This window comes from Pelomonas lactea, from assembly GCF_043555885.1.
GTDB lineage: Bacteria > Pseudomonadota > Gammaproteobacteria > Burkholderiales > Burkholderiaceae_C > Pelomonas > Pelomonas lactea.
In genome coordinates, this window is sequence record NZ_JBIGHX010000001.1 from 896,740 (window position 1) to 949,382 (window position 52,643).

Annotated in this window: 63 protein-coding genes (2 of these 63 only partly in view); 24 read left to right on the top strand and 39 right to left on the bottom strand. The window is 71.8% G+C overall.

Annotated features, from left to right (window positions below; all coding sequences use genetic code 11):
- Window positions 1-557, bottom strand: the 5' end (the start) of a protein-coding gene (locus ACG04Q_RS04005; protein WP_394509536.1) for a Dyp-type peroxidase. Its footprint begins 2,974 nt before the window's first position; only the first 557 of its 3,531 coding nucleotides appear in the window; the start codon lies at window positions 555-557; its stop codon lies off the left edge, out of view.
- Between the two features lie 198 nt (window positions 558-755).
- Between ACG04Q_RS04005 and ACG04Q_RS04010 the strand changes: the two genes are divergently transcribed.
- Window positions 756-1,043 (top strand): hypothetical protein, encoded by a 288-nt coding sequence (locus ACG04Q_RS04010; protein ID WP_394509537.1) that lies wholly within the window; start codon window positions 756-758, stop codon window positions 1,041-1,043.
- Window positions 1,044-1,052: 9 nt separating this feature from the next.
- Here ACG04Q_RS04010 and ACG04Q_RS04015 read toward each other — a convergent pair whose 3' ends face one another.
- From ACG04Q_RS04015 to ACG04Q_RS04025, 3 genes are all read right to left on the bottom strand, one after another.
- On the bottom strand, window positions 1,053-1,829 hold the full coding sequence (locus tag ACG04Q_RS04015) for a DUF2306 domain-containing protein (RefSeq protein WP_268166510.1): 777 nt from the start codon (window positions 1,827-1,829) through the stop codon (window positions 1,053-1,055).
- Between the two features lie 142 nt (window positions 1,830-1,971).
- On the bottom strand, window positions 1,972-3,861 hold the full coding sequence (gene recQ / locus ACG04Q_RS04020; RefSeq protein WP_394509538.1) for a DNA helicase RecQ: 1,890 nt from the start codon (window positions 3,859-3,861) through the stop codon (window positions 1,972-1,974).
- The gene (locus tag ACG04Q_RS04025; protein ID WP_394509539.1) at window positions 3,858-4,034 is read right to left on the bottom strand and encodes a hypothetical protein; all 177 of its coding nucleotides are present in this window, start codon (window positions 4,032-4,034) and stop codon (window positions 3,858-3,860) included. Before ACG04Q_RS04025 ends, recQ begins: the two co-directional genes overlap by 4 nt.
- 91 nt (window positions 4,035-4,125) lie before the next feature.
- Between ACG04Q_RS04025 and ACG04Q_RS04030 the strand changes: the two genes are divergently transcribed.
- On the top strand, window positions 4,126-4,611 hold the full coding sequence (locus ACG04Q_RS04030) for a cupin domain-containing protein (protein ID WP_394509541.1): 486 nt from the start codon (window positions 4,126-4,128) through the stop codon (window positions 4,609-4,611).
- Window positions 4,612-4,630: 19 nt separating this feature from the next.
- Here ACG04Q_RS04030 and ACG04Q_RS04035 read toward each other — a convergent pair whose 3' ends face one another.
- The 6 genes from ACG04Q_RS04035 to ACG04Q_RS04060 all read right to left on the bottom strand — a co-directional run bounded on the left by ACG04Q_RS04035 (window position 4,631) and on the right by ACG04Q_RS04060 (window position 9,679).
- The gene (locus tag ACG04Q_RS04035) at window positions 4,631-5,050 is read right to left on the bottom strand and encodes a hypothetical protein (RefSeq protein ID WP_394509542.1); all 420 of its coding nucleotides are present in this window, start codon (window positions 5,048-5,050) and stop codon (window positions 4,631-4,633) included.
- Window positions 5,051-5,227: 177 nt separating this feature from the next.
- Complete coding sequence (locus ACG04Q_RS04040) at window positions 5,228-5,446, bottom strand: SlyX family protein (RefSeq protein WP_394509543.1); 219 nt, start codon at window positions 5,444-5,446, stop codon at window positions 5,228-5,230.
- Window positions 5,447-5,608: 162 nt separating this feature from the next.
- A complete protein-coding gene (locus ACG04Q_RS04045; RefSeq protein ID WP_394509544.1) occupies window positions 5,609-6,643 on the bottom strand; it encodes a hypothetical protein in 1,035 nt (344 codons plus the stop codon).
- Between the two features lie 293 nt (window positions 6,644-6,936).
- Entirely contained in the window at window positions 6,937-7,716 is a 780-nt protein-coding gene (locus ACG04Q_RS04050; RefSeq protein WP_394509545.1) for a head GIN domain-containing protein, read from the bottom strand.
- 134 nt (window positions 7,717-7,850) lie between these two features.
- Window positions 7,851-8,591, bottom strand: coding sequence for a LytR/AlgR family response regulator transcription factor (locus ACG04Q_RS04055; protein ID WP_394509546.1), 741 nt, complete (start codon window positions 8,589-8,591; stop codon window positions 7,851-7,853).
- Window positions 8,588-9,679, bottom strand: coding sequence for a sensor histidine kinase (locus ACG04Q_RS04060; RefSeq protein ID WP_394509547.1), 1,092 nt, complete (start codon window positions 9,677-9,679; stop codon window positions 8,588-8,590). Before ACG04Q_RS04060 ends, ACG04Q_RS04055 begins: the two co-directional genes overlap by 4 nt.
- Window positions 9,680-9,839: 160 nt before the next feature.
- Here ACG04Q_RS04060 and ssb point away from each other — a divergent pair, with 160 nt between their 5' ends.
- From ssb to ACG04Q_RS04075, 3 genes are all read left to right on the top strand, one after another.
- Window positions 9,840-10,397, top strand: coding sequence for a single-stranded DNA-binding protein (gene ssb, locus ACG04Q_RS04065; RefSeq protein WP_394509549.1), 558 nt, complete (start codon window positions 9,840-9,842; stop codon window positions 10,395-10,397).
- 295 nt (window positions 10,398-10,692) lie between these two features.
- Window positions 10,693-10,956 carry a PEP-CTERM sorting domain-containing protein gene (locus ACG04Q_RS04070; RefSeq protein WP_394509550.1) on the top strand — a complete coding sequence of 88 codons (264 nt, stop codon included), beginning with the start codon at window positions 10,693-10,695 and terminating at the stop codon, window positions 10,954-10,956.
- 136 nt (window positions 10,957-11,092) lie between these two features.
- Window positions 11,093-11,941: a PEP-CTERM sorting domain-containing protein gene (locus ACG04Q_RS04075; RefSeq protein WP_394509551.1), complete on the top strand. Its 849-nt coding sequence runs from the start codon at window positions 11,093-11,095 to the stop codon at window positions 11,939-11,941.
- A 66-nt stretch (window positions 11,942-12,007) separates the two neighbouring features.
- Here the strand turns inward: ACG04Q_RS04075 and ACG04Q_RS04080 are convergent, their stop codons facing one another.
- Complete coding sequence (locus ACG04Q_RS04080) at window positions 12,008-12,976, bottom strand: AraC family transcriptional regulator (protein WP_394509552.1); 969 nt, start codon at window positions 12,974-12,976, stop codon at window positions 12,008-12,010.
- A 74-nt stretch (window positions 12,977-13,050) separates the two neighbouring features.
- Between ACG04Q_RS04080 and ACG04Q_RS04085 the strand changes: the two genes are divergently transcribed.
- A complete protein-coding gene (locus ACG04Q_RS04085; protein ID WP_394509554.1) occupies window positions 13,051-14,292 on the top strand; it encodes an MFS transporter in 1,242 nt (413 codons plus the stop codon).
- Window positions 14,293-14,308: 16 nt separating this feature from the next.
- On the opposite strand, the gene ACG04Q_RS04090 is transcribed toward ACG04Q_RS04085, so the two are convergent.
- Window positions 14,309-14,821 (bottom strand): hypothetical protein, encoded by a 513-nt coding sequence (locus ACG04Q_RS04090; protein ID WP_394509555.1) that lies wholly within the window; start codon window positions 14,819-14,821, stop codon window positions 14,309-14,311.
- 252 nt (window positions 14,822-15,073) lie between these two features.
- Here ACG04Q_RS04090 and ACG04Q_RS04095 point away from each other — a divergent pair, with 252 nt between their 5' ends.
- The 3 genes from ACG04Q_RS04095 to ACG04Q_RS04105 all read left to right on the top strand — a co-directional run bounded on the left by ACG04Q_RS04095 (window position 15,074) and on the right by ACG04Q_RS04105 (window position 16,950).
- Window positions 15,074-15,838: a SapC family protein gene (locus tag ACG04Q_RS04095; RefSeq protein WP_394509556.1), complete on the top strand. Its 765-nt coding sequence runs from the start codon at window positions 15,074-15,076 to the stop codon at window positions 15,836-15,838.
- A 217-nt stretch (window positions 15,839-16,055) separates the two neighbouring features.
- Complete coding sequence (locus tag ACG04Q_RS04100; protein WP_394509557.1) at window positions 16,056-16,736, top strand: sensor histidine kinase; 681 nt, start codon at window positions 16,056-16,058, stop codon at window positions 16,734-16,736.
- Window positions 16,737-16,770: 34 nt separating this feature from the next.
- Window positions 16,771-16,950 carry a helix-turn-helix domain-containing protein gene (locus tag ACG04Q_RS04105; RefSeq protein ID WP_394509558.1) on the top strand — a complete coding sequence of 60 codons (180 nt, stop codon included), beginning with the start codon at window positions 16,771-16,773 and terminating at the stop codon, window positions 16,948-16,950.
- A gap of 57 nt (window positions 16,951-17,007) precedes the next feature.
- Here the strand turns inward: ACG04Q_RS04105 and ACG04Q_RS04110 are convergent, their stop codons facing one another.
- The 25 genes from ACG04Q_RS04110 to ACG04Q_RS04230 form a co-directional block, all read right to left on the bottom strand.
- Window positions 17,008-17,538 (bottom strand): hypothetical protein, encoded by a 531-nt coding sequence (locus ACG04Q_RS04110; protein WP_394509559.1) that lies wholly within the window; start codon window positions 17,536-17,538, stop codon window positions 17,008-17,010.
- 57 nt (window positions 17,539-17,595) lie between these two features.
- Window positions 17,596-18,009 (bottom strand): SMI1/KNR4 family protein, encoded by a 414-nt coding sequence (locus tag ACG04Q_RS04115; protein WP_394509560.1) that lies wholly within the window; start codon window positions 18,007-18,009, stop codon window positions 17,596-17,598.
- A 542-nt stretch (window positions 18,010-18,551) separates the two neighbouring features.
- On the bottom strand, window positions 18,552-19,154 hold the full coding sequence (locus ACG04Q_RS04120; protein ID WP_394509561.1) for a hypothetical protein: 603 nt from the start codon (window positions 19,152-19,154) through the stop codon (window positions 18,552-18,554).
- Window positions 19,147-19,368 carry a hypothetical protein gene (locus tag ACG04Q_RS04125; RefSeq protein WP_394509562.1) on the bottom strand — a complete coding sequence of 74 codons (222 nt, stop codon included), beginning with the start codon at window positions 19,366-19,368 and terminating at the stop codon, window positions 19,147-19,149. The genes ACG04Q_RS04120 and ACG04Q_RS04125 overlap by 8 nt, the downstream gene beginning before the upstream one ends.
- A gap of 79 nt (window positions 19,369-19,447) precedes the next feature.
- Window positions 19,448-19,849: a hypothetical protein gene (locus ACG04Q_RS04130; RefSeq protein WP_394509564.1), complete on the bottom strand. Its 402-nt coding sequence runs from the start codon at window positions 19,847-19,849 to the stop codon at window positions 19,448-19,450.
- Window positions 19,830-21,038, bottom strand: coding sequence for a LysM peptidoglycan-binding domain-containing protein (locus tag ACG04Q_RS04135; RefSeq protein ID WP_394509566.1), 1,209 nt, complete (start codon window positions 21,036-21,038; stop codon window positions 19,830-19,832). Before ACG04Q_RS04135 ends, ACG04Q_RS04130 begins: the two co-directional genes overlap by 20 nt.
- A gap of 119 nt (window positions 21,039-21,157) precedes the next feature.
- Window positions 21,158-21,943 carry a type III secretion system export apparatus subunit SctT gene (gene sctT, locus ACG04Q_RS04140; RefSeq protein ID WP_394509568.1) on the bottom strand — a complete coding sequence of 262 codons (786 nt, stop codon included), beginning with the start codon at window positions 21,941-21,943 and terminating at the stop codon, window positions 21,158-21,160.
- Complete coding sequence (gene sctS / locus ACG04Q_RS04145) at window positions 21,943-22,218, bottom strand: type III secretion system export apparatus subunit SctS (RefSeq protein WP_394509569.1); 276 nt, start codon at window positions 22,216-22,218, stop codon at window positions 21,943-21,945. Before sctS ends, sctT begins: the two co-directional genes overlap by 1 nt.
- A gap of 127 nt (window positions 22,219-22,345) precedes the next feature.
- Window positions 22,346-23,005: a type III secretion system export apparatus subunit SctR gene (gene sctR, locus ACG04Q_RS04150; RefSeq protein ID WP_394509570.1), complete on the bottom strand. Its 660-nt coding sequence runs from the start codon at window positions 23,003-23,005 to the stop codon at window positions 22,346-22,348.
- Entirely contained in the window at window positions 23,005-23,688 is a 684-nt protein-coding gene (locus ACG04Q_RS04155; RefSeq protein ID WP_394509571.1) for a hypothetical protein, read from the bottom strand. The genes sctR and ACG04Q_RS04155 overlap by 1 nt, the downstream gene beginning before the upstream one ends.
- A 259-nt stretch (window positions 23,689-23,947) precedes the next feature.
- Window positions 23,948-24,589, bottom strand: coding sequence for a response regulator transcription factor (locus ACG04Q_RS04160; RefSeq protein WP_394509572.1), 642 nt, complete (start codon window positions 24,587-24,589; stop codon window positions 23,948-23,950).
- Window positions 24,586-25,647 carry a sensor histidine kinase gene (locus ACG04Q_RS04165; RefSeq protein WP_394509573.1) on the bottom strand — a complete coding sequence of 354 codons (1,062 nt, stop codon included), beginning with the start codon at window positions 25,645-25,647 and terminating at the stop codon, window positions 24,586-24,588. Before ACG04Q_RS04165 ends, ACG04Q_RS04160 begins: the two co-directional genes overlap by 4 nt.
- Window positions 25,644-26,525, bottom strand: coding sequence for a hypothetical protein (locus tag ACG04Q_RS04170; RefSeq protein WP_394509574.1), 882 nt, complete (start codon window positions 26,523-26,525; stop codon window positions 25,644-25,646). The genes ACG04Q_RS04165 and ACG04Q_RS04170 overlap by 4 nt, the downstream gene beginning before the upstream one ends.
- Window positions 26,522-27,064 carry a hypothetical protein gene (locus ACG04Q_RS04175; RefSeq protein ID WP_394509575.1) on the bottom strand — a complete coding sequence of 181 codons (543 nt, stop codon included), beginning with the start codon at window positions 27,062-27,064 and terminating at the stop codon, window positions 26,522-26,524. The genes ACG04Q_RS04170 and ACG04Q_RS04175 overlap by 4 nt, the downstream gene beginning before the upstream one ends.
- A gap of 10 nt (window positions 27,065-27,074) precedes the next feature.
- Window positions 27,075-27,551, bottom strand: coding sequence for a hypothetical protein (locus tag ACG04Q_RS04180; RefSeq protein ID WP_394509576.1), 477 nt, complete (start codon window positions 27,549-27,551; stop codon window positions 27,075-27,077).
- Window positions 27,548-28,954, bottom strand: coding sequence for a FliI/YscN family ATPase (locus tag ACG04Q_RS04185; protein ID WP_394509577.1), 1,407 nt, complete (start codon window positions 28,952-28,954; stop codon window positions 27,548-27,550). The genes ACG04Q_RS04180 and ACG04Q_RS04185 overlap by 4 nt, the downstream gene beginning before the upstream one ends.
- A 47-nt stretch (window positions 28,955-29,001) precedes the next feature.
- Window positions 29,002-29,637 carry a FliH/SctL family protein gene (locus ACG04Q_RS04190; RefSeq protein WP_394509578.1) on the bottom strand — a complete coding sequence of 212 codons (636 nt, stop codon included), beginning with the start codon at window positions 29,635-29,637 and terminating at the stop codon, window positions 29,002-29,004.
- Window positions 29,634-30,149: a hypothetical protein gene (locus ACG04Q_RS04195; RefSeq protein ID WP_394509579.1), complete on the bottom strand. Its 516-nt coding sequence runs from the start codon at window positions 30,147-30,149 to the stop codon at window positions 29,634-29,636. The genes ACG04Q_RS04190 and ACG04Q_RS04195 overlap by 4 nt, the downstream gene beginning before the upstream one ends.
- Window positions 30,142-30,879 carry a type III secretion system inner membrane ring lipoprotein SctJ gene (gene sctJ, locus ACG04Q_RS04200; protein WP_394509580.1) on the bottom strand — a complete coding sequence of 246 codons (738 nt, stop codon included), beginning with the start codon at window positions 30,877-30,879 and terminating at the stop codon, window positions 30,142-30,144. Before sctJ ends, ACG04Q_RS04195 begins: the two co-directional genes overlap by 8 nt.
- Entirely contained in the window at window positions 30,879-31,280 is a 402-nt protein-coding gene (locus tag ACG04Q_RS04205) for a hypothetical protein (protein ID WP_394509581.1), read from the bottom strand. The genes sctJ and ACG04Q_RS04205 overlap by 1 nt, the downstream gene beginning before the upstream one ends.
- Window positions 31,280-31,570 (bottom strand): hypothetical protein, encoded by a 291-nt coding sequence (locus ACG04Q_RS04210; protein WP_394509582.1) that lies wholly within the window; start codon window positions 31,568-31,570, stop codon window positions 31,280-31,282. The genes ACG04Q_RS04205 and ACG04Q_RS04210 overlap by 1 nt, the downstream gene beginning before the upstream one ends.
- A gap of 31 nt (window positions 31,571-31,601) precedes the next feature.
- Complete coding sequence (locus tag ACG04Q_RS04215; RefSeq protein WP_394509583.1) at window positions 31,602-32,594, bottom strand: SctD/MshK family protein; 993 nt, start codon at window positions 32,592-32,594, stop codon at window positions 31,602-31,604.
- A 5-nt stretch (window positions 32,595-32,599) separates the two neighbouring features.
- On the bottom strand, window positions 32,600-34,399 hold the full coding sequence (gene sctC / locus ACG04Q_RS04220; RefSeq protein ID WP_394509584.1) for a type III secretion system outer membrane ring subunit SctC: 1,800 nt from the start codon (window positions 34,397-34,399) through the stop codon (window positions 32,600-32,602).
- The gene (locus ACG04Q_RS04225; protein WP_394509585.1) at window positions 34,396-36,378 is read right to left on the bottom strand and encodes an FHIPEP family type III secretion protein; all 1,983 of its coding nucleotides are present in this window, start codon (window positions 36,376-36,378) and stop codon (window positions 34,396-34,398) included. Before ACG04Q_RS04225 ends, sctC begins: the two co-directional genes overlap by 4 nt.
- Window positions 36,375-37,079: a lytic transglycosylase domain-containing protein gene (locus ACG04Q_RS04230; protein WP_394509586.1), complete on the bottom strand. Its 705-nt coding sequence runs from the start codon at window positions 37,077-37,079 to the stop codon at window positions 36,375-36,377. Before ACG04Q_RS04230 ends, ACG04Q_RS04225 begins: the two co-directional genes overlap by 4 nt.
- Window positions 37,080-37,433: 354 nt before the next feature.
- On the opposite strand from ACG04Q_RS04230, the gene ACG04Q_RS04235 reads away from it, so the two are divergent.
- From ACG04Q_RS04235 to ACG04Q_RS04305, 15 genes are all read left to right on the top strand, one after another.
- On the top strand, window positions 37,434-38,642 hold the full coding sequence (locus ACG04Q_RS04235; protein ID WP_394509587.1) for an EscU/YscU/HrcU family type III secretion system export apparatus switch protein: 1,209 nt from the start codon (window positions 37,434-37,436) through the stop codon (window positions 38,640-38,642).
- 3 nt (window positions 38,643-38,645) lie between these two features.
- A complete protein-coding gene (locus ACG04Q_RS04240) occupies window positions 38,646-38,933 on the top strand; it encodes a flagellar biosynthetic protein FliO (RefSeq protein ID WP_394509588.1) in 288 nt (95 codons plus the stop codon).
- Window positions 38,930-39,568: a GNAT family N-acetyltransferase gene (locus tag ACG04Q_RS04245; protein ID WP_394509589.1), complete on the top strand. Its 639-nt coding sequence runs from the start codon at window positions 38,930-38,932 to the stop codon at window positions 39,566-39,568. The genes ACG04Q_RS04240 and ACG04Q_RS04245 overlap by 4 nt, the downstream gene beginning before the upstream one ends.
- The gene (locus tag ACG04Q_RS04250) at window positions 39,565-40,257 is read left to right on the top strand and encodes a DUF6683 family protein (protein ID WP_394509590.1); all 693 of its coding nucleotides are present in this window, start codon (window positions 39,565-39,567) and stop codon (window positions 40,255-40,257) included. Before ACG04Q_RS04245 ends, ACG04Q_RS04250 begins: the two co-directional genes overlap by 4 nt.
- Window positions 40,258-40,425: 168 nt before the next feature.
- Entirely contained in the window at window positions 40,426-41,112 is a 687-nt protein-coding gene (locus ACG04Q_RS04255; RefSeq protein ID WP_394509591.1) for a hypothetical protein, read from the top strand.
- A gap of 90 nt (window positions 41,113-41,202) precedes the next feature.
- Window positions 41,203-42,393: a TolB family protein gene (locus ACG04Q_RS04260; protein ID WP_394509592.1), complete on the top strand. Its 1,191-nt coding sequence runs from the start codon at window positions 41,203-41,205 to the stop codon at window positions 42,391-42,393.
- 85 nt (window positions 42,394-42,478) lie between these two features.
- The gene (locus ACG04Q_RS04265; protein WP_394509593.1) at window positions 42,479-43,237 is read left to right on the top strand and encodes a DUF6683 family protein; all 759 of its coding nucleotides are present in this window, start codon (window positions 42,479-42,481) and stop codon (window positions 43,235-43,237) included.
- A 43-nt stretch (window positions 43,238-43,280) separates the two neighbouring features.
- A complete protein-coding gene (locus tag ACG04Q_RS04270) occupies window positions 43,281-44,294 on the top strand; it encodes a hypothetical protein (protein ID WP_394509594.1) in 1,014 nt (337 codons plus the stop codon).
- 119 nt (window positions 44,295-44,413) lie between these two features.
- Window positions 44,414-44,569: a hypothetical protein gene (locus tag ACG04Q_RS04275; protein WP_394509595.1), complete on the top strand. Its 156-nt coding sequence runs from the start codon at window positions 44,414-44,416 to the stop codon at window positions 44,567-44,569.
- Between the two features lie 16 nt (window positions 44,570-44,585).
- On the top strand, window positions 44,586-45,548 hold the full coding sequence (locus tag ACG04Q_RS04280) for a TolB family protein (protein ID WP_394509596.1): 963 nt from the start codon (window positions 44,586-44,588) through the stop codon (window positions 45,546-45,548).
- Window positions 45,545-46,528: a TolB-like translocation protein gene (locus tag ACG04Q_RS04285; protein WP_394509597.1), complete on the top strand. Its 984-nt coding sequence runs from the start codon at window positions 45,545-45,547 to the stop codon at window positions 46,526-46,528. Before ACG04Q_RS04280 ends, ACG04Q_RS04285 begins: the two co-directional genes overlap by 4 nt.
- 70 nt (window positions 46,529-46,598) lie before the next feature.
- Window positions 46,599-47,585 (top strand): TolB-like translocation protein, encoded by a 987-nt coding sequence (locus tag ACG04Q_RS04290; protein ID WP_394509598.1) that lies wholly within the window; start codon window positions 46,599-46,601, stop codon window positions 47,583-47,585.
- 91 nt (window positions 47,586-47,676) lie between these two features.
- Window positions 47,677-49,308: a hypothetical protein gene (locus tag ACG04Q_RS04295; RefSeq protein ID WP_394509599.1), complete on the top strand. Its 1,632-nt coding sequence runs from the start codon at window positions 47,677-47,679 to the stop codon at window positions 49,306-49,308.
- Window positions 49,305-50,942, top strand: a complete 1,638-nt coding sequence (locus ACG04Q_RS04300) for a hypothetical protein (RefSeq protein ID WP_394509600.1) — start codon at window positions 49,305-49,307, stop codon at window positions 50,940-50,942. The genes ACG04Q_RS04295 and ACG04Q_RS04300 overlap by 4 nt, the downstream gene beginning before the upstream one ends.
- Window positions 50,943-50,951: 9 nt before the next feature.
- The gene (locus ACG04Q_RS04305; RefSeq protein WP_394509601.1) at window positions 50,952-51,668 is read left to right on the top strand and encodes a DUF6683 family protein; all 717 of its coding nucleotides are present in this window, start codon (window positions 50,952-50,954) and stop codon (window positions 51,666-51,668) included.
- 14 nt (window positions 51,669-51,682) lie between these two features.
- Here the strand turns inward: ACG04Q_RS04305 and ACG04Q_RS04310 are convergent, their stop codons facing one another.
- A complete protein-coding gene (locus ACG04Q_RS04310; RefSeq protein ID WP_394509602.1) occupies window positions 51,683-52,222 on the bottom strand; it encodes a hypothetical protein in 540 nt (179 codons plus the stop codon).
- Window positions 52,223-52,233: 11 nt separating this feature from the next.
- A protein-coding gene (locus ACG04Q_RS04315) for an RES domain-containing protein (protein WP_394509603.1) crosses the window boundary here: on the bottom strand, window positions 52,234-52,643 show its end. 1,249 nt of this gene lie beyond the right edge of the window; only the last 410 of its 1,659 coding nucleotides appear in the window; its start codon lies off the right edge, out of view; the stop codon is at window positions 52,234-52,236.

Sequence of the window (52,643 nt, forward strand, 5' to 3'; positions counted from 1 at the left end):
GGCGCGCGCAGGCGGTTGAACTCCAGCTCGCTGGCGCGGCCGCGCTGTGCGGCCTCCAGCCTGGCCAGGTACTCGGCGTCGCTGACGGTGCGGCCCGATTCGATGAACAGGAAATCCGCCGACACCTCGTGCTCGCGCACCCAGCGCGCGTACGTCTCGAAGCTGCAGTCGCGCGACAGCGTGTAGCCCTCGGTGTGGCACAGCATCAGGTCCAGCGTGGAGCCGAGCTGGTCCCAGATGACCCGCATGTAGGGCTCCCAGCCGCCATCGAAGTTCACGCACAGCAGCAGCCGGTCGGGCGCGCCGTCCTTGCCCTCCACGATGCTCCAGCGGAACGAGTGGACGATGCGCCAGCGGGCGACGATGTCGGTGTAGGGCGACGCCGGCGCGCTGCTCTCGCGCGAGCCCAGGCGCAGGCCGTTGAGCGTCTTCAACACCTTGCGCAGCCGGTCCACGTAGGTGACGACTTCCAGTGCGTCGACGAAGCCGCGCTTGATGTCGGCCAGCAGGTTGAGGTCGGTGATGCCGCCCAGTTGGACGTCGTTGCCGCGTGCCATGTTCTGTCTCCCTTGGATGAGCGCGCGCAGTATCCGCGTTAGCCGTGACAGGCCGGCCACGCGTCGCCCACAAGCGTGACGATGGCCCTCGTCGCCCCCAGCCGCAATTCATCCGCGGAATCCGACAACCTATCGCAAACCCCAGGACGGGCAAACCCTAGGCGAGCACAGTCACGCTCACCAAACCGGGAGAGCACCATGAACCGCATCAGCACCACCAGCCACCGCGTCGCCACCCGCCTGCAGGCGGCCAGCGCCGCTGCCCTCGTCGCCCTCGTGGCGCTGACCGGCGCCGCGTGGATGACGCTGACGGTGCCGGCCGACGACGTGCCGGTGGTGCAGCTGGAGCGCGTGGTTGTCGAAGGCCGGCGCGCCGGCACCCAGGTGGCCGAGGTGCAGCAGCTGCCGCGCGTGGTGGTCACCGGCCGCCGCGACCCGACGGCCGACGGCGCCCAGCTGGCCAGTGCCGGCAGCACGCTGAACTGAGCGCCGCGGCTAGACCAGCCGCGGCAACCACATGCCCAGCGTCGCGCCGAAGATGCCAACGGCCGTGGCCACGCTGAGCAGCACCAGCGCGAGCGCCAGCACCAGCCCCCGGCCGCGCGCGCGCAGGTAGAGCTCCAGCACCGCCAGCGGCAGCAGGAACTGCGCGAAGTTCATCGCCGTCACGAAGGGCCCGGTGAAGGTCTTGGGATCGAAGCCCACGGGTGCCTGCCAGATCAGCATCCACAGCATGAAGCCGACGCGGAAGAACCACACGCCGTTGGCCGCGATGAACAGCCGCAGCGCCCAGCGCCGGTGCGCCTCGAACTGCCGCGCCCGCGCATGCCGCCAGGCCAGCGCCGCGAAGGTGACGATGAACACGCCGTTCAGGCTGGTGGCCAGCTGCATGGTCACGCCGCCCACGGTGCCGCGCACCCAGATCAGGTAGAAGCCGCTGACGGTGCCCAGCAGGGCGCCCGCAAGGAACACGCGGCCCAGCGTGCGGTGCACGGCCGGCATGCGCCGGCGCAGCGGCGGGATGAGCTGCAGCACGCCGATGCCGGTCATCAACAGCGCGAAGACCAGGTGCAGGCTCAGCATCGCGTTGCCCAGCCCGTCGCCCGCCACCCAGCGCGATTCGCCCGGCGGCCCGCCCAGCGCGGCGCGCCCGTAGCTGACGCCGATGTACAGCGCAAAGATGGCCAGCCCCGTGGCGGCGACGAGGTACCAGAGGCCGGCAGCGGCCGCGACCGGGCGGCTGGGCCGGCCGGCGGAGGTGAAGGTGTCCATGGCGAAGCTCCGTGATGCCGTTGCGACGCGCGGCATTCTTCGGAGCCATCGCTGGCGGGTCGCCCGGCGGCCGACGGGCTGCAGCCCGGATCGGACGAACTGCGCGGCAGCCGGACAGGCCGGCGGCGCGGCGGCGTGGCGGCTAACGCCCCAGCACGCGCAGGATCTCGCTGCCGTAGGCTTCCAGCTTCTTGGCGCCCACGCCGCTGATCTCGCCCAGCTCGGCCAGGTCGGCCGGCATCTGCCGCGCCATCTCGGCCAGCGTGGTGTTCTGGAAGATCACGTAGGCCGGCAGCCCGTGCTCCTTGGCCACCTCGGAGCGCCAGGCCTTCAGCGCCTCGAAGCGCTCGGTGGCATCAGCGTCCAGCCCCAGCGCCGGGTCGGCCTTGGGCTTGGCCGTGCGGCCGGCCTTGGCCCCCTTGCCGCGCGGCTTCTTTTCCTCGGCCTCGCGCAGCCGGATCTCCACCTCGCCCTTGAGCACGCCGCGCGCGCTGTCCTGCAGCGCCAGCGTGTGGAACTCGCCCTCGGCCGCCACATGGCCCAGCGCGATGAGCTGGCGCAGCACGGCGCGCCATTGCTGCTCGGACAGGTCGGCGCCGCAGCCCCAGGTGGACAGCTGGTCGTGGCCATGCTGCCGGGTCTTGTCCGTCACCTTGCCGCGCAGCACGTCGATGAGGTGGCCGGCGCCGAAGCTCTGGCCGCGCTGGTGGAAGCGGTAGATGCAGGAGAGCAGCTTGCGCGCCGCCTCGGTGGCGTCCCACGTGGCCGGCGGGTTCAGGCAGTTGTCGCAGTTGCCGCAGGGCTTGCTCTGCTCACCGAAGTACGCCAGCAGCCGCACGCGCCGGCAGTCCGTCGCCTCGCACAGCGCCAGCAGCGCATCGAGCTTGCCGCGCTGGCCCTGCTTGAACACCTCGTCCGCCGGGCTCTCGTCGATCATGCGGCGCTGGTTGACGACGTCGGCCAGGCCGTAGGTCATCCACGCCTCGGCCGGCGCGCCGTCGCGACCGGCACGGCCGGTCTCCTGGTAGTAGGCCTCGATGTTCTTGGGCAGGTCCAGGTGGGCGACGAAGCGCACGTCGGGCTTGTCGATGCCCATGCCGAACGCGATGGTGGCGACGATGACGAGGCCCTCCTCGCGCAGGAAGCGGTCCTGGTGGCGGCGGCGCACGTCGGCGTCCAGGCCGGCGTGGTAGGGCAGCGCATTGATGCCCTCGCTCTTCAGCCACTCGGCGGTTTCTTCCACCTTCTTGCGGCTCTGGCAGTAGATGACGCCGGCCTCGCCGTCGTGGTCGTCCTGGATGAAGCGCAGCAGCTGCTCGCGCGGCGAGCCGTTCTTCTCGACGATGAGGTAGCGGATGTTGGGCCGGTCGAAGCTGCTGATGAAGACGCGCGCATCCTGCAGCTGCAGCCGCTGGATGATGTCGGCCCGCGTCAGGTCGTCGGCCGTGGCCGTCAGCGCGATGCGCGGCACCTCGGGGAAGCGCTCGTGCAGCAGGCTCAGCTGCAGGTACTCCGAGCGGAAGTCGTGCCCCCATTGGCTGACGCAGTGCGCCTCGTCGATGGCGAACATGCTCAGCAGGCCGCGCTCGCGCAGGCTCTCCAGCTGCGCCAGGAAGCGCGGGGTGGTGAGCCGCTCCGGCGCGGCGTACAGCAGCGTCAGGCGCCCGCTCATCATCTCGCGCTCGACGCGGCTGGCCTCCTCGCCAGTGAGGCTGCTGTTCAGGAAGGCGGCGTGCACGCCGGCCTCCTCCAGCGCGCCGACCTGGTCGTGCATCAGCGCGATCAGCGGGCTGACGACGATGGCCACGCCCTGCCCCCGCGTGTGGCGCAGGATGGCCGGCACCTGATAGCACAGGCTCTTGCCGCCGCCGGTGGGCATCAGCACCAGCGCGTCGCCGCCGGCGGCCACCTGCTCGACGATCTCGGCCTGCTGGCCGCGGAAGGCGGTGTAGCCGAAGACTGCTGACAGGACCTGGTGCGCTGCGGATTGCAGGTCGTCGGTGGGGCTTGGAAGATGCACGGGCGGGTTCATTCAACCTGGATTCGGCAGTGGGGCGCGCCCGAGGGGCTGGCGAGGCGCGCTGATGGCAAGGCGCGACGACGAAGTGGGCTCCAGCCCACGAGAAGGAGCAACGCCGCCAGCGGCGCGAAGCGCCAGACCAGCGGGCGTGCAGCGTTGTTCACCGACGTGGTGAACGAGGCCATGGCCGAAAGTGTTGATTGGACAAGCATTCCGATGAGTAGCAAGCGGCCCACTGCCGAATGCAGGTTCAACGATTGTCCCAGGAGCTTTTCGATGCCCACCCCTGCAGAGCTGCGCGAGCGGCTGATCCGCAACTTCAACGACGTGCCGCGCGAGCGCTTCCAGCGCGCGCCGCTGTACGACAGCGAGGCCGCCAGCCTCACGAAAGGCACCGCCGCCCGCCAGCTGGGCGCCAGCGTCGACACCGTCGCGCCCGGCCAGATGAGCTGCCCCTACCACCTGCACCACGCCGAGGAGGAGATGTTCATCATCCTGCAGGGCGAGGGCACGCTGCGCGTGGCGGGCGAGCGCGTGCCCGTGCGCGCCGGTGACGTCATCACCATCCCGCCCGGGCCCGAGTACCCGCACCAGCTCATCAACACGTCCGACGCGCCGCTGCACTACCTGTCCATCAGCACCCAGGTGCGGCCCGAGGTCTGCGAGTACCCGGACTCGGGCAAGGTGGGCGTGTTCAGCGACGGCCTGCGGCTGCTGCAGCGCCGCGAGGCCGGGCTGGACTACTGGGACGGCGAGCCCTGACGGCGCCGGCGGGCCCGGCTCAGGCGCTGGCCCACTGACGGTGGCCGCGCAGCGACGAGGCGGGGTCTTCCACCGCGGCGGTGCGCCGGATCAAACGCACCGCGCGCGGCTGTCGCCCGGTCCGCAGCTCGGCCGACACATCGCGCAGCACCACGACGCCATGCTGCCGCTGCCACGACGCCCACAGCCGCGCCGCGTGCTCGTCGTCCCCCGGGGCGCCGGACAGCGTGTACCGGCTGCCCGTCTTCGACTGCGCACCACCCCCGGCCGGGTGGACCTGCGCCAACGCGGACGAGACCTTCACGCTGTGCTCGCCGCTCACGCAGCCGACGAGGTGCCAGGACGGCGCGTCGTACTGCGGCACCTGCACTTCCCAGGCACGCCAGCGCACCAGCACGAGCCGTGGGGTGGTGTCGACTTCAAGCGGCAGGACGATCATGGCAGCGGGGGCGGGCGAGGCGGCACGCCGGGCGGCAGCTCCGCGCGGCAGCCGCGCCGAGTGCCGCGGCCAACGCGGTCTCTGGATGACGATGCCCGCAGTCTGGCCCGCGCCAGGCCGGTGCCGCCTAGGACCGCAGGCCGACCGCGCTGTAGGACCGCACGCCGCCAGCGCCGTTCAGTAGTGCGGCGGCAGCTCGTCGCGCAGGCTGCGCACCCCGCCCGGCTCGGCCGCCGAGGTCCGGTCGCGCAGCTCGACGAGCTCGCGGATCAACCGGTCGATCTGCGCCTGCTGGCGCACGACGACAGCATTGAGCTGCTCGACGGTGTCCTCGGCGAAGCTGGCCTTGATCTCCAGGTCCGTGAGGCGCTTCTCGAAGTCGTTGGGGGTGTCCATGCGGCATTGTGTCGCTGACGGCCAACTGCCCCATCAGGGCCAATACAGCACGAGTTGACGAGCCCAGCATCGCCAGCCCCCCGGCTTGCGCTCAACGCCGACAACTGGGCCTGTAGCTTAGGCGTCTAGAACCTGAGGCAACGTGGCGTTGTTGGACATGAATCAGTCTCCCTGTTTTGGAATGAGGACGGCATCAACGAATTTGCGACTGGTATCTTGCGCGGCCCCCGGGATTGAAGGGCATATCTGCGATCTTCTGCTGCCGGCGTGCTCCCAAGGCCTTCGGCTTGTCGAAGTCGCACCGAATCCGGAGTCCCATATGTAACGTGTGAGCTGCGCAATCACCTCACCTGTTTGCTTATCAACGACTTTCAATACGGTTCCCGCTACCCACAGCTGCCGATCCTCTGGATTCACGATGTCTTCGTAGTCCAACGCGTACTGCGTCGCAGAGGAAGCTATGGCGATCAGCTTGGGCGACTTCCCCCAGAGGTTTGTACCTGGCGGATATGAATCAAGTTGCGCGCGAAATCGGCTCCCTTTTCCCGGATCCAGATACTCGATAAAGCGATAGCCACGCTTCAGCGGGTACTTGGAGCCCGCATCGAAATCAGGCGTATTGAGGGTGCCGCGCTCCTGCGGATCTCGCCAATCAATGGACTCCGTCATCAGGAACTGATTGATATAGTCATTGCCGCGATACTCAACCGCAAGTGCCGCCTCGGGATACATCGGATCGAAATATTCTCTTCCGCCCCAGGGAATCGGCTGCCGGATCTTCGTCAGCTCGATCCCTTCCACATCGGTGACCGTGCGCCTGATGACCACACCCGCTGTTTTGCACCGCTCCTCGAACAGCGCCTTGGCTTTGGCGTAGCGTTCCTGTGCGGCTCTGCGGGCCTCGGCTTCCGGCCCAAAAGGTACGCCAGCACTGCAGCCAGCAAGGACGCCGAGTAGAGGTACAGCGAGTGCGAGTTTTCTGAATATCTCCACAGCGTGCCGCAATGCCTTGCTTCGTGGCGTGCAAAACATGGCCCCGAGATGGAGATCGATGCGCGGAATGTCCACCTCACTCGCTGTGAATGAAGCAAATAGCGTCATGCTGCTCTCCCAAAAATCAGCAAGATCGGGGTCAAACCTCAAAGACAAAATCCAAGCCTGAAGTGGCCAACTTGACGACAAGCCGCGCAGAACCATCCCGGCGTTCGCCCCCGGCAATGACGCGGCAGGGTATAGATTCGAGAATCGGCCCTGATTTTTGAGATCTCGCCACCTCAGCCCCAGTTTTTCTGCCCAAGAACGCTCCTCACTGCGCCATCAAGGTACCGCGCCGGCCGGGACCGGCTGCGTCAAGCAGCGCCCAGGAACGCCGGCCACGGTACGCCCTGTCAGCATGGCTTTTAGCCACAGAACCTCATCGGAATACTGTTCTTGGATTGCCGCGGAACTTGGGACCGCGTCTCAAACCTGCCCCCAGCGCCCCCAAACGCTCAGCGCTTCTCGCCCTTGCCCGAGATCGTCCCCATCCCCGACACCGACCGCTGCACGCTGGGGTTGCCGAAGTAGTCCACCGTGCCGATGCCGGAGATGTGGGCGGCGAGGTCGTCCGTCACCCACAGCACGACGTTGCCCAGGCCGCTGACGTTGACGCGGGCCTTCTGCGCCTGCAGGCGGTCGGCGACGACCTTGCCCTTGCCGGAGATCTGCAGCGCCAGCTCGTCCACGCGGCCGCCCAGCTGGCCGTCGCCGGCGCCGCTGATGCCAAAGGTGAGCTGGCGGGCCTGCACCTGGTCCAGCCGCACGGCGCCGGCGCCGCTGATGGTCAGCTTGAGCTGGTCGGTGCGCAGCGGGCCGGGCGCGTGCACGTCGCTGGCGCCGGAGACCGACAACTGGCGCAGCTGGCGAACCTCCACCTGCACGAACAGTTTGCCGCTGTGCCAGAACTTCCAGCCGCCGCCGGGGCGGATGACCAGCATGCGGTCCAGCAGCTCCACCTCCACGCCCTTCTGCGCCTCGGCGTCGCCGGCAACGAAGGCCTGGTCGCGCTCGCCCTGCACCAGCACGACGCGGGCGGCGCCGGCCAGCTCCAGGCGGTCGAACTCGCCCGGCGCGTAGACCTTGCCGGGCCCCGGCGGCAGCGGCGGCACGGGGGGCTGCGGCGCGGCCGCCGGGGCGGGCTGCGCGGGCGCGGCGGGCGGGGCGGGCGGGGTCTGCGCGAGCGCGGCGCCCGCCGCGACGCCAAGCGCCAGCAGCAGCGCATGGCGGACCACGCGCCGGGCCGCTGCCCAGGCGGCCCGCCCTGAGGCGGCCTGCGGCTCAAGGCCGTGGGCAGCCTCGTCCCCTCGGGGGACCGATCGGGCTGGCCGGCGTTCAGCGCGGCAAGACTGGGCGAGGGGCGCGTTCCTCATAGCGACTGCTCCCGCAGCATCTTGGACACCTCGCGGTTGGCCGTGATGCGCGTGCCGTCGCGCAGCTGCACGACGAGCTGCGAGTTCTCGTCGGGCGTCAGGCTGTCGACGAAGTCCAGGTTGACGATGCAGCCGCGCTGCACGCGCAGGAAGCGCGCCGGGTCCAGCCGGGTCTCGAAGTCGGCGATGGGCAGGCGCACGAGGAAGCTGCGGCCCCTGGCGGTGATGGCGGTGTACTTGTTGTCGGAGCGCAGGCACTCGATGTCGGCCACCTGCAGCGGGAAGATCTTGCCCTGGTCGCGCACCAGCAGGCGGGTCAGCGGCGCGTCGTGCGGGGCGCCCAGCGCCTGCGCGACCTCGGCCGTGCTGGGCGCGGCGCCGCGCAGCGCGTGCGCCACGGCCTCGTCGAAGCGCTCGCGCGAGAAGGGCTTGAGCAGGTAGTCCACCGCGTGCAGCTCGAAGGCGGTCAGCGCGTGCTGGTCGTAGGCGGTCGTGAAGATGATGCGCGGCTGGTGCGCGTCGCCCTGCAGCGCCTGCACCACCTGCAGGCCGGTCAGGCCCGGCATCTGGATGTCGGTCAGCACCAGCGCGGGCCGCAGCGCGCGGATCTTCTCCAGCGCGTCCTCGCCGTCCTCGCAGACAGCCACCAGCTGCAGGCCCGGTGTGGCCTTGACCCAGTCGGCCAGCGCCTCGGCGGCCAGCGGTTCGTCTTCGGCGATGAGAACGGTGGTGGTCATGTCTGTGGGATGAAGAGGTCGACGCGGAAGCCAGCGCCGGGGGCGGTATGGATGCGCAACCGGGCCTGGCCGCCATAGTCCAGCGCGAAGCGCTTCCTCAGCGCCGCCAGGCCCACGCCGCGGCGCTGGCCGGGCCTGGGTTCCAGCGCGTCGGGCTCGCAGCCGGGGCCGTCGTCGGCCACGGCCAGCTCCAGGCCCTGGTTGAGCGCATTGCGGCGCGCGGTGATGGTGACGGTGCCGCCGGCCTTGCGCGGCGCCACGGCGTGCAGGATGGAGTTCTCGACCAGCGGCTGGAGCGTGAGCGGCGGCAGCTCGTCGGCCAGCACGCGCTCCTCCAGCTGCCAGTCCACGCGCAGGCGCTGGCCCAGGCGGAGCGCCTCCAGCGCGAGGTAGTCGCGCAGGAAGTCGATCTCGTCGGACAGCATGACGCGGTCCTCGGCGCCGCGCTTGGTGTCCAGCACGTAGCGCAGCATGGACGCGAACTTCAGCAGCGCGGCCTCGGCGCCGGCGGGGTCCTTGCGCGTCAGCGCGATCAGCGAGTTCAGCGTGTTGAACAGGAAATGCGGGTTCAGCTTGCCGCTGATGGCCGACAGCTCGGCCTTGGCCAGCGCGCTCTCGGCCTGCGCCGTGGCGACGGCCGCCGCCCGCGCCGCGCGCGCCTGCAGCACGGCCGTGAAGGCGGTGGCGATGGCCGCGTACAGCACCAGCCCCCACACCGTGCGCCACAGCAGCCCGGCCACGAGCACGGCGCCGGCGTGGTCGGCGCCGAACAGCACGGCGTTGACGCCGAACTCGCCCGCCTGCCACAGCGCCGAGAACGCCACCGCCGCCAGGATGTGGGCCATCGCGTTGGCCGAGCCGGTCGCGTCGCTGGCATGCAGGCGGCGCGCCACCGGCCACACGGCGATGCCCAGCAGCATGGGCGCCCACAGCATGGTGGTGGCCTGGTAGACGGCCAGCCAGAACGGGTCCAGGCCGCGGTCGAACTCGCTGCCGGCCAGCACGAACAGGCACCAGGCCAGCACGCAGGCACCGGCGTACGACGCCCAGAGGCGGCGGTTGCGGTGACGGGGGGCCGGCGTGGTCATGGCTTTCATCTTAGGGACGGCCGGCGCCCGCCCGCAGGGCGGGGAGACAAAGTGCGGGGGCCGGGGTGCGGGATGCGGTCTGCGGGGTGTTGCTGACAGGGGCGGCAAACCCCGCCCGGCATAATTCGCGCCCTTCCCCATCGAAATTCAGGCGAGCGTCATGGCCAGCGTCAACAAAGTCATCATCATCGGCAACGTCGGCAAAGACCCCGAGGTCCGCTACAACCCCAGCGGTGGCGCCTGGTGCACCGTGAGCATCGCCACGACCCGCAACTGGAAGAACCGCGAGACGGGCGAGCGCCAGGAAGAGACCGAATGGCACCGCGTCGTCTTCAACGACCGCCTGGCCGAGATCGTCGGCGAGTACGTGAAGAAGGGCCGCCCGCTGTACGTCGAGGGCCGCCTGAAGACGCGCAAGTGGCAGGACAAGGAAGGCCGTGACACCTACACGACCGAGATCATTGCGCAAGAGATGCAGCTGCTCGGCGGCCGTGACGGTGGTGGCGGTGACGAAGGCGGCGGTGGCGGCTACAGCCGTGGCGCTGGCGGCGGCGGCGGTGGCTACAGCCGCGGTGGCGATGCCGGCGGCGACGACTTCGGCGGCGGCCGCCCGGCAGCCCGCCCGGCTGCGGCCCGCCCGGCGCCCCAGCGCGCCCCGGCTCCGGCGCCCAAGGCGTCGACCGGCTTCGACGACATGGACGACGACATCCCGTTCTAAAAAGTACCCCCAGGACGTTTGTCAACAAAAGGCCCGCGGCGCTGTGCGTCGCGGGCCTTTTTGCTGGGCGGCTGCGGCTGGCACAGCCGCCCGCCGTGGCAGGGTCCGCACCATCCGCACTCCCCGCGCCCCACACAGGGGCGCCGCGCGCCGGCGTCCCGGCGGCCTGCACCGCCGGCCCACCCCGCGCTCCCCCGGGGCGCCCACCCATTCACGGGGTTCCGCCCGCCGGCTGGCATGGAAGCAGCTTGTTGCACTGCACAAACCCATCCAGGCCCCACGGAAGGAGGACCCCATGCATGCGAAGACCCTTGCTGCCCTGGCTGCGGCCGCCCTGCTGGGCAGCGCCGCGGCGTCCGCCACGGTGCTGACGGCGGCGCCGGACACGGCCACGTTCGGCGGCGCGTCGGCGGCCGGTGTGGCGAACCTGACTGCCAACCCCGCCCCCAGGCCCGCCGGCGCCAGGCTGCCGGCGCCGGTGCCCGAACCCGAGACCTATGCGCTCATCCTCGCCGGCCTGCTGTTCGTGGGTCTGCGCATGCGCGCGCAACGGCCATGAACCGCGCCGCCCCCCGAAAGGGAGGATTTCCTCAGTAGAAACCCCCGACCTGCAGGGGGCCGCGTGACGAAATCGGCAGCGACCTCCCCTATCCTGCCGCGCTCACAAGATCAACAGATTGTTTAGGGGGGAACCCATGCGAATCAACACCATCCTCACGTCCGCCCTGGCCGCCGCAGCGCTGCTGGGGGCCTCCGCCGCCTCTGCTGCGGTTGTCACCGTCACGCCGGGCGCGGCCGCGTTCAACGGCGTGTCGGCCGCCGGCGCCGCCACCACGTCGGCCACGACGAACAACGTCGTCACGAACAGCACCTACGCGTCGACGACCACGACCAAGACCGAGAAGGACGTCGTCATCGCACCGACGCCCACCAGCGCAGGCCAGGCCTATGTGTACGAGGTGACCACGGTCAACACCAAGCGCACCGACACCGTCGGCTCGCTGGACGGCTTCTCCTGGTCGCAGAGCCTGACCGGCAACACGCCGGGCAACGAGTTCGTGACGTTCGCCGGCACGCTCAACGCCACGCAGGCCATCAACGCGCAGCTGTCGCTGTCCAGCGTGGGCACCTACACGCCCGAGACGTCGCCGTTCGGCAGCAGCGTGCCGACGCTGCCGTCGTTCTATGTGCGTTGGGGTGGCAGCACCACCTGGTCGCTGCTGGGCGCGTCGAGCAGCACCGATGCCCTGACCAGCAGCTTCGCCAGCGGCGCCTACACGTCGGCGAGCCTGGACGCCGGCACGCCCAAGAGCTTCGAAGTGGCCGTGTTCGCGGGCAGCAATGTCAACCTGAGCAGCTTCAATCTGTATGTGTCGTCCAGCCTTTATGGCGTGCACAACGAGGTCGTCGACCTGGCCCCGACCGTGACGCGCACGCTGGTGGGCGCCGAGCTGCTGGCCCCCGTGCCGGAACCCGAAACCTACGCGCTGTTCGCCGCCGGCCTGCTGTTCGTCGTCTCGCGACTGCGCAACCAGCGCCGCTGATCACGCCGCACGCGTCCAGCCAGCAAAGGCCCGAGGCACACGCCCCGGGCCTTTTTGCTGGTGGCCTCACCCGGACCGGGCCAGGCTCGGCGCATGGCCGATGACGCGCTTGAATGCGCGACTGAACGAGGCCTCGGATTCATAGCCCAGGCGCTCGGCCGCGGTCGCCACGCGCATGCCGTCCTGCGCGATCCAGCGCCGCGCCTGGAACATCTTGACCTTGGCGACGTAACGGGCCGGGCTCTCGCCCAGCGTGCGCGTGAACGCATCGGCGAAGCGCGATCGCGACGCGCCCATCAGCCCGGCCATCCGCGCCACACTCCAGTCGCCCTCGGGGTCGGCGTGGATGGCGGCGATGACCTTGCCGATCCTGGGGCAGCGCACGGCGGCCACCCAGCCGGTGGCGTCATTGCAGCCGCACTCCACCCAGGCGCGGATGATGCTGGCCGCCAGCGCATCGGCCAGCCGCGCGAGGATGCCGCAGGCGCCGATGCGGTCCAGCGCCACCTCGCGTTCCATCGCGTCCAGCAGCGCGGGCACCGTGGCGTCCCTTGCGGCGAGATCGCCGGTCAGCATGACGGGCGGCATCATTGCGATCAGCGGATGCAGCGGATCGAGGTTGAAGCGCAGCGTGCCGGAGAACATCACATCGGCCGGCACGCTGCCCTCGGCGCCGCCGCCGGATGGCGCGCCGACGAGATAGAGGTTGTCGGCCACGGCCACGCGGGCGAGCGAGTCGATGTCCACCGTCGGCACGTCGGGCGAGCTGGCCAGGATGTGAAAGCTGCCGTGCGGCAGCAGCACCGCGTCGCCGGGCTTGAGCCTCACCCAGTCCGTGCCCGCCGTACGCAGCCAGGCGGCGCCGCTGGCGAGGAAGTGAAATCGCGCCGCCGCCTGTGCCGGAAAGGCCAACGCCCAGGGCCCGCGCATCAGGCAGCGGCCGTACTCCACGCCGTCCAGTCGCAGGCCCAGCAACACCTGAGTCAACGTGTCGGGGCCGGCCAGCGCGGTCACACTGGAGAAATCGTCAAGCATTCAGGCTCTTTCGGCATGGAAACGCCCAAATGCTAGCCCTAGCATGACGCCGTCAGCCACTCAGGGTCTCTTCGGTGTCCTCCTCTTCCTGCTCCCGCGGCCTCGACGGTGGCGCCAGCGCCGCCGCCGCTGCGGCGCCCCAGACCGCCACGACAACCGCCGCCCGCTGGCCCGCCGTGGCGTCGCTGACGATGGGCGTGTTCGGCCTCGTCATGGCCGAGTTCCTGCCCGCCAGCCTGCTGACGGCCATGGCAGCCGACCTTGGCGTCAGCGACGGTGCTGCTGGCCAGGCGGTGACGGCCACGGCGCTGGTGGGCGCCGTCGCGGCGCCCACGCTGCCGCTGCTGACGCGCCGGTTGGACCGCCGCGTCGTCATGCTGGCATTCACGGGGCTGCTGCTGCTGTCCAACGCGATCGCCGCCACGGCCGGCAGCCTGCCGATGCTGCTCGTAGCACGTGTGATGCTCGGCGTCGCGCTGGGCGGTTTCTGGTCCATGTCGGCGGCGCTGGCGATGCGGCTGGTGCCCGGGCCTCAGTTCGCGCGGGCGATGTCCGTCATCCTTGCGGGCGTGTCGGTGGCCACCGTCTGCGCGGCCCCGGTGGGCGCGTGGATGGGCGACCTGTGGGGCTGGCGCAGCGCCTTCATCGCGGCCGGCACCGTCAGCCTCGTCACGCTGGCCGTGCAGGCGCTCACGCTGCCGGCGCTGCCGCCGCGCGACAGGCCGGACCTGCGCGTGCTGGGCGAACTGCTGCGCCGCCCGCAGGTGCGCATGGCGCTGCTGGCGGTGCTGCTGGTCGTCAGCGGCCACTTCGCCGGGTTCACCTACATCCGGCCGCTGATGGAGCAGGTCACGCACCTCTCGGTCGGCACCATCTCGGCCGTGTTGCTGGGCTACGGCGTGGGCGGCTTCTTCGGCAACGTCGCCGGCGGCTGGCTGGCCGGGCGCAGCGAGCGCCAGGCCATCGTGGCAGGCGGCGCGCTGATCGCCCTGCTCGCCGGGCTGCTGCTGGTGGCCGGCGACTCGGTGCCCGTCACGGCCGTCGCCGTTGCCCTGTGGGGCTTCGCGTTTGGCGCGCTGCCGGTGGGCTTCCAGACCTGGATCGTGCGCGCCGCACCCGACCAGGCCGAGGGCGCCGGCGGCCTGCTGGTGGCGGCCTTCCAGGCGGCCATCGCCAGCGGCGCCGTCGGCGGCGGGCTGCTGGTGGACCGCCTCGGTGCGCTGGGCGGCCCCGGCTTCGCCGTCGTGGCGCTCACGCTGGGCACGCTGCTCACGTTGCGGCATGGCCCGCGGGCCGCGCCCCGGGACGCCGCGTGAACGCCGCGGCCCGGCCTCACCAGGTGGCGGCGTAGGTCAGCGTCACGCGGCGCGCCTGGGGCTTGAGCATCAGCCGACTCTGCCTGCCCAGCTGGTAGCTGAACGCGCCGCGCAGGCCGGCCACACCTTCCGTCTTGGAGCGCTCGAACGCCATGCGGGATGCCCAGCCCGTGTCGCGCTGCCAGACCGGCGCCTCCACACCACCGCTCAGGCGCTGGGTCAAGCTGTAGCTCACGCCGGCCCACAACGCTTCCCGCACCGCAGCCTGGGGGCCCAGTTGCACCGGCGAGCGCACTTGCTGTTCCAGGCCGACCTGGTAGCGCCAGCGGGAGCGCTCGCGCTGGCGCGCCAGCCACTGCGGGTCGCGCCAGTTCAGCTCGGGGTCGGGCGCGGCAGACGCCGTCAGCGTGGCCGCCTGGCCGGCCAGCGCGGCGCTCGTCGTGGCGCCGGTGTAGGTCACGTGCTGCGCCTGAGCCGCGGCGGCGCAGGCCAGGCAGATGAGTGCGGCGATGAGCGGGCGGGGTGTCATGGCGGCAAGGACATCGGCGGGAGGGGTGAAGTGATGATGGGCGGCGGCCGCCGCGCCGGTTGTCGGCCCGAGGCGGCGATGCCCATCGGACAAGCACACGCGCCGTTCGACCTTCCCGCCGGCACCCGTCGGCGCCGGCCTACAGCCGCCGCCCCGCAGCCGCCGCGCGGCTCCCACGAACGGGGGACAGCCGCTGCGCGCGGCGGCACGGTTTCAGCAGAATCACGTTTCCCCCCAGCCCCGCGCCGCACCATGAAGACCCTGCTCATCTACGACGACCTCGTGGCCCTGAACCGCGACCAGCACCGCACGCTGAAGCTGGCGCCGCCGGCCCAGCCCTTCGCGTTCGCGCGCGGCACCAACTCGGTGCTGATCGCCGGCAGCGAGCTGCCGCTGGCGGCGCTGGACTTCCCCTGCGTGTTCGTCGCCGCGGCCGACGGCCACAGCCTGGCGGCCCTCGTGGGCCTGCGCGACCACGAGAACCTGTTCGTGCAGCCCGACGGCGGCTGGGCGCGCGGCGCCTACCTGCCGGCGTTCTTCCGCCGCTACCCCTTCGTGCTGGCCGAGGCCGACGGCGACGCCAACTTCACCGTCTGCCTGGACCGCGCCTGCGCCGGCCTGAACGCCGACAGGGGCGAGGCGCTGTTCGACGCCGAAGGCCGCGAGACGCCGTGGCTGGAAGAAATCAAGCGCTTCCTGCTCAGCTTCCGCCAGGAGATGACGGCCAGCCGCGAGTTCGCCAACCACCTGGCCGCGCTGGAGCTGCTGCAGGACGGCGTCATCGAGTACACGCTGGACGGCCAGAAGAGCACGCTGCGCGGCTTCAAGACCGTCAACGAGGCCAAGCTGCGCGCGCTGGACGGCGCCACGCTGCAGGACCTGGCCGCCCGCGGCTGGCTGGGCTGGGTCTACGCCCACCTGCTGTCCATCCAGCAGGTGCAGCGGCTGGCCACGCGGCTGGACGAGCGCCGCGCCCAGGACGCCGCCGAACGCGACGCCGCCGCCGCGACGCACTGAGCGCCGCGCGCGGCGGGCGGGCGCTTCCGGCCGCCGCCACCCGAGCGACTGACAAGAATCCCCTACACCGGATGCGTGGCAGGGCCGCGTGGAAACGTGGACAGTCGGAGCCTGGCCACGACAGGAGACGAGCCATGCGCGACCACGGTCCCATCCCCCGGCAGCAGCGCCCGGCGCCCGGGTGCGTGCGCCGCCACCTCGGAGTGCGGCGCGCCGCATGAACGCGCCGGCCGGCCCCACGCCCGACGAGCTGGCCCGGCTCAGCCGCCGCCTGCTCGAACAGGAGCGCCAGACCAGCCGCCGCCTGGCCCACACGCTGCACGACGAGCTGGGCCAGACGCTGGCCGCGCTGCGCCTGCACTGGGAGGCCTGCCGCGGGGCCGCCACGCCGGCGCAGGGCGACATGGAGGCACGCATCACCCACCTCGTCGTGCTGGCCAACCGGCAGGTGCGCGCCATGCTCGCCGAGCTGAGCCCGCCGCTGCTGGACGAGCTGGGCCTGGCCGCCGCGCTGGACAACGAGATCCGCCAGCAACAGGGCGCCAGCGGCGACCCGCGCGTGGCACTGCGGGTGGCGGGCACCGCACAGCTGCAGCGCTGGCCGGCCGACGTGGAATACGCCGCCTTCATGATCGTCCGTGAGGCGCTGCAGCGCGCGCTGCACGGCGAGGGCTGCGCCACCGTCCACGTCAACCTGGACGGCGACGATGGCTTGCTGGAGCTGCAGGTCACCGGTGAAGGCGGCGCCCCCGCGGCGCAGGCGCCGAGGCCGGTGGGCATGCGCGAGCGCGCGCTGGCCATCGGCGCCAGCCTGCACGTGGACGACACCGCGGGCCAGGCCAGCATCGTCGCCCTCACCTGGATGCCGCCGGTCGACGAGCCACCTCTCCCTGATTGACCACCACGCCATCCTGCGCGACGCCCCGCGCCTCGTGCTCGAAGCCGCGGGCCAGCAGGTCGTCGGCAAGACACCGCCCCTGTCGCCGAAGTCCGTGGACACCTACCGCAGCCGACTGATGAAGAAGCTGGGCATCAACGACATCGCCGGGCTGGTGAAGTGGGCGATCCGGGGGCGGTCGAGCTGGATGACGGCTGACGGCGAATGCCCCTGAGTCGACGGTCGCCTGCCTCAAGCCGCTTGCCGGGAAGCGGTCGCCCGACGTTCGCGCTCAGCGGGCGGCAACGGCGTCAGCTGCAGCAAACGGTTGAACGACAGTGTGCCGAATCTGGCGCTGTGAAAAGCCGCTGTTGCCGACCAGGCGCGGAAACTGACTGCCATCAAGCGCGTTGCGCAGCCGCTCGCAAACGGCTTGCTGAGAAGCGCCGACCTGGATCTCACAGGCATTGAAGTAAGACCAAATGCGTCCAGCAACTTCGCCGATCCTGCTGCCCGAGCACCTGATGAACAACTCGATCAAGTCCAGCTGATCCGTCGGATCGTTGTAGGTGTCGATGGCTACTGCGTTGCCGTCGCTGTTGGCCCAGTCAAATACATGAACATCACCGCGGCCAGCACGAGTGCAGTCACTGAAATAGGCATTGGCGAGCGGCACAAGGTCGACACAGGCCCCCAGCGCATCAAAAACGGCCTGCAGCTTTGGATGATTCGCCTCCGGCTCATCGGAAACCGACGACCCTGTCATCAGGTCGCTCATCGAAACGACCAAACGAAATTCGGCACTGACGATCAGCGTCTTCAAGTTGCAGTTCAACGTGAAGATGAGCGGTCGCCGTAGGCGGTCCGCTCCAACGGCAGGTTAAAGCGCATGGCCGAGCCCTCTCGCCACATAGGCCATGAGAGATGAGGCCAGCCGATGCACGCCGCCAAAGTTATGGTCTTCTACGACCACCGCGCCCTCGCGGCTAATTGCCAACGGATTTCCCGCGCCATCCCAGCCAATGACGAACGCATCGTCAAGTCGCCACGCGTGCAGGCTCCGCTCGCGCCGGAATTTGGCGTGCGTATTAGCGAGCTGATCGACGCCATCCAACCACTCGCTCCCCACCGCTCCGCCGCCGAACTGCAACAAGAACTCGCGATACGTCGGCGGGATAGGGCCGTGTTGGCTCTCGAAAGCGTCAATCTGCGGCTGCGTCGCCGGCTGATAGCGGATGGACTCGGGCAGCTGCTTCCACGCCTGCAGGAGTTGTGCCGTGGTCGGTTGTTCCATGCGCTTTAACGTGTTGTAGGCGAATCGTTAACGATCCGCATAAGCTCGGGCGCATGGTCAAACGCCCCAGCAAGGCAGCCCATCCCCCGCCGACCCGCCGGATGGCAGTGGCCATGGCCGGCGAGGAGGGTGCGCGGGTGAGCGGTCTCCCGGCCTTGCCGCGCGATGCTCGCCAGCCTTTTGACGGGACGTCCTCGGGTGGTGGTGTGTCTTGGTCTTTGCACTTCGAGCCGAGCCCTCAGGACGTGCGCCAGTGGCGGGTCTATCGGAATGGTGAACCCAGGATGGGCGCTGGCCTGGCGCGAGTATGGCGTGCCAGGCCGAGGGAAATGCTCCCTGCCTTGGGGCGCCGGCATTGGCGCTAACCCTGAATTGCCTGCACGCCGCCGGGCCGGCGGGCGGCAGATAGAGGGTCGCCCGCAAGCGGCCGTCGTCATCGGCCCACTCCAGGCCGGAAACAACCGCCCCCGCCCGTCGCACGCCACAGCGCCTCAACAAACAGCAGCGCCGAGCCCGTGCCCGCGAACGCCCCGGCCGTTTGATCAGCGCGCGCGAAGCACCGCGTCCGTGAAGGCCGCGCAGGCCTGGCCGGCGTCCGGGTGGCTGCGCCAGCGTTGCGCCAGCGCGCGCAGTGCGGCGCGCACCTCGCGGGGCATGGTGCCGTCCAGCGGGTCGTCGGCCACGGCGCCGAGGTGGTCGGCGTAGAGCCGGCGCGCGTCGGCGTCGCAGTCCATCAGCTCCAGCACGGCGCTGGCCAGCGTCTGGAACTGCTCCGCCCGCAGCTCGGCCGGGCCGCGCTGTTGTGGCCAGGCGGCCAGGCACAGGTATTCGATGGGGCCGAGGCTGCGGCGCTGGGCGCCGGGCTGGTGCGCGCCCCAGGCCGCGCGCGAGCCGCTGGGCAGGCGGCCCTGGCTGAGGGCCTGCATCAGCGTCTGCGCCACGGCCGCACGGGCGGCGTACTCGCCGCGCTGGTTCACCTCGGCCAGCACGCGCAGGAAGGCCGGGTAGAGCTGGTCGCCCAGGCCCAGGCAGACGGTTTCCATCAGCGCGACGGCGCCGTCCTGGCGGGGCCCGAGGTCGACGCAGCCGCTGATGAGCGCCTGCGCCGCGTCGGCCCAACGCGGCTGGGCCTGCAGCTCAGGCAACGAGGGCGGCGAGCACGCGTTCGGCGTGCTGCTGCACGGTCAGCCGCTGGGCGTCCGGCGCCACGTCGGCACGCAGCGTGGCGCCCCCGGCGGCGCCCAGGCCGTCCAGCCAGGCCGGTTCGCCGGTGCGCGCCGGCGCGGCGGGCGCACCCAGCGGACGCAGGGGCGCTGCGGAGAACAGCGAGGCGGTGGGTGACAGGGGCGCGCCGATCATGGCCGTCGGGAAGTGGGTGGAAGTGCGTTCAGCTTAGGGATACCGGGCCGCGCTGGCGACTGCGGCTGCCCCTAATTCGTCAGTCGGCGGTGCGGGCAGCGCCCTGCCCGGCCCATTCGCAGGCGGCGCCGCCGTAGCCGCTGCAGTCGCCCTCGCTGCGCGCGGTGACGCGGGTCCAGCGGTCGTCGAAGCTCAGCACCACGCGGCAGCTCTCGCTGCCGGGCTGCTTCACGTGCGGGGTGAGCACCAGCGTGCGCTTGCGCAGCTGCCCCTGCCCCGCGACGCTGGCGGAACAGGCGCCCTGCGTGACGGTGGCGCTGGCGGCGGCGTCACCACCCGCCACGTCCAGCACCACCACGCGCACCTCCAGCTCGCTGGAGCGGTAGGTGGCCTGCGCCCGTGCGTACTGCGCCTGGGCCGGCACGGCGGCCACCAGCAGCAGGCCCAGTGCCAGCAGGGCGTTAGCGCGGCTGCCGCGCATCGTCTGCGTAACGCTGGCCGGCGCGCATGGCGTCGCCCATGCGTTCGTAGGCGGCCTGGACCGTGATGCTGCCATCGCCATAAAGAGAGCTGTTGTTGCGGATGACGGCGTTGGAGAGCACGTCGTCGACGCGGGTGGTGGGGTCGGCGGCCAGCGCGCGCAGGAAGGTTGCGCCGTCGCCACCGCCGAGATTGTGCAGCGCGTAGACGTTGGCGACGTCGTCGGCGCCGCCCAGGCGCCGGCCGGTGGCGACGTTGTCATGCGTGAACTCGGCCAGCATGGCGGCCTGCAGGCCGGCGTCGTTGCGGTGCGCGTTGGCCTCGGCCGTGGTGAGCGTGGCGGCGTCGGCAATGCCGTACTCGGCGCCGTGCGTGCGCAGCATCTGGCGCCAGGTGCCGTCGGTGAACTGGCCCAGGCCGTGGGCGGTGCTGAGCGCCATCGTGCCGTCGAACTGGCGCACGGTGTTGCGCGAGGCATCACGCGCGACCGGCCGCGCGTCGGTGCGGAAGCCGGACTCGAAGTTGGCAATCATCGCGACGACACCGGGGTCCACGTCGGCGCGGCGGGCCGCGTCGACCAGCGTGTCGCGCTGCGCCAGCCAGCGGCGGTCGCGCGCGTTGTGGGCCTCGAAGCCGGCGGCACCGGCGGGGGCAGCCGGCCGGGCAGCCTCCGGGGCGGCGGGCTCGCGGCGCGGCGCCGCGGTGGGCGCCGTGGCCGGGGCGCGCGGATGCGTCGGCAGCGGCAGCAGCGACCAGAACTCGGCCAGCCGGGCCAGCAGCCCCGGGCCGGCCGCGGGCGGCTGCGGTGCGGGCGCGCTGGCGCCGCGCTGCGCCGGCAGCCTCAGCGAGTCGCCCACGTGGATGACGTCGGGGTTGCGCAGCTGCGGGTTGGCGGCCTGCAGCGCGCGCTGCGAGACCCCCAGCTCGCGGGCGATGGCGTGCAGCGTGTCGCCGGGGCGCACGACGTAGCGGCCGGTGTCGGGCAGCTGCAGCCGCATGCCCGGGTAGATCACATCGGGGTTGCGCAGCTGCGGGTTGGCCGCAAGCAGCGCCTGCAGCGACACGCCATGCTCGGCGGCGATGCGGTGCAGGCTGTCGCCGCGCTGCACGACGACGCCGGGGCCGTCGGCGGCCAGGGCGCCGGGGCCGGCGGCGGGAGCGGAGGAAGAGGCGCGGGTCAGGCTGATCATGGGAACCCCGGTGCGGTGATGCTGGATGCCTGCATTTCAGGACAGCGCCGCGCGCGGGGCAATTGCGGGCGCCGCTATTGCGGCTGATGGCGGCGCTAGGGTCGGCCGCAGTCGGCGGGTCAAGCGAACAGCCGCCGCAGCACGTCGCGCACGATGCCCGGCCGCGCCAGCAGGTCCTCGTTCAGCAGTGCCACCAGGCCGCCCAGCTGCAGCAGCAGCACGAGGTGGCCCACCACGGCCTTCAGCGACATCGACAGGCTGAACACGTTGAGCTGCTGCGCGAAGCGGTTGACCAGGCCCAGCACGCCGTCCACCAGGTACAGCAGCACCAGTGACGGCGCGGCAATCATCAGCGCCAGGCGCAGCATGCGGCCCAGCTCGGCCTCGAACGCGAGCCGGCCGGCCGGCAGCAGCTGCCAGCTGCCGTGCAGCGGCCACATCGCGAAGCTGTCCAGCAGCGTAGCGGCGAACAGCAGGAAGCCGCCGCAGGCCATGAACACCCAGCTCGCCAGCCGCGCCAGGAAGGCGCCGGTCAGCGAGGTCTGGTGGCCCGACAGCGGGTCCATCACCTGCGCCTGCGTGGCGCCCACCTTGTTGTCGATGAGCTGGCCCGCCATCTCGAACGACCACATCATGCCGGCGTACAGGAAGCCCAGCCCCGCGCCCAGCAGGGCCTCGCGGCCGTACAGCTGGGCCCACTGCCAGCCGCCCAGCGCCATGGGCTTGATGTCCTGCACCAGCAGGCCCAGCAGCCCCAGCGCCAGGAACATGGCGTTGCGGATCAGCGCGGGGATGAGGTCCTGCGTGAACAGCGGCACCAGCAGCAACGCCACCGACACCCGCATCGTGCACAGGCCCATCATCAGCGCGGCGTCGGTGGGGTGACCGAGCCAGAACTCCAGCATCAGCGGTTGATCCTGACGAGGCCGGGGAACTCGCTGAACACCTTGTCCCCCAGCCGGTACAGGCTGCCGCCCAGCAGCGCGGCGGTGATGAAGAGCGTGACGACGATGGCGAAGAACTTGGCCACGTACTGCACCGTCTGCTCCTGCAGCTGCGTGGCCGCCTGGATGAAGGCGATCAGCAGGCCGACGACGGCCGCCACGAGGATGGGCGGCGCCGACAGCAGCAGCACCAGCCACAGCGCCTGCTGCGTGAGTTGGATGACTTCGCTGTTCACGTCGGTTCCATTCGAGAAGTGTTTCGGGCCGAGCGCCGGGCCGCCTGGCGATGTGCTTGCCGGTCAATCCGGCAAGCATCGCCATCCCCTCGGGGGATAGGCCAAGGTAAGCCTTGGACGAGGGGCCTCATGTCTGGTAGGTCAGCACGAGGCCGTGGGTGAGCTTGACCCAGCCGTCGATCAGCACGAACAGCAGCAGCTTGAACGGCAGCGACACGGTGGTGGGCGACAGCATCTGCATGCCCATGGCCATCAGGATGTTGGCGATGACGAGGTCGATGACGAGGAAGGGCAGGAAGATCAGGAAGCCGATCTCGAACGCCACCGTCAGCTCGCTGACCGTGAAGGCCGGCACGATGACGAGGAAGTCGCGCTCGGTCAGCGCCTGGGCCTGCTCGGGCTTGAGGCTGCGCTGCGCGGTCTTCAGGAAGAACGTGCGCTCCAGCGGCCGGCTGTGCCTGATGAGGAAGTCGCGCAGCGGCTCCTTGGCGGTGTCGGCCGCGGCGACGAGCTGGCTGGTGGACGCCTTGGACGTGGCGGGCATGTCCGCCAGCCGCTCCTGCATCTGCACGCCCACCGGGTACATCACGTAGACGCTGAGGATCAGCGCCAGGCCGTTCATGACGACGTTGGGCGGCACCTGCTGCAGGCCCATCGCGTTGCGCAGCAGGCTGAGCACGACGACCAGCTTCGTGAACGACGTGACCATGACGGCCACGAACGGCGCCAGCGCCAGCAGGACGACGGTGATGAGGGCCGAGGCCGGGGTGAAGGTGCTGAGATCCATCAGACGGAGTCGATTCGCATGGCGTGCCCGGTACCCCAGGGCAGCAGGCGGCCGCGGGCGCGCACGACGTCGGGTTGCGCGGTGTGGATGAGCTGGCAGGCCACAGGGGCGAACGGCGCTGGGGCGCCCCAGCCCAGCACGGTCTCCAGCGCGAGGGGTTGCTCCCAGCGCGCCACCAGCTGCCACGGCAGCTCGTCGGCGCCTGCCACCTCGGCGCGTGCGCGCAGGCGCTGTGCCGCGGGGGCTTCCAGCAGCAGCAGGCCGCCGGGTTCGAGCGCGGCCAGGTCGTCATCGCCGAGCGACCATTGAGCCAGCACGCATTCGGCCGGCACGGGCTCCCACAGCAGGCCGGGCACGTCGGGCGCGGTGGGCAGCGCACGCAACGCCGGCCACGGCAGCGCGAGCCGGGCCTCGGCCGCGAGCCCATGCCAGCGGGCCTGGGCGACCCCGGGTGACTCAACGCGGTCGACGTCCAGCCACTGCCACGGCGCGTCCACCACGAGGCCGGCCGCGGCCAGCGCATCCAGCAGCTCGCCGGCCAGGTCCAGCACCACGGCCGCCTCGGCCGCGCAGGGCGGCAGCTCGCCCGGCGCGACGTCATCGGCACGGATGGCCAGGTGCGCCGGCCCGCTGGTGAATTGCCAGTGGGTCGCGCGGGCAAACGCCTGCGGGATCGAGCTCATCTCGGTTCTCCCTGTTCACAAGGGATGCCCGCGCATTCGGGCCGAGCGCCGTGCCGCCCCAAGCCGGCCCGGCGGGCGATGTGCGGGCGGCTCAATGCCGCGCGCATCGCCGTCCCCTCGGGGGCTGAGGCCGGACCCGGCAAGTCCCGTGGACTTGCCGTGCCTGCCGACGAGCAGCCGCTTCGTCGGCTGCGCGGTCTGCAAGACCGACTGGGCTGGCCCGCGTTCAGCGGGGCAAGACCGGGCGAGGGGCTCACAGTCATGCCCGGCGGCTGACCATCATGCGGGTCAGCTCCGTCACCGAGCGGCACTTCATCTTGCGCATGCCGCGCGAGCGGTACAGCTCCACGCTCTTCAGCGACAGCTTGATCTCGTCGGCGATGTGCTTGTTCATCAGCCCCTTGACGACCAGCGACAGCACCTGGCGCTCGCGCGGCGACAGCAGCTGCAGCCGGCGCTCGAACTCCTCGCGCGAGCCTTCCACGTCGGTGTCGTCGCCCAGGTCCACGTCGGTGGGGGCAAAGGCGCGGTCCAGCGCCGCGCTGAGCGCCGCGTCGTCCAGCGGCTTCTCCAGCAGCGACACCGCGCCGCGCTTCTGCATCGCGGCCACGGCCAGCGGCACGTCGGCATGGCCGCTCATGTAGATGACGGGCAGGTGGATGCCGCGCTCGCGCAGCGCGTCGTGCAGGTCCAGCCCCGACAGCTCGGGCATGCGCACGTCCAGCATCAGGCAGGTGGACTCGGGCCAGGTGGTGCCCACGGCCACACGGGCCAGCGACTGCAGCGCGTCGCGCGGGTCGCCCCAGTCGCGCACCTGGCAGCCGAAGCCTTCCAGCCAGAAGCGCAGCGAGTCACGGAACTCGTGGTTGTCGTCCACCACGTAGATCTGGCGAGGGGTCATGCGGTCTTCTCCAAGGTCGGGGGCGTTGCGGCGGCCAGCACCGGCAACGCGAAATGGAAGCAGCAGCCGCCCGCGTCGCGCCGCGTGAACCAGAGGCGCCCCTGGTGCATCTCGATCAGCGAGCGGCAGATGGACAGGCCCAGCCCCATGCCGTTGGGCTTGGTGGAGCTGAACGGCAGGAACAGCCTGGCTTCGGTCTGCGGCGTGATGCCGGGGCCGTTGTCGCCCACGCGCAGCTCGGCGCGGCCGGCCTCCACGCGCAGCTCGATGTCGATGAGCGGTGCGTCCGGCCGGTCCAGCCGCAGCGCGTCGAGCGCGTTGCGCAGCAGGTTGATGAGCACCTGCTGCAGCATCACGGCGTCGCCCTGCACGGGCACGGGCGCGTCGGGCAGGCGCAGCGCCAGCTGCACGGCCTCGCGCTGCAGGTCCCAGTCCAGCAGCGCCAGGCTCTGGTGCACCAGCGCGCCCAGGTCCAGCCGCTCGGCCTTGGGCTGGCGCGACTGCGTGTACTCGCGCACGCGGCCGATGATCTGGCTGGCGTACGCAATCTGCGCCACGGCCTTGTCCAGCGCGGCGAGTTCGTCGGTGCTGTCGGGGTGGCGGCGCGCCAGGCGCAGCTTCAGGCCGCGCAGCAGGTTGGCCGTGGCGCCGATAGGCTGGTTCAGCTCGTGGGCCAGCACGCTGCCCATCTCGCTGACGGTCAGCGAGCGCGACGTGAACAGCAGGCCTTCGCGGTCGTCGAGCTGGCGCTGCAGGTGGTGCAGCCGCTCGCGGTCGTCCACCAGGCGCAGCAGCACGTGGCGCGCATCCAGCGCCACGCGCTGGGCCAGGTACTCGCCGCTGACGCCGCAGCGGCGGCGCTCGCCCAGCGGCGCGGCCAGCGCGCTGGCCAGGCCCTGCAGCGCCTGCGCCCAGTCGGCTGCCAGCCCGCCGGCGTCGCCGGGCAGCAGCGCCTGCATGGGCGCGTTCAGCGCGACGAGGAACTCGCCGTCCAGCACGGCCAGCGCGTCGTCCAGATCGCCCAGCGCATGCAGCAGGTCGGTGTCAAAGCGGTTCATGCAGGCTCCCGCGGCCACAGCGCGTCGTTGCACAACAGCCAGGTCAGCGACGGCCGCGCACCCAGCAGCCCGCGCAGGCTGGCGCTGGACGGGGCCTGCACCAGCACCTCGGCCCACTGCGCGATGCCGGGCGCGGTGCCGTCCAGCCGCAGCTCGCAGCTCACCTGGCCCGGCACCGGCCGCTGTGCGCCGGCCAGCTCGCGCAGCGTGCGCGGGCGGCCCTGCGCGCCCAGGCCCAGCCGCACGGCCCACCAGCGCTCGCCGGTGGCCGGGCGCGCCTGGCGCCAGCGCGCGGGCCAGCGCCGCCAGCACCAGCTGGCGCCGTCACGGCTGGGCTGCAGGCTGGCCAGGCCCACCGGGCTGGCCAGCAGCACCGGCAGGCCGGCGCGCCAGGCCTGCAGCGCCGGCCGCAGCGACGCGGCGGAAGCGGGTGCCTCGGCCGCGTCGCGCAGCCGGGCCAGCAGCGCCTGGGCCCAGGCGGGAATGTCCTCGGCCGGCGCCGGCGCGTGCGCGTCGGGCTCGGCGGGCGATGCATCCGCCGTGTCGTCCTCACCTGCCGCGGCAAACAGCGCGCGCCACGCGGCGGCGTCCTGCACGCGCCAGCGCAGCTCGGGGCCTTGCTGCAGCGCCAGCGGCGTCAGCAGCGCGGGTGCCAGCGGCTGCACCGCGGCCGCAGCGTCCGGCGCCTGCGCGAGCAGGGTGGACGGCGGCGCGGCGCTGGCCTCGCCGATCGGGCCGGGCAGCGACAACGCCGCCTGCGGCAGCTCCGGCGCCTGCGCCAGCGCCGCCACCTCGGCCTCGCTGGCGGCAGCGGCCTGCAGCCACGCCTGCACGGACTCGGCGGGATTGATGGCCTGGATGGCCGCGATGCCGCTCATGGCTGCACCTCGTCGACGCGGCGCAGCCGCCCGGCCACGGCCGGCTGCAGGCGTGAGGACAGCACATCGTGGCCGGTGTCGCGCAGGCGCTTGTCCAGGTCGGCCAGCTGACGCCGCGCCTGCGGCTGCAGCACGGCCGGCACGCGCAGGTCCAGCAGCAGCGGCGCCTGCGGCTGAGCCTGCTCCACGCGCAGCTGCCAGCCAGCGCCGGCCGACGGCAGCTCGACCTGCCACACCCGCTGCGGCGCGGCCGGTGTCTGCGCCAGCAGCGCCTGCACGCGCTGCACGGTGGGCGTGGGCGGCAGCGCCGCGGCGGCCGGCACGTCGGGCGGCGGCGCGGGCAACCGGGGGGCGTCACCACGCGGGCCCACGGGCAGCAGCGGTGGCTCGGGCTGCGGCTCCTGCGCCTGGGTGCGCAGGTAGGCGCCGCGCCAATCCTGCTCGGTGGTGCCGGCTTCGGGCGGCGTCTCGTCGAACGCGGCACCGGGCTGGGCCTGGCGCAGCAGCGCGCCCAGCGACGAGGAGAACAGGGACAGCATCACGGCGTTGTCAGTGCAAGGTGCGGAAGACCTCTTCGGCCTCCAGTTCGGCAGCCTGCTCGCGGGTCTGCAGCCGCTGGCGGCGCTGCTCGCTGACCGTGGCGTCCACGGCGCTTTCGCGGGCCTGGGCGCGGGCCAGCTCGCCACGGCAGCGGGCCACGCCGGTCTGCGCCTGCTGCAGCGCCTCCTGGTCGTCCAGCAGCGCGTACTCGTCGCGCTCGAGCTGCTCCGCCAGCAGGTCACGGTGAGCCTGCAGCTGCGCGTTCCAGCGCGGCATGTCGGCGCTGCCGGCGCGGCCCCAGTGCTGCGCCAGCGCGTCCAGCCGCGCGCGGCCCTGCGCGATGCGCAGCTCGCGCGCGTCGACGGCCGCGCGCGCCTCGCGCTCGGCATCCAGCGCGCGGGCCAGCGCCTGGCGCGCGCGCTGCACACGCAGCTGGCGCAGGCGCAGCCACTGGCGCGCATCGGCATCGGGCAACAGGGGGCTCATGACACGATCTCCCGCAGGTGCTGCAGGCAGCCGTCCCAGTCGGCGGGCTCGTGCGAGCCCTGCTGCAGCAAGGCCTTGATCTGCGGCATGCGCTCGATGGCCTGGTCGGCCAGCGGGTCGCTGCCGGCCTGGTACTCGCCCACGCGCAACAGGAACTCGACCTCCTTGTACCGCGCCATCAGTGCACGCAGCTGGGCCGCGTCGCGCTGCTGATCGGCCGACGTGACGCGCGTGAACACCCGGCTGGCGCTGGCCAGCACGTCGATGGCCGGGTAGTGCTGCGCCTGCGCCAGCGCGCGCGACAGCACGAAATGGCCGTCGAGGATGGAGCGCACCTCCTCGGCCACGGGGTCGCTGCCTTCCTCATCCTCGGCCAGCACCGTGTAGAACGCGGTGATGCTGCCGTGCGCATCGTTGCCGGCGCGCTCGAACAGCCGCGGCAGCTCGGCGAACACCGACGGCGGGTAGCCGCGGCGCACGGCGGGCTCGTGGGCGGCCAGGCCCAGCTCGCGCAGGCCGCGCGCGAAGCGCGTGACCGAATCCATCATCAGCACGACGCGCGCGCCCTGCGCGCGGAAGCCCTCGGCGATGGCCGTCGCCGCATGCGCCGCGCGCACCCGCTCCAGCGCCGGCCGGTCGGACGTGGACACGACCACGACCGAGCGCGCCAGGCCGTCGGCGCCAAGGCTGTCGTCCAGGAATTCGCGCACCTCGCGGCCGCGCTCGCCGATGAGGCCGATGACGTTGACCTCGGCGCGCGTGCTGCGCGCCAGCATGCCCAGCAGCGTCGACTTGCCGCCGCCGGCCATCGCAAAGATGCCCACGCGCTGGCCTTCGCCCACCGTCAGCAGCGCATCGATGGCGCGCACGCCGCACACCAGCGGCTCGTGCACGGGGCGGCGCTGCAGCGGCGGCGGCGCGTCGCGGTACAGCGGCACGCGCGGCAGCGCGTCCAGCGGCGGGCCACCATCCAGCGGCTGGCCGAAGGCGTCGATGACGCGGCCCAGCAGCCCCGGCCCGCTGGGCAGCTGGGTCATCTCGTGCAGCACCTCCACCGCGGCACCCACCGGCACGCCCTGCAGCGAACCGAGCGGCGCCAGCACGGCCTCGTGGCCCTGGAAGCCGATGACCTCGGCCAGCAGGCCCGGCTCATGCGGCTGCTGCGCGTCGAACACGCGGCAGCTCTGGCCCACGCGCGCCTGCACGCCCGTTGCGCGCATCAACGTACCGCCCGCCTGCACGACGCGGCCCAGCGTGGCGACGGTGCGCACGCGCTGCAGGCTGCGGCGCAGGTCGTCGAGGCCTTTCTCCGCATCACGGCCCGAAGCTGCGGGCCGAGCGCCGGGCCGCTCCCAGGCCGGCCCGCCTGGGGCGATGTGCTTGCCGGGCGATCCGGCAAGCATCGCTGTCCCCTCGGGGGACCGGCCAAGGTACTCCCTGGACGCGGGGCTCACGCAATGCTCCAGGTGCGCGCCAGCCGCTGGACCTGCGTCTGCAGGCCGGCATCGGCGCTGCCGAACTCGGTGGTCAGGCGGCAGTCGGTCTCGGCCAGGTCGGCGTCGGCCAGCAGTTCGGCGCCGGCCAGGCCGGCCTTGTCGTCGGCATCCACGGCCTGCAGCGCGGCGCGCAGGCCGGCGAGCTGGCTGGGGTGCACGTGCAGCCGCCACGTGCGCGCGGGCAGCAGCTCGCGGGCGGCCTGCGCCGCCAGCCGCGCCACGCGCTCCTGCGCAGGCAGCTCGCCCAGCAGCTTCTGGAACACGGCCAGCGCGAGGCCGGCCACGTCCTGCTGCAGCCGCTCGCGCTGCTGCTCCTGCAGCCGGGCCAGCCGCGCGACCTCATCGGCCCGCTGCGCATGGGACTGCGCCTCGGCCTGTGCCAACCCTTGCGCCAGGCCCTCGGCGCGGGCCTGCGCGCAGGCAGCTTCGACGCGCGCCTGCTCCTGCGCCAGCAGCGCGTGCAGCGCGTCCAGCACCTGCTGCGCCTGCTGCAGTGCCGGCACCTCGGCGGCACGCAGCACACGGCGATCCGACGCGATGCCGACGCGCGCCTGCGGGTCACGGTGCCAGAGCAGGAAGCTGTGGTTCATGCAGCCACCCGTTCACGCAGGGCCAGCGTCTCGCGCAGCACGGCCAGCGCCGTGGCCTGCGGCATGACCCACGCGGCCACGGGCCCCAGCCGGCGGCTGGCCGCGTGGCGCAGCGAGCCGTGCGGCAGGCCGGCCAGCAGCACGGCGGCACCGGCCTCGGTGAATTGCTGGCCCAGGCCCTGCGGCGTCGTCACTTCGGGCCAGTCGGCCAGGCTGGCGGGCAGGCCGTCGGGCAAGCCGGGCCAGTCGGGCGCGCTGCGCAGCGCACGCCACCAAGGCGCGCCCAGCGTCGAGCGCGCCAGTTCGCGCAACGGCCCGGCAATCCACAGCCGCAGCGCCGGCGCGGCCAGCACGGAGCCGCAGCGCAGCGCCAGCACCAGCAGCTCGGCACGCTCCAGCGCCAGCCACGCCGGTGCGGCGTCCAGCTGCGCCCAGGTCAGCGAGCGGGCCTCGACGGGCGCGTCGGCCAGCAGGCTGCGGGCCACGCGGGCGCGCGTCTGCCGGTCAGTCATCGCCCGCTCCCTGCAGCGCCGGCTGCGCCGCGGGCTGGTCTGCCGCGCGGCGGCGGCGCCATGCCAGCCAGCCCGCGGTGCCCAGGCTGGCCGCGCCCAGCGTGATGGCCAGCGCCAGCACGGCGGTGGGCTGCCCGTCGGGCACCGGCGCGGCCACCGGCGTCGGCTCGGCCGCGAACGCGACGACCGACACGCTCTCGTAGGGCAGGCCCTCGACGCTGTTGACGACCAGCGCGCGCACCTTGGGCAGCAGCGCATCGACGTTGAGGCCGGCGCGGTGCCTGATCATCACGGAGGCGGACGAGGGCTGCACCTTGTCGGACAGCGGGTGCCGCTCGGGCACCACCAGCGTCACCCGCGCCTGCAGCACGCCGTCGATGCTGGTCAGCGTGTGCGACAGCTCCTGCGACAGCGCATGCATCAGCCGCGCTCGCTCCTCCACGGGCGTGGAGACGAAGCCCTCGCGCTTGAAGACCTTGCCGAGGCTGTCGAAGTCTTCGCGCGGCAGGCCCTGCGCCTTCAGGATCTGCACGGCGCGGGCGAAGTCGCCCTCGGAGGTCTGCACCTCGAAGCCATCTTCCTTGGCCCGCTTCTGCGCGGGCACGCCGGCCAGCCGCAGCGCCGAGACCATGTCGTTGGCCTGGCGCTCGTCGAGCTTGGCGTAGAGGGTCTGGTCGCCGCAGGCGCTGAGCAGCAGCGCGAGGGCGAGCGCGGGCAGGCTGCGTTTCATCAGGATTGCTGTCTGAAGAGTTGCTGCAGGCCCTCGGACGTCCGGTTGGCGATGTTGGACGTGAGCTGGCAATGGAACATGAACTCCTGGCAGCGCACGGTCAGGTTGACCAGCTCGCCGGGCGTCAGCGTCTGGCCGGAGGCGGCAGCCACGCGGGCGTCGCGGCCGAGGGACGCTGCCTCGGCGTTGATGTGCTCCAGCGGCTGCACGATGCGCTGCATGGCCTGCGTGGACGCCTCGCTGGCGCGCACGTCCAGGCGCTGCAGCGCGCCGGCCATGGCACGCTCGAAGCCGGCCGCATCGGCGGGCGGCCCGCCCAGCAGCTGCAGGCCGGACAGCGAGGCGCCTGCGCCCAGCTGCACGTCCTGCACCGGGGCTGCGATGGCGAGGCCGGGCGTCATCACTGCTTGCGGGCCATGGTTTCGAGCGCGGAGCCGACCGTGGACACGGCCGTGTGCGAGCTGCTGGCCAGGAAGCTCATCTTCAGCGACATGGCCGTCAGCTCGGTGATGTCGGCCGGCTTGTCGCCGCCGGCGCCGACCGCGGCGGACTTGGTCTCGATGTCGCCGGCCTGCTTGTCCAGGGCCTGGCCCCAGGCATCGGCCATGGCTTCGAACCAGGACCCGCCGGTCTTGCCGCCGGTGCTGCCGGCGGGCGTGGTGGCGAGGGCGTTGAGAAGGGTGTTGGACATGGAAATCTCCTTGTGTGGAGGGGTGGAGGGTTCAGAGCACGAGCCGGGTGCGCTGGCCGTCGCGCTCGACGATGACGGCGCGCTCGACGATCTGCACGACGCGATGGCCGCTGGGCAGCAGCGCGCCGCTGAAGTAGCGGCTGCCGTCGGCGGTGACGAAGTAGGGGCTGTCGGCGTTGTCGACGACGGCGACCAGGCGCTTGGCGGGGTCGTCCGGCACGGCCGCGGGAGCGGTGGCCACGGGGGCGGGGGGCTGGTTGTCCAGCTGCAGCACGGGCAGGCGCGGGATGTCGCGGCGCGCCGCGGCCGCGGCGGCCTGCACGCGGGCCGGGTCGCGCTCCTGGGTGTGCAGCACCAGCACGCCGTCGGGCGCCAGGCTGGCCTGGGCCTTGATGCCGTGCAGGCGGAACAGGTCGACGACGCCGGCCACCGGGTCGGGCGCCGGGGCCGCAACGGCGGCCGGCGCCGGCAGCGCGTTGGCAATGGCCTGGCCGGCCTGGCGCAGCGTGAGGCCTTGCGTGGCCACGTAGACGCCACCCACCAGCATGGTGACGCCCAGCACCGCCAGCGCCCCCTCAAGGGCCGGATGGTGGCGCACGGGCGCGGCGGCGCGGGCGGGCTCGCGCGGGCCGGCCAGCAGCGCGGGGCCGTCGTGCATGACGGGCTCGGGCCAGTCTTCCTCGTCGACCGGTCCGTAGGCGACGAGGTTGTCGCCCAGCTGCAGCGGCTGCCCCGGCGCCCAGGGGTGAACCTCGGTGCCGGGCGAGATCGGCCGGTCGGCCAGCACGGCGACGCCGGACACCAGCTGCAGGCCCACCCGGCCCCGCGCGGCGGGCACCATGCGCGCCTGGAAGTCCACCTGGCTGGCCAGCAGGATGTCGGCGAACTGGGTGTCGCCCTGGTTGGCGGTGCTGTAGGCGCACACGACAAGCGCCTGCTCGGGGTCCAGCCGCGCGCGGGCGCCCTTCTGGCGGCCGGCCAGCACGCGCAGTTCCAGCGCCATGGTCTGTGACGGGTGGGGCATGGCGGTCACTCCTGCGCGGGGGCGGCGGCCACGGGCGCAGCCGGGTTGGGCAGCGGCTGGCGGGCCTTCTCCATCACGTCGGCGGCGGCCTTGCTGCTGGCCAGCCGCGGCGTGATGAGGAACATGCGCTCGATGCGCTGGCCGCCCTTGCGCTGCGTCTTGAAGAGGTTGCCCAGCAGCGGGATGTCGCCCAGCACGGGCACCTTGTCGACGCCCGCGGACGAGCTGTCGCGCACCATGCCGCCGATGAGCAGGCTCTCGCCCTCGGAGATCAGTGCCTGCGTGTTGATGCCGGAGCGCTCGACGATGGGCAGCTGGTCCACGCTCTGGCCGGTCAGGCCGCCGTCCTCGATCTGCACCAGCAGCTTGATGCGCGGCACGCCGTCGGCGTCCCTGTCGTCCTTGAAGACATGCGGCGTCACGCGCAGCCGCGTGCCGGCGGTGACGTTGAAGAGGTCCACCTCCTCGCGGCCGGCCACGCGCACGTAGTAGGTCGAGCTGTTGTCGAACACGGCCTCGACGTTGGACAGCGTGACGACCTGCGGGCTGCTGACGACCTTGGCCGCGCCGTCGCTCTGCAGCGCGGCGATGCGGGCGACGAAGGGGTAGCGGTCGCCGATGACGGCGGAGATGACGCCGCCACGGGCAGCGGGCGTCACGTCCTGCTGGCCGTTGAGGCGGTTGTCGCTGGCCGTGCCGTTGCCGAACATCAGGCTGGACAGGCCGTGGTTGTAGCGCCAGTTGATGCCCAGCTCGCGCAGGCGGTCGGTGTTGATGTCGATGATGGTGGCCTCGATCTCCAGCGACTGCGGCTCGACGTCCAGCGACTTGATGAGCGCGGCATAACGCTCCAGCCGCTCGGGCAGGTCGCGCACGATGACGGCGTTCAGGCGCGGGTCGGCCTCGATGCGGGGGGCGAAGTCGTTGGGCGCTTGCTCGCCAGCCTCGGGCTGCGCCGGCGCGGCGTAGCCGGCCTGGCTGAGCGCGGCCACCAGCGTCTCGGTGCCGCGCACGCCGGGCGCGGCCTCGTCCACGAGGCCCAGCGTCGTGGTGCCGCGGGCCGCCCCGCCGCGCAGGCGCTGGCTGCCCTGCGCGCGGGCGGGGTCGGCGGCCTGCGTGATGCGCGGGCGCTGCGGCTGGCCCACCAGCGAGCGCAGGATGCTGGCCACGCCGGGCAGCGTGGTCTGCTGGCCGCCGAAGCTCATCGGCACGTCCTGCGCCCACGCGTAGCGCAGGTGGAAGATGCGGTAGTCGGGCAGCGGCTGCTGCTGTGGCACCGGGGCCCAGCTGTTCATGGCCACGGCAGCCGTCGTCGGGCGTACCTGGCGCACCAGCTCGTCCACCTGCTGCACGAAGCGGCGGGCGCCCACCGCCAGCAGCGCGCCGTCGTCGCCGAACTTCAGCGTGTTGCGCGCGTCCGGCAGCTGCAGCGCCTGCGCGGCGCGCTGGACCTGCGCGGACGCGGCCGGCGACAGCAGCCAGCTGCGCGTCTGCGTCTCGCTGGCGGGCGCGATGTAGAGCACGCCGCCGTCGTAGTAGCTGAGCAGGTTGTAGGCGCGGCCGAGGTCGCGCAGCAGCTTGGCCGGCGAGCCCTCGAAGCGGCCGTTGACCTGGCCTTGCACGCCGGTGGCGACGACCGGAATGTCGCTGCCGGAGAACAGGCTCTGCAGGAACTGTTCAAGGGGCTGGTCGCGCGCCTCCAGCTTGAGCGGGCGCAGGCCCTCGGGCAGCGGGGCGGCCGGCGACGGCACGGCTTGGGCCAGCAGCAGCGTGGCGGCTGCCGCGAATCGGAGGTGGGCGGTCATGCGGCGAGCAGGGCGGCCTGGGGGGGCTCGTCCAGTGAGGTGTGCCCCGGCGGGGGCAGGTGGTGCAGCGGCGTGAGCCGCAGCGTGGGCAGCAGTTCGTGGAAGGACAGCACCGGCGTATCGAAGCAGTCCGTCTCGATGAGCTTGCGCAGGTGCCAGCGCAGGTCGATGGCGCAGACGACGGCCTGGGGCCGCAGCTCGGTGATGCGCTCGCGCAGCGCGGCCGTCAGCCGCTGCGCATGCTCGGGCGCGATGGCCAGCTGCGCGACGCCGCCGTTGACGTGCAGGTTCTGGCGCAGCAGCGCCTCCAGCTCGGGCGTCAGCAGCAGCGCGCGCAGCTCGCCGTCGGGGCAGATGCGGTGGTGCGTCTGGCGGCGCAGCGCGATGCGCGTCATCTCGGTCAGCGCCTGCACGTCCTTCTCGCGCTGGCTGGCCTCAGCCAGCGCTTCGAGGATGTCGCGCAGGTTGCGGATGGAGACGGCCTCCGACGCGAGCCGGCGCAGCACCTCGGTGACCTTCTGCACCGGCAGCGCGCGCAGCACTTCCTTGACGACGTCGGCGAGGTCGGCCTGCGCGCGCGTCAGCAGCTCGCTGGTCTCCTGGATGCCGATGAACAGCGCCGCGTGGCGGCGCAGCGCGTCGCGCACCTGCTCGGCCAGCGCGACCGCATCGGTGGCCTGTGCGCCGTCGGCCAGCGGCACCTCGTGGGCCAGCAGCCGCCAGCCGTCGCGGCCCACACGGCCATGCAGCGCCACGCGTGGCAGCGGCAGGCCCTGGTCCAGCTGCAGCTCGTCCAGCATGCGCTCGACAGCGCGCGTGGCCGCCACGCCGCCGTCGGCCAGCAGCCGCTGCGGCAGCTCCAGCAGCAGCGGCACCGACGGGCGTACCCGCGGCTGCGCCGTCTTCAGCGCGGCCGGTTCGGTGCGCGCGTGCTGGCGCTTGGGCAGGCGCTCGGCCAGCCAGTCGCGGCCCCAGTCGCTGAGCATGACGCCGGCCACGCCGAACACCAGCGCCAGGACGCCGAACACCACCGGTGGGAAGCCCGGCACCAGCGCCAGCATCAGGCAGATGGCCGCGGCCATCAGGTGCACGCGCGGCTTGGCGCCCAGCTGCTTGCGGATGGCGTCGCCGAGATGGCGGTCGTGCTCGTCGTCGTTGGTGCGCGTGACGAGCAGGCCGGCAGCCATCGCGCCCAGCAGCGCCGGGATCTGCGCCACCATGCCCTCGCCGATGGTGAGGATGGAGTAGCGGTGCACCGCGTCGGCCATGCTGAGGTCCTGCTGCAGCACGCCGATGGCCAGGCCGCCCAGCAGGTTGATGAGGATGATGACTATGCCGGCGATGGCATCGCCCTTGACGAACTTCATCGCGCCGTCGAGGCTGCCGTGCAGCTTGCTTTCCATCTCCAGCGTGCGGCGGCGGCGCTTGGCCTCGTCCTTGTCGATGAGGCCGGAGCGCAGGTCGGAGTCGATGGACAGCTGCTTGCCCGGCATCGCGTCCAGCGAGAAGCGCGCCGCCACCTCCGCCACGCGCTCGGCGCCCTTGGCGATGACGATGAACTGCACCACGGTGATGATGAGGAACACCACCAGGCCCACGACGAGGTTGCCGCCTGCGACCATCTTGCCGAACGTGGCGATGATGTGGCCGCCGTCGGCATGCAGCAGGATGAGCCGCGTGGTGGCGATGGACAGCGCCAGCCGGAACAGCGTCGTCATCAGCAGCACGCTGGGAAACACCGAGAACTCCAGCGGCCCGGCGACGTAGACGGCGATGAGAAGCAGCACCAGCCCCGAGGCGATGTTGACGGCCACCAGCAGGTCGATGAGCCACAGCGGCAGCGGCAGCACCATCAGCGCCACGATGGCGACGATGCCGGCAACGAGGAACAGGTCGCTGAAGCGCGCGATGAGGCCCTCGCGCGGCAGGTCGGCCGCGGCGAAGTAGCCGGACAGGCCGTCACGCTTGAGCGCGCTCATGACCAGGCCCCCAGCCGGCGGCGCAGCTCGGCGTAGACGGCCAGCACGTTGCGCACGTAGGCCTGCGTCTCGGCGAACGGCGGTACGCGGCGGCCATGGCGCTCCACGGCGCCCTCGCCGGCGTTGTAGGCCGCCAGCACCAGCGCCAGGTCGTTGCCGAAGCGGGCCTGCAGCTGCTTCAGGTACCGGGCCGACGCCTCCAGGTTGGCCTGCGGCGTCAGCAGCTGGCGTTCGGCATCGGCCACGCCCAGGCCGCGGCCGGTGGCCGGCATGACCTGCATCAGCCCGCGCGCGCCGGCCGGAGAAATGGCCTGGCTCTGATGGCGCGACTCGATGTGCGCCACGGCGTGCAGCAGCAGCGGGTCGATGTCGTGGCGCTGCGCGACGTCGGCCATCAGCGGCGCCAGCGCGCGCACGCGGGCCTGGCCGGCCGGGTCTTTTGCGGACAGCAGCACGGGTGGCTTCGGCGCCGCAGGCGGCACCGGCGTGGCCACCACGGGTGGCGGCTGCGGCGCCGCGTCGGCCTCGTCACCCGGCAGCGGCGCCGTGGCCGCGCGGCGGCGCACCAGCGTCGTCGCGCACAGCCGCCGGGCCAGCACGAAGCCGTCGCCGGCAGGCGCTGCAGCCAGCAGATCTTCCGCAGAGGCGGCCGGGCAGCCCGCGCCAGCCCACGCGCCGACCGGCACGAGGCCTAACGCCATCGTCGCCGTGAGCTTGCGGATCCGTCGAAGTCCAAGCACCTGGTTGCCCCTGTTCCAAAACCGGGCGGACTATGCGTGCAAGGCTTCACGAACGGCTGACCATTGCAAGCAGACGTAACTGACCAACCCGTAGGAATTGCTCCTTTATGTAGGAGGCCTACCCCCACGTTTACGCGTAGAAACATCTGACCCGTTTGAGGCCTTCTTCAGCAGGCATCGTTCGGCCCCGCAGCGCCTGATTCCCCGCCTTCCGTGGGGTGAAAAGCCTCCCTAGAAGTAGGTCTGGCCAAGACCGCTGCAAACAAGTTTTCACAAACCCCGTTTGCACCCCCTAGAAATAGGTGTTATGCGCCCATGGCCGACGACAGCGGCGACAAGACCGAACAGCCCACGCACAAGCGCCTGCAGGACGCCCGCAAGAAGGGCGACATCGCCAAGGGCAAGGAGCTGACCAGCACCGTCGGCCTGCTGGCCTGGCTGGTGATGGGCGCGCTGTGCCTGGGTCTTGGCGTGGAGCGTCTGGCAGCGCTTTCAGACTCGTTGCTGGCCCGCATCGGCACCGGCTGGCGCGAGGACGGCTTCGGCCATGTGGCGGCGCTGCTGGGCTGGCAGAGCGTGGAGCTGGTGGTGTTGCTGGTGACGCTCCTGTTCGTGCCGGTGGCGGCGCTGGGCACGCTGGTGGAGTACCTGCAGGCCGGGCCGGTGCTGGCGTTCGAGAAGGTGACGCCCAAGATGGAACACCTGAACCCGGCCGCGGGTCTGAAGCGCATGTTCTCGCTGGACAACCTGGTGGAGCTGCTCAAAGGCATCCTGAAGACCGCGCTGCTGCTGGGCATCGGCTGGGCCGTGGCCCACGCGTTGCTGCCCGACGCGATGCGCCTGGCCAGCGGCGGCGACCGGCCCGCACAGCACCTGGGCGCACTGGTGTGGGAAGCCACCGTGAAGGTGCTGGCGTGGACGGTGGCGGTGTTCCTCGGCGTGGCCTTCCTCGACACGTTGTGGACCCGGCATCGCTTCACGAAGAAGCTGCGCATGAGCATGCGCGACATCAAGCAGGAGATGAAGGAGAGCGAGGGCGACCCGCTGCTGAAGCAGCAGCGCAAGCAGGCCCACGCCGAGTGGAGCCAGCGCAACCAGGCGAGCGCTGCACGCGGCGCCAACGCGCTGGTCGTGAACCCCACGCACGTGGCCATCGCGATCGACTTCGAGCCCGGCCGCTTCCCGGTGCCCACCATCAGCGCCAAGGGCGAGGATCACGTGGCCCGTGCGATGCGCGAGGCGGCCGAGGAAGCCGGCGTGCCCATCGTGCGCAACGTGCCGCTGGCGCGTGAACTGCTGGCTCGCTGCGACGAGGGCGAGGTGGTGCCGCCGGACCTGTTCGACGTGCTGGCCGAGGTCATCGTGTGGGCCGACGGCGTGCGCGAGCAGCTCAAGTGGGAGGCCGCGCGCGCCGACCCGCACCGCCGCCACGAGGTCCCCCCCGAGCCGCCGCGCCGGCGGCCCGCGCCCGGTGAAGACCTGACTCCCCACCCCGACCTCGACGCACGCGCCGCGCCCGCCTGACCCATGCAAGACCTGTTGCTCAACCTCGCCAGCACCGTGCTCGCGCTGGCCTTCGTGCTGGCGCTGGCCTGGGTGCTCATCAAGGGCTGGCGCCGCTTGCAGGACCGCGCCGGCACAACGGACGGTGCCGGCGACGCGCTGCGTTTCGTGCGGGCGCTACCACTGGGCGCGCGCGAGCGCGTCGTGCTGCTGGACCATGCCGGCGAGCGCTGGATGCTGGGCGTGACGGCCGGCGGCATCAGCCTGCTGGCGCGCTGGCCCCTGCCCGGCGCGCCGCGGAGCGACGCATGAACGCCTTCAGCCACCACGACGACCGCCTGCAGCTGCGCGAGTTCGGGCCCGGCGACGCGCCGGACATCCAGCATCTGCACGCCGACGCCCGCGTGCGCACGCTGCTGCCCGATGCCCAGCCGCTGCACGACGCGGCCTGGGCGCAGGCCTTCGCCACCTGCCTGGGCGACTTCTACCGCCGCCACCCGGGCCTGGGCATCTGGCGCTGCGACGTGCCGACGCCTGGCGGCCCGCAGTTCGCCGGCTGGTTCAGCCTGATGCCGCTGCAGGCAAGCCCTGGCACCGCAGCGCTCGGCGTGCAGCACGGCGACGCCGAGCTGGGCAGCCGGCTGCTGCCCGCGCACTGGGGCAGCGGCCTGAGCCTGGCCGGCGGCGAAGCCCTGCTGCGCCACGCCTTCGAGCGGCTGCGGCTGCGCGCCGTGTGGGGCATCTGCCACCCCGACAACCGCAGCGCCGCCGCCTGCCTGCGCGCACTGGGCTTCACGCTGCGCGGCCGCGCGCCGTACGAAGGCCAGCTCTCCGAGCACCACGCGCTGGACGCTGCCACCTGGCAGCGCGTCCGCCACCTCAGCCACCGGGAACGCCTGCGCCGCCAGCGCCATGCCGACCCGCAACCCACCCCCGAGCCTGCATGAACACGACCGCTTCCCCCACTCCCTGGCAGACGGCGCTGGGCCAGCGCATCGAGCAGGCGCTGGCCCGGTCGCGCCTGGCCCACGCACCGCTGTCGGATGCCGCCCCTGGCGAGCCCGCAACCCGCTGGCGCCTGCCGCCCCGACCTGCCGCCGACAACCAGGTGGCCGGCGCGCTGGGCGAACTGCTGGGCGGCGCTGCAGCGCAGGCCGAACTCATCGCCCACTGCCTGCAGCACTACCGGCAGCAGCTGGCCGGCGGTGCCCCGGAGGACGACCTGGGCGCCGCGCTGGCCGCCTATCTGGGCGCATGCCGCCAGGCCATGGACCACGAGCCGCTGACCGGGCCGCGCTGGCGGGCCGTCACACAGTGGCTGAAGGCCTGGGTCATCGACGAGCTGCCCTGGGACGACGCGCCGCTCGCCGAGCGCCAGGACGCCTTCGAGCGCTTTGCCGTGCTGGCCGTGGCGCTGGGCGAATGGACCGTGCAGGCCAGCCGCCAGGGCAAGGCCCAGCAGGCCTCGGCCACGTGGATGGCGCGCACCAGCCTGCGCGGCCAGCTGGGGCTGGACCTGCCCGCACTGGGCGCCGCGCTGCGCCACCTGGACATGGCGACTGCGGCCGACCCTAGCGCGGCGCGCGGCGAATTAGGAGCAGCCGCAGATAGGCAGCACGGCCCCGGCCCCGTGTAATGAGTTCCGTCAACGCCGCAGAGTTTGATTCGAGAACCTTCGCGACAAGACACGCAGCGAGCTCGGTGTTTTTCTTCAGTCGCCACCGACCTCAGATGCCTCGCAGAGCAATCAATCACTGCGGCGGTCTCCGCCGCGAAAACTCACCTCACATCTTTGGAGATTGACATGGGATCAGCAGTTAGCAGCGTTCTGGGCGGTGGCGGCTCGGGTGGCATCCTCGGCGCCGTGGGCGGCATCGTCGGCGGCATCTTCGGCGGCCCCATCGGCGCCATGATCGGCCAGGCCATCGGCGGCATGCTGCAGCAAGCCGTCGGCGACGCCACCAAGCAAGCCGTCGACACGCTGCAGAAGGAACATGGCATGCCCAAGTTCCTGGCCAACGAAGTCAAGGCCAAGATCGACGAAGCCGTGCAACAACTGCTGGCCAAGAGCCAGCAAGGCGTGACCCCGGAAGCCGCGGGCCAAGCCAAGGAAGTCGCCGGCGACTGGATGCAGCAATTCATCCAGGACTCGGCCAAGCAGATCGTCGACGAAGTCAAGAAGCAGATGAAGGCCGACGGCAAGAGCGACGGCAAGGCCGGCGCCGAAAGCTGGCTGGTGGCCATCGCCAAGGCCATGGGCTCCACGATGGGCGACCGCGCCGCCAAGATGGTCAAGTTGAGCAACGACATCGCCAACACCACCACCGGCAGCAAGGACCCCGCCAAGCAGCAGGAGTCTGCCAAGCAGATGCAACTGCTGAACGCCGAGTTCCAGGCCACGTCGCAGGAGTTCAGCCTGTTGCAGAACGCCTTCTCCACCGCGATCAAGTCGATCGGTGAAGCGATGTCTTCCGTGGCTCGCAAGCAATAAGTCTCGCCACTCCCTGGGCGCAGGAGGCCGATCGGCCTCTTGCGCTTTTTGCGTTGTGGCTTCCCGTCCCTGTCTCAACCACCGAAGCGCATGAAGTACCGATCCGAATTCCTACGAAGTACCGCACTGACCCTGTCGGCCCTGGCCCTGGCTCTGGCCGTTGTGACCGGCTGCGGCGGCGGCGTAGAAGCCACGCCCACCACGCCGCCGACTACGCCACCCGTCACACCGCCGACGCAGGCTATTGCCACTTATGGCAACACCGTGCTCCCGGGGCGACTGCTGGTGAACGCGCCGGACGGCACGAACGCGCGGCTCATGGACCTGACCACCGGCCGACAGCAGGCCCTGCCCGGCTCCAGCGATGCTGCCGAGGACCGCTGGCAGGCCAATGCCAACGGCACGCTGCTGGTCCGCTGGGCCGACCGCAGCGGCGCATCGGCCTACCCCCTGGCCGTCTTCGGCGCCACCGACCTAGCGCCCAAGGTCTCGCCCGCGTCGATCTCCGGCGTGCTGGGCGCCGCCGACCTGCGCCTGTCGCCCGACGGCAAATGGCTGATGGCGCAATACGGTGACAACTTCCAGGTGCAACGCCGGCTGACCATCTTCGACGCCAGCACGCTGGAGATCCAGAAGCGCGGCTCGCGCCTGGACGACGCGACCGTCATCGGCGAACCGCAGGCGTGGCTGCCCGACGGGCGCTACGTCTACCTCGTGGCCAACGAGCTGTGGGTGTCCTCGCCCACCAGCGCCGACTCGCAGCTGCTGGCCCGCCTGCCCTTGCCGGAGAACTCGGTCTTCGAGGGCGGGGGGTATGTGGCCGGTCACAGCAGCTTGGCCGTCAGCCCCGACGGCACACGCATCGCTTTCACCTGGGAACTCAAGCGAAAGAACGATTTCGATACTCACGTTTTTGTTGCCAACATCGACGGCACCGGGCTGCGACAGCTCACGGCCGTGGCCGATGCCGACAGCGCGCTGCGCTATTCTTTTGACAGCCCCACCTGGTCCCCCGACGGCAAGTGGGTGGCCTTCGTGCTCTACATGAATGGCGCGGTCGTCGCGCCCGTCTGGCCTGACGAGCCGTTTGGCGGCGCGCGCGTCGTCGGCACGACGGGCTGCGATGCGAACCCGGTCTACGTGCTGCCCGCCAGCGCCAGCGCCCCCACCGCCATTGCATGGCCCAGCATCAACCGCGACATCGCGCTGAAGGTGAAGGCGTCGAGTGGCGACTCGGGTCAGTGGGTGTCGACCTGCTCGAACGTCCGCTGGATTCCGTAGCCGCACTGGGCCACAGGCGTGCCGTCGCCACCGTACCGTTGAGCCGCTCGCCGCGGCATCACTGTTGAAGACGAGGATCTCAGCCATGACGATGAACCCTGACCGGCGCTCCCTGCGGCCCAACCCACGCGGCACCCTGCGCGCCTGCGCCCAACGGGCGGTCATCGCGGCGTTCCTGTCAGCCCCCCTTGGGGTGACCTGGGCGCAGGGCTTCGGCGCCACGGACTACCCGTTCTACGCCGCGCCGCAGCTCAGCTTCGCCGCGTCGAACTTCATGAACCTGAGCGTCCTGAACCAGGCGCAGCCTGGCGCCGCGGCCGAGGCGCCGGCTGCCGGCGTGAGCACGGTGGCACCGGAGTCGCCGGTGCCACTGCACACGGCCGACACGTTGGCCCGTGCCTACGCGCCCAAGCAGCCCGCTCCGATGAAGTCGGTGTTGGAACAGTCGCTGGACCTCTTTGCCAAGGCGGCACAGAAGGCGCAGCAGCCGGCCAACGATGTGGCGGTCGCCCTGGCCTTCTTCGTCGCCGCCAACTACGCGGCCTCGCAGGCACAGCCGCTGGTGGCCGATGCCGACTTCCCGCGGCTGGTGGCCCAGATGCGCAGCGGGCTGGCCACCTCACCGGCCTTCCAGCGAACGACGGCCCGGTTGAAGCGGGAGACGTTCGAGCAGCTGGCCATGGTGGGCATGTTTGTCTACCTCGCCAAGCTGGAGCTGGACAAGAACCCGGCGTCGGAGCCCGCCAAACACTTCCGCAACCACGCTCGCGCCAACCTGGCCAGCGTGCTGGGCCCGTCCGCGGACCGGGTGGTGCTGTCGCAGGGCACGCTGTCGTTGCGTTGACGAACTCGGCTGGCACTGCATCCGCGCTCGCCCGGATGGCTGCATGATGCAGAGCCGCACCGGTGATGCCCTCGACGCGATGAGGCGTCGCATCTGCCCGTCCCTGGCGGTGGGCCTGCTGCTTGCGGCCGCCGCGGCAGCCCAGCCCGTGACATCGGGCGCAAGCATGCCCAGCGGAAAACTGTGGCATCACGACAAGAACCTGGTGAGCCGGGAAGGCAGTGCCATCAGCGACATCGGCACCGGGGCCTACCGGGCTCTGGGTGCCCACCGCTTTCCCGTTCCCACACGGGATGGCTCGCGCTACCTGGAAGAGCGATATGACGCCAGCGAGGACACGACCGAGATCTGGATACGCCGCAGCAGCGACGGCGGCGTCATGGACCGCTTCGTCGTCGACGGCGCCATCACCGACGTCGAGTTCTCGCCGGTCAACGCCAACCTGATCCGGATGAACTGGGGCGAGAACGCCCTCTCGTATTCCACCTACGCCGTCTACGACCTGGCCGCCCGTCGGGTGATCTGGGCGGATGACGACCGCAGCCGCACGCAGTACACCGCCTGGCTGCCCGATGGCCGATTGCTCGGCCTTTCCAGTGGGGGCCTGCTGACGGCCATCACCACGACCGGCACCCGCCAGACAACCGTGCTCGGCAACCTGCCGCTGCGCCCGAACCAGCGGCCGCTGGATCTGGTGGTCAGCCCACGGGGACAGCCGCTGCTGGTCGATATCGCCGACGTCGACGACCAAGGTCGGGTGCTGCGGCATGACTACTGGCTCAGCTCGCTGGACGGCCGCGACCCGCAGCAGATCACGGCCGCGGATGGGCGGGCTTCCCATCCCATCTTCTCGCCCGATGGCCAGTTCATCGCGTTCCGGATCGGCTACGGCACGTCCGACCTGGTCTCGGCGTGCGAGTTGCGATACGTCCCCATCTCGGCACGCAACGTATCCCGCACCAGTCGGGCAGCCAGGGAGTTCCGGGGCCTGAAAGACGCCGCCGGCAAGGTCTACCCGCATGGCCTGGGTTGCGAGCTGCTGGCCTGGCTGCCTTGACCGTCCTGCGGTCTGGCGGCGCGCCGCTCGCGCGACACGACCATGGGATTGCGAGCACCGCCCGCGCGCGCCAGCATGCGCCCCGCCAAGCGTCACGACACGGCGCTGACCATGTGACCATGACATCCACGATGAGCAGACAGCTGGCCCGCCTGGCGGTGCCGTTGATCGCAGCAACCAACCTGCGCCAGTCCGCACGCGCGAACCTGCATGTCCTGCTCGGCAATGCTGTCGACACCGTGCGCTTCACGCCGCAAGGCCTGCGGCTGCGCTGACGTGCGGCGCCCGTCGATGCCCCGCCGGCTGCCGCCACTCGCGCTCGCCCTGGCGCTGGCGGTACCGGCCGCCGCCGCGCAGGGCTTGGCGGGCAAGGTCTGGCACTCGTTCAGCGACCTCGGCAATCCCGCCGGCACCTTTGCGATGAACCCGAACACGGGTGAATCCGTGCGCGTGCAGGACCGCCAACACGGCATCCCCTGGCCGGACGGCACGCGCCACGTCAGCGTGGACTACACCTCCAGCGGCAGGTCGGGCGACACGCGCTTCACCGTGAGGCGGACCGCCGACCAGTCGGTGCTGGTGGACCAGACCGTGGATGGCGACTTCAGCACGGTCACGCCCTCGCCCGCCGGCGCCAGCCGCATCCTGGCGCGCTGGAGCCAGAACACCGTTGGCCAGCGCGCCGTGGTCGTGTGGGACTTCGACCAACAGAAGCTGCTCTTCGCCACGCCGCCCAGCGACACGCCGGATGCCATCGCGTGGATGCCGGACGGCACGCTGCTGCGCGCGCAGCGCTCGGGCGCCATCAGCCGGATCACACTCGGCAGCGCGGAGGCGCCGCTGGGCACCGTGAGCTGGCCCGAGTCCCGCGTGCCGCTCAATGCCTTCGTCAGCCCGGATGGCACACAGGCGCTGGTGCAGCTCGTCAAGCTGCGGGAGTCCGGCCGCGTGGACAGCTCCGACCTGTGGATGATGGACTTGCGCAGCACGCGGCTGCGGCGCTACACGAACAACGGGCTGGTGCCGTATGCCGTCTGGTCACCCGACGGCCGCACGGTCGCCTTCGCCAAGGACACGGGGTATTCGTGCAGCGAGGCCACGTGCTACGGCAGTTGCACCGTCTGGCATGCGCCGTCGAGCGCCTCCGACGTGCGGGCACGCGCCACGAGCGGCGACGCCCGCGAGTTCCCGCTGAAGCGCCCCGACGGCTCGACAACGACGCTGCGCTGCCCCGTGGTGGCCTGGACGCGATGAAGTTTCTCGCCGCCACCGCGATGTGCGCATCGCTGCTGCTCGCTGCCGCGCCATCCGCCGTGGCGGCTGGCCTGGGGCGGCTGCTCCTCAGCCTGCCCGACAAGCCGCTGGCCCAGCTCGCCGAGCTGGACCGCCCCGCCCCGCTGGCGGACCACCCCGACGCCAACGCCAAGGGCTCGCGCCACGACAGCCACAACCGTCTCTACTTCAAGCTCACCAACACGGGCTTCAAGCAGGACACGTTCACCGTGTTCTCGGCCGCCACAGGGCAGGTCGCCTACGAAGCCCGTCAGCTGCCGCGCGTGTCGGAGGCCGCCCCGGCGCCGCACGCGGACGGCGTGTTCTCGTTCGTCATGCTCGACATCGCCAGCGACGCGGGCGTTTTCACGGTCGTTGACCTGGCGCCGCCGGCGCGCGTGCTGGCCAGCAGCAAAGGCGCGGTGGGCCAGTTCCTGCACTGGTGGATGCCCGACGGCTCGCTGGCGCGCCTGCACGCCCACACCGGCGAGCTGTCGACGGCACGCGTGAGCCTGCAGGGCCCGCAGCAAGTCATCGCGTGGCGCACGACGGGCCAGGTCGCGCCGCCGCTGCCGGGCGCGCTGTTCGGCGAGGCGGCACTGTCGCCACGCGGGGACGAACTGCTGTTGTCCACCGTGGAGGCGCGCACGCGGCGCACGGACCTGTGGATGCTGGACCTGCGCAGCGGCGCGCTGCAGCGCATCACGCGCGACGGCTTCCTGTCCTTCGTCATGTGGTCGCCCGATGGCGCGCTGCTGCTGCTGCGGCGGGACAACGTGTCGCACATCGGCAGCACGGTGCAGGGCCAGTGCTCGTACTGGCTGGCGCCGCGCGACGCGCGCGAGGTCTCGGGCGCCGTGCCCGGCCAGCCGCATGCCACGCTCAGGCAGGTGCTGTACGACGCCGGCCTGAGCGCGCCCGCGTCGCTGCCCTGTGGCCGTGTGTCCGCGTGGCTGCGGTAATCCTCACGGCGCGCAGGTGATGACCAAGGGATTGCCCGGCACCGGGGTGCGCCGCGAGCATGCCGCCCCGATGACTGCGACGACCTCCCCGCGCGCCTGGCGCACCGCCCTTGCCCTGCTGGCCGCCCTGCCGGCGCTGCTCGCCGGCCCGGCGCGTGCCGCCGGCGCGCCGCCCACCGGCCTGCTCTGGCACAACAGCTACATCCTCGATCACCACAGAGGCGTGCAGGTGTCCGCGCTGGCCGGGGGCAAGCCGGTGGAAATCACGAACAGCAAGGACATGGACGTGTCGGCCTGGCCCGACGGCCGCCAGTTCATCGTGACCAAGCCCGACATCTACCGCCGCATCACGTCGTTCGTCGTCATGACGCCCGACGGCAAGGCGGTGCTGTCGGGGGATGTGGACGGCTATGTGCGCGACGTCGAACCCTCACCGACGGACCGGCGGCTGGCCAAGGTCCGCCGAGGGGAGAGCCCGCTGGCGCCATTCGAGGATCAGGTGCTGGACCTAGCCACCCTGCGCACGCGCTACCGCATCGCCGACGACGACTGGTTCGCGTGGATGCCGGACGGCCGCTTCATGCTGATCAGCATCAAGACCGGCCGCATGCGCATCGCCAGCCTGGACGGCGGGCCGGAAGCCGCCGTGGGCCAGCTGACGCCGCCCGCGGACCGGCAGATGGGCGCCTTCGCCGTCAGCCCGACCGGCCGAGAGCTCATCATGAAGATGCCGCGCCGCAACGCCGTGCCGCGCGAGGCCGACCTGTGGATCGCCAGCATCGACGGCTCGCGCCTGGAGCGCCTCACCGAGGCCAAGGCCATCGGCTCGGCACTGTGGTCGCCCGACGGACGCTTCGTGGCCTACACGGTCGATAGCGGCCACTTCTGCAGCACGGCTGGCTACTGCGTCGGCAGCTGCGACCAGTGGTACACGCCCGCCACGCTGCGCGGCGTGCGCGGCTTCAAGGGCGAGCCGGGCAGCGAGGCGTTCCAGGTGAACAACCGGCAGGGGCAGCGCCAGGAACTGGGCTGCGAGGTGCTGGCCTGGACGCCATGACCCACGCACTGACGAGCAGGGGATTGCCCGCAGCACCCCGCCCCCCGAGCATGGCGCCCGCCCGCTGAGCGCGAACGAGTTTCTTCACCGCATGCTGTTTCATCGCCTGGCCGGCACGGCCTTCCTGTTTGCCCACCTCGCGGCACCGGCAGCGCCCACGTCGCTCGCGGGCGACCCCGAGGCGCTGACGCAGCTCGTCAACGCCGTCAGCCTGGACGTGATGTCCGAGGCCTCGCTGGAGGCCTGCGAGGCCGTGGGCGCGCCCGCGTTCGAGGCCATGCGCACCGCCTGGGTCGCGTGGCGCGAGCAGCACCAGCTGGCGCCGCTGCGCTCGGTGGTCATGAGCCTGAAGCGGCGCAACAACCGGTCCGCGCCGTGGAGCGACATCACCGATCCGCTGCGCGAGCGCGTGCTGAGCGACCCTGCGCCCGACAAGGCCTGCGCGGCGCTGGCGCGCGACTGGCAGACCGCCGGCCTGAACGTCAGCGCGATGTTCCCGCAGGCGCGTGCAACGGCAAAGGCCGTTGTCATGGAGAAGCTGGCGCACGCGCCCACCCAGCCCGAGCTCTACGCCGGCACGGCGCGGGGCCAGGTGTTGCTGCCGACGCAGATCGAGGCGCTGGCGGCGCAGAACAACGGCGGCTGGTCCGACCTGTCGGAGCAGGCCGCCGAGCGCAAGCTGGGCTGGGTGTTCGTCAAGGGCCGCGTGAAACGCTGGTCGCGCGACCCCGACCGCTTCAGCCTCGTGCTGGACCAGGGCGAACGCATCTCCGAGGCCGAGGCCTACCTGCGCTTCGACGCCGAGTCCTGGGTGGGCCGCGAGATCGTCGTGCGGGGGCTGGTCACGTCGCTGCGCTCCTACGCGCTGACGCTGGAGAACGCCGCGCTCGTGACCGACCCGTCGGGCCTCACGCCGTCGCCGCTGGCGCAGCAGCCGCTGGGCCGCAAGGACGTGCTGCTGCAGCGCGTGATGCGCCCGCCGGGCAGCGGCCTGGCGGACAAGGACCTGGCCGCCGTCGTCATCCACGGCCAGTCCGACTTCAGCAACGGCACGCGCTGGGAGGAAGACGTGCGCTTCCTGCTGAAGGACGGCACTGCCTACCGCCGCACCGAGATGCCACCCGACCAGCTCGACGTGGCCGCCTCGCGCAAGCTGGAGCCGCAGCAATGGGCGCGCTGGCGCAGCAACGGCAAGGCCTACGACATGCAGGCGCAGGACGTCGACGGCCGCCCCGCGGGCGACTGGAAGCCGCAGCAGCACCATGCCGTCAAGCCCTGGCCCCAGGGCACCCGGCTGGACGGCTACTTCAGCCGCGACACCTTCAGCGGCAGCCTGGCACTGGGCGGCGTGTCGTCCACGCGCGCCATCCGCTTCACGCGCGACGGCCGCTTCGAGCGCAGCTACAGCTCGCTGGGCACCTCGGGCGGCATGGCGGCCATGAACGGCGCCGTCATCTCGGCGTCGTCGCGCGGCGACGGCAAGGGCAACAGCAGCACGGCCGGCGGCACGGTGAGCGGCGCCGGCGGCACCGTGGGCGCCACCAGCGGCACCACCACGCGGGACGACGGCGCCAGCCGCCGCGGCCGCTACCAGCTCGGCGGCTACGTGCTGACGCTGGACTACGACGATGGCCACCAGGAGCGCCTGCTCAGCTTTCCCGTGTACGCGGATGGCGGGACCGTCTACGTGGGCAGCGGCAGCCTGACAAGGAGCGACCGATGAAGCGCCTGTTGACGAGCCTGGTGCTAGTGGCCGCCCAGGCCGCCACGCCCGCCGCCGGCCCGCTGGTGGCCGACCGCGCCGCCATGGAGCAGCTCATCAGCGCGGTGAGCCTGGACGTGATGACCGAGGCCTCCGTGGAGGCCTGCAGCGACATCGGCGCGCCGTCCGCCGCGCAGGCCCGCGCGGCCTGGACTGCCTGGCGCGAGCGCCACCAGGTGGCGCCGCTGCGCATGGTGCTGATCTCGCTCAAGCAGCGCGACAGCAGCAGCGTGCCGCCGTGGAGCCGGCTCACCGAGCCGATGCGCCGGCGCGTGCTGGCCGAAGCCCAGCCCGACAAGGTCTGCGCCGCGCTGGCCGGCGACCTGCAGGGCGCCGCCATGGACGTCAGCGCGCAGTTCCCGCAGGCCCGTGCGGTGGCGCAGGGGCTGCTGCAGATCAAGCTGGCCTACAAGCCCACGCTGCCGGACATCGCGCCGGGCGTGCCGCGGGGCCAGGTCCTGCAGCCCAGCCAGATCCCGGCGCTCGTCAAGCAGCACGGCCGCTGGACGGCCGTCTCCGAAGAGGCGGCGATGAAGAACCTCGGCCTGGTCTACGTGAAGGGCCGCGTGGAGCGCCACGGCAGCGACGGCGATCGCTACCGGCTCGCGCAGGACCAGGGCGAGCGGCGCTCGGCGCACACGATCTCGCTGGACGTCAGCGCCGAGCCCTGGGTGGGCCGCGACGTGGTGCTGCGCGGCGTGTTCTCGTCGCTGGACAACGCCTATGCCAACCTCGCCGCGGCGGCGCTGGTCACCGACCCGTCGGGGCTGGTGCCGTCGCCGCTGCCGCAGGAGGCGCTGGAGCGCAAGGAGGTGCTGCTGCAGCGCGTGACCGCCCCGCCCGGCCAGGGCCTGCCGGACAAGGATCTCGTGGCCGTCGTCATCCACGGCCAGGCCAACAATGTCAACGGCACGACGTGGGAGGAAGACGTGCGCTTCCTGCTGAAGGACGGCACCGCCTACCGCCGCACCGCGATGCCGCCCGACCAGCTCGACGTGGCCGCCTCGCGCCGGCTGGAGCCGCAGCAGTGGAGCCGCTGGCGCGGCGCCGACCAGCGCTACGAAATGCAGGACCAGGACGACGAGGGCCGCCCCGACGGCGGCTGGCAGCCGCGGCAGCACCACGCCGTGAAGCCCTGGCCCAAGGACACGCGGCTGGACGGCCGCTTCAGCCGCGCCAGCTTCACCGGCAGCCTGGTGCTGGGCGGGCGCTCGTCGTCCGAGACGATGCGCTTCACGCGCGACGGCCGCTTCGAGCGCACGTTCAGCGCCATGTCCAGCACCGGCACGCTGGCCGCCACGCTGAACAACACCGTCATCGCCGGCTCGTCGTACGCCGACGGCCAGGGCAGCAGCAGCGTGGGCAGTGGCTCCGTCGGCACCGGCCCCGCCGGCGGCCCGGGCGGCAGCGCCGGCGCCTACAGCGCGCGCCGCGCCGACGACGGCGCCAGCCGCCGCGGCCGCTACCAGCTCTCCGGCTTCACGCTGCTGCTGCAGTACGACGACGGCCACCAGGAACGGCTGCTGAGTTTTCCCGTGCAGGACGACCGCAAGACGGTCTACGTCGGCAACGGCAGCCTGAGTCTCGACCACTAGGAGTTTGAATTGCCCCTCCGCAAGATCCTCGCCCTCACCACTCTCGCCTGCGCCGCGCTGGGCGCCAGCGCCCAGGTGGCGCCCTCCGTCAGCCTGGCCGAGCAGATGCGCGGCATGCTGGGCAAGCCCCCGGCGGGTGCCGCCCCGACTGCTGCCCCCGCGCCCGCCTTCACGCCCGCGCCGGTGATCACCTCCGGCGTCATCGGCCTGGGCGCATTCAACGCGCCCATCGTCGCCAGCGGCCCGGCGCAGCTGCACCAGTCGGCCACCGAGCTGGCCCAGCGCTTCCCGGCCGCGCACCGCACGGCCATGACCAAGGCGTTCGAGGAATCGTTCGTGTTCTGGCAGAAGCTGGAAACGCAGCTGGGCCTGACGCCCAACGACGTGGCCGCCGGCGTGGCCGCCTTCATCGCCGGCAACTACTCGGCCTTCATGCAGCAGCCGGTGCCGGACGAGCACTTCAAGTCGCTGGTGCTGCAGATGCAGGGGCTGCTCGCGCGCAACGCCGCGTTCACGCAGGCCAGCGCCGCCACCAAGCGCACGATGTTCGAGCAGCTGGCCATGGTGGGCACCTTCATGGTGGTCTACCGCGAGCACCTGAACCAGAAGCCCAGCCCCAACGAGGAAGTCAACTTCCGCAATACCGCCAAGGCCAACCTGGAGGCCGGCGTGGGCCTGGCGGTGGAGCGCATCCAGATCGGGCCGCAGGGGTTGGTGGTGCGCTGAGCCCGGCCTTCAGGTCAGAGGAAGTCGCCCTTGGCGGACGCCTCCAGCCGCCACAGCGCGTCGCCCAGCCAGCGCTGGCGGCGCGCGCCGTGCAGCGCGGCGTCCGCGCGCATGCCGGCGGCCCATTCGTGCGCCAGGCGGGTGGCGGCCGGCACGTCGCCGCCGCACAGCCGCTGCGTGAGCACCCAGAAGTCCGCGTCGCCGAAGGCCTCGGGCACCGGGCTGCGCAGCAGCACCTCGGCCTGCGTCCACGGCGTCTCGAAGAACGGCTGCGCGGGGTCGAACAGCCGCGGCGCATAGGTCGCGCCGCGCACATCGCTCACCGGGGCGGTGAAGAACAGCATCTCGCCGGCGCGGCACTCCCGCGCCACCCGCGGCCGCCACCAGCGCCGGGCGGGCTGCCACGGCCACAGGTTGCCGGGCCAGAGGGGCGCGCCGCCCAGCGCGTGCGGCGCGAGCAGCGCGCGGCGCTGGGCCTCCGGACAGCCCGGCCAGGCCTGCGCCAGGTCGGCCTGGAGTTCCGGCGGCAGGGTCTGCAGATCGAGGGCGGCCATCGCCACCAACCTTACCAAAGCTTGATGGCGCTCCAGGCCTTGGCCGCGCCGCTGCCAACGGCATCCAGCCCGGCGGTGAGCCCGTCCTTGAGGCTGCTGGTGAAGCCGGTGGCCTTGTCGAGGGCGCCGATGGCGTAATGCGCGCCCACGCCCACGCCGAAGCCCACCACCGCGCCCACCGCGGTGCCGGCCACCGGCACGACCGACCCGACCGCCGCGCCCACACCGGCACCGGCGGCGCCGGCGGCGAAGGCGGTGCCCGTGTCCACCACCGTGTTGGCCACGGCGCGCGTGCCGCTGATCTGGCCGGCCCGGTAGGCCTGCACGTTGGTGTAGCCGCTGACGCCGCCCTGCACGAGGGCACCCACCGCGCCGCCCGCCTTGATGACGCTGGTGTGGCGGGCCAGCACGTCAAAGCCCT

Excerpts from the sequence above, each read along its gene's own strand:
- ACG04Q_RS04255 (WP_394509591.1), top strand. The coding sequence starts at position 40,426 with ATGGGATCAGCAGTTAGCAGCGTTCTGGGCGGTGGCGGCTCGGGTGGC.
- ACG04Q_RS04090 (WP_394509555.1), bottom strand. The coding sequence starts at position 14,821 with ATGACACCCCGCCCGCTCATCGCCGCACTCATCTGCCTGGCCTGCGCC.
- ACG04Q_RS04035 (WP_394509542.1), bottom strand. The coding sequence starts at position 5,050 with ATGATCGTCCTGCCGCTTGAAGTCGACACCACCCCACGGCTCGTGCTG.
- ACG04Q_RS04215 (WP_394509583.1), bottom strand. The coding sequence starts at position 32,594 with ATGCCCCACCCGTCACAGACCATGGCGCTGGAACTGCGCGTGCTGGCC.
- ACG04Q_RS04130 (WP_394509564.1), bottom strand. The coding sequence starts at position 19,849 with ATGCGCGGCAGCCGCGCTAACGCCCTGCTGGCACTGGGCCTGCTGCTG.
- ACG04Q_RS04025 (WP_394509539.1), bottom strand. The coding sequence starts at position 4,034 with ATGGCCTCGTTCACCACGTCGGTGAACAACGCTGCACGCCCGCTGGTC.
- ACG04Q_RS04170 (WP_394509574.1), bottom strand. The coding sequence starts at position 26,525 with ATGAGCGGCATCGCGGCCATCCAGGCCATCAATCCCGCCGAGTCCGTG.
- ACG04Q_RS04095 (WP_394509556.1), top strand. The coding sequence starts at position 15,074 with ATGAAGACCCTGCTCATCTACGACGACCTCGTGGCCCTGAACCGCGAC.
- ACG04Q_RS04160 (WP_394509572.1), bottom strand. The coding sequence starts at position 24,589 with ATGACCCCTCGCCAGATCTACGTGGTGGACGACAACCACGAGTTCCGT.
- ACG04Q_RS04030 (WP_394509541.1), top strand. The coding sequence starts at position 4,126 with ATGCCCACCCCTGCAGAGCTGCGCGAGCGGCTGATCCGCAACTTCAAC.
- ACG04Q_RS04280 (WP_394509596.1), top strand. The coding sequence starts at position 44,586 with ATGCCCCGCCGGCTGCCGCCACTCGCGCTCGCCCTGGCGCTGGCGGTA.
- sctT (WP_394509568.1), bottom strand. The coding sequence starts at position 21,943 with ATGCTGGAGTTCTGGCTCGGTCACCCCACCGACGCCGCGCTGATGATG.
- sctC (WP_394509584.1), bottom strand. The coding sequence starts at position 34,399 with ATGACCGCCCACCTCCGATTCGCGGCAGCCGCCACGCTGCTGCTGGCC.
- sctR (WP_394509570.1), bottom strand. The coding sequence starts at position 23,005 with ATGGATCTCAGCACCTTCACCCCGGCCTCGGCCCTCATCACCGTCGTC.
- ACG04Q_RS04195 (WP_394509579.1), bottom strand. The coding sequence starts at position 30,149 with ATGACTGACCGGCAGACGCGCGCCCGCGTGGCCCGCAGCCTGCTGGCC.
- ACG04Q_RS04285 (WP_394509597.1), top strand. The coding sequence starts at position 45,545 with ATGAAGTTTCTCGCCGCCACCGCGATGTGCGCATCGCTGCTGCTCGCT.
- ACG04Q_RS04210 (WP_394509582.1), bottom strand. The coding sequence starts at position 31,570 with ATGTCCAACACCCTTCTCAACGCCCTCGCCACCACGCCCGCCGGCAGC.
- ACG04Q_RS04265 (WP_394509593.1), top strand. The coding sequence starts at position 42,479 with ATGACGATGAACCCTGACCGGCGCTCCCTGCGGCCCAACCCACGCGGC.
- ACG04Q_RS04180 (WP_394509576.1), bottom strand. The coding sequence starts at position 27,551 with ATGAGCCCCCTGTTGCCCGATGCCGATGCGCGCCAGTGGCTGCGCCTG.
- ACG04Q_RS04100 (WP_394509557.1), top strand. The coding sequence starts at position 16,056 with ATGAACGCGCCGGCCGGCCCCACGCCCGACGAGCTGGCCCGGCTCAGC.
- ACG04Q_RS04010 (WP_394509537.1), top strand. The coding sequence starts at position 756 with ATGAACCGCATCAGCACCACCAGCCACCGCGTCGCCACCCGCCTGCAG.
- ACG04Q_RS04185 (WP_394509577.1), bottom strand. The coding sequence starts at position 28,954 with ATGCTTGCCGGATCGCCCGGCAAGCACATCGCCCCAGGCGGGCCGGCC.
- ACG04Q_RS04075 (WP_394509551.1), top strand. The coding sequence starts at position 11,093 with ATGCGAATCAACACCATCCTCACGTCCGCCCTGGCCGCCGCAGCGCTG.
- ACG04Q_RS04295 (WP_394509599.1), top strand. The coding sequence starts at position 47,677 with ATGCTGTTTCATCGCCTGGCCGGCACGGCCTTCCTGTTTGCCCACCTC.
- ACG04Q_RS04190 (WP_394509578.1), bottom strand. The coding sequence starts at position 29,637 with ATGAACCACAGCTTCCTGCTCTGGCACCGTGACCCGCAGGCGCGCGTC.
- ACG04Q_RS04055 (WP_394509546.1), bottom strand. The coding sequence starts at position 8,591 with ATGACCACCACCGTTCTCATCGCCGAAGACGAACCGCTGGCCGCCGAG.
- recQ (WP_394509538.1), bottom strand. The coding sequence starts at position 3,861 with ATGAACCCGCCCGTGCATCTTCCAAGCCCCACCGACGACCTGCAATCC.
- ACG04Q_RS04135 (WP_394509566.1), bottom strand. The coding sequence starts at position 21,038 with ATGATCAGCCTGACCCGCGCCTCTTCCTCCGCTCCCGCCGCCGGCCCC.
- ACG04Q_RS04175 (WP_394509575.1), bottom strand. The coding sequence starts at position 27,064 with ATGCTGTCCCTGTTCTCCTCGTCGCTGGGCGCGCTGCTGCGCCAGGCC.
- ACG04Q_RS04070 (WP_394509550.1), top strand. The coding sequence starts at position 10,693 with ATGCATGCGAAGACCCTTGCTGCCCTGGCTGCGGCCGCCCTGCTGGGC.
- ACG04Q_RS04115 (WP_394509560.1), bottom strand. The coding sequence starts at position 18,009 with ATGGAACAACCGACCACGGCACAACTCCTGCAGGCGTGGAAGCAGCTG.
- ACG04Q_RS04080 (WP_394509552.1), bottom strand. The coding sequence starts at position 12,976 with ATGCTTGACGATTTCTCCAGTGTGACCGCGCTGGCCGGCCCCGACACG.
- ACG04Q_RS04230 (WP_394509586.1), bottom strand. The coding sequence starts at position 37,079 with ATGGCGTTAGGCCTCGTGCCGGTCGGCGCGTGGGCTGGCGCGGGCTGC.
- ACG04Q_RS04245 (WP_394509589.1), top strand. The coding sequence starts at position 38,930 with ATGAACGCCTTCAGCCACCACGACGACCGCCTGCAGCTGCGCGAGTTC.
- ACG04Q_RS04260 (WP_394509592.1), top strand. The coding sequence starts at position 41,203 with ATGAAGTACCGATCCGAATTCCTACGAAGTACCGCACTGACCCTGTCG.
- ACG04Q_RS04290 (WP_394509598.1), top strand. The coding sequence starts at position 46,599 with ATGACTGCGACGACCTCCCCGCGCGCCTGGCGCACCGCCCTTGCCCTG.
- ACG04Q_RS04125 (WP_394509562.1), bottom strand. The coding sequence starts at position 19,368 with ATGATCGGCGCGCCCCTGTCACCCACCGCCTCGCTGTTCTCCGCAGCG.
- ACG04Q_RS04235 (WP_394509587.1), top strand. The coding sequence starts at position 37,434 with ATGGCCGACGACAGCGGCGACAAGACCGAACAGCCCACGCACAAGCGC.
- sctJ (WP_394509580.1), bottom strand. The coding sequence starts at position 30,879 with ATGAAACGCAGCCTGCCCGCGCTCGCCCTCGCGCTGCTGCTCAGCGCC.
- ACG04Q_RS04205 (WP_394509581.1), bottom strand. The coding sequence starts at position 31,280 with ATGACGCCCGGCCTCGCCATCGCAGCCCCGGTGCAGGACGTGCAGCTG.
- ACG04Q_RS04225 (WP_394509585.1), bottom strand. The coding sequence starts at position 36,378 with ATGAGCGCGCTCAAGCGTGACGGCCTGTCCGGCTACTTCGCCGCGGCC.
- ACG04Q_RS04300 (WP_394509600.1), top strand. The coding sequence starts at position 49,305 with ATGAAGCGCCTGTTGACGAGCCTGGTGCTAGTGGCCGCCCAGGCCGCC.
- ACG04Q_RS04045 (WP_394509544.1), bottom strand. The coding sequence starts at position 6,643 with ATGGTTCTGCGCGGCTTGTCGTCAAGTTGGCCACTTCAGGCTTGGATT.
- ACG04Q_RS04040 (WP_394509543.1), bottom strand. The coding sequence starts at position 5,446 with ATGGACACCCCCAACGACTTCGAGAAGCGCCTCACGGACCTGGAGATC.
- ACG04Q_RS04270 (WP_394509594.1), top strand. The coding sequence starts at position 43,281 with ATGATGCAGAGCCGCACCGGTGATGCCCTCGACGCGATGAGGCGTCGC.
- ACG04Q_RS04250 (WP_394509590.1), top strand. The coding sequence starts at position 39,565 with ATGAACACGACCGCTTCCCCCACTCCCTGGCAGACGGCGCTGGGCCAG.
- ssb (WP_394509549.1), top strand. The coding sequence starts at position 9,840 with ATGGCCAGCGTCAACAAAGTCATCATCATCGGCAACGTCGGCAAAGAC.
- ACG04Q_RS04015 (WP_268166510.1), bottom strand. The coding sequence starts at position 1,829 with ATGGACACCTTCACCTCCGCCGGCCGGCCCAGCCGCCCGGTCGCGGCC.
- ACG04Q_RS04155 (WP_394509571.1), bottom strand. The coding sequence starts at position 23,688 with ATGAGCTCGATCCCGCAGGCGTTTGCCCGCGCGACCCACTGGCAATTC.
- ACG04Q_RS04060 (WP_394509547.1), bottom strand. The coding sequence starts at position 9,679 with ATGACCACGCCGGCCCCCCGTCACCGCAACCGCCGCCTCTGGGCGTCG.
- ACG04Q_RS04165 (WP_394509573.1), bottom strand. The coding sequence starts at position 25,647 with ATGAACCGCTTTGACACCGACCTGCTGCATGCGCTGGGCGATCTGGAC.
- ACG04Q_RS04275 (WP_394509595.1), top strand. The coding sequence starts at position 44,414 with ATGACATCCACGATGAGCAGACAGCTGGCCCGCCTGGCGGTGCCGTTG.
- ACG04Q_RS04310 (WP_394509602.1), bottom strand. The coding sequence starts at position 52,222 with ATGGCCGCCCTCGATCTGCAGACCCTGCCGCCGGAACTCCAGGCCGAC.
- ACG04Q_RS04240 (WP_394509588.1), top strand. The coding sequence starts at position 38,646 with ATGCAAGACCTGTTGCTCAACCTCGCCAGCACCGTGCTCGCGCTGGCC.